Source organism: Candidatus Arthromitus sp. SFB-mouse-NL, from assembly GCF_000709435.1.
Taxonomy (GTDB): Bacteria; Bacillota; Clostridia; order Clostridiales; family Clostridiaceae; genus Dwaynesavagella.
In genome coordinates, this window is the sequence record NZ_CP008713.1 from 749,731 (window position 1) to 807,401 (window position 57,671).

The window sequence follows — 57,671 nt, forward strand, 5'->3', positions numbered from 1 at the left end:
TTAAATTTGACTGTTGCGATGTTTGTTGTGCGAGGAATCATTCAAGTTTTTTCGTATGTTCTTTCTGCTGGAATAAATGCAGCAATTTCTGGAATTGCTGGAATTGGTCATATTTTATTAGGTGTTAGTATAGTTCTCCTGTTATTGCAAATTAGAGATAGTGTTTTGAGAGTACAGGCTTGATTTGACATATGGGGATTTGAATGTTGAAAAAAGTTGATAAATATTAATTATAATTAATGAAGGATGGATGAAAATGAAACTTGTTGTAAAGTATTTTGATGATTTGACAACTAAGGAGCTATATGAACTTTTGAAAGCAAGAATATCAATTTTTGTGTTAGAACAAAATCGTGTGTATCAAGATTTAGACGATAAAGATTATCATAGTCTTCATGTATTTTTTGAAGATAATGGAGAAGTAGTTGCATGTCTTAGAGCTTTTTTGAAGGAAGATAACGTTGTACAGATAGGAAGAGTATTAACACTTTATCATGGTAATGGACTTGGAGGTAAACTTTTGAAAGAGGGTATTGCACAAATTCAGAATAAGATGAATCCTAAGAAAATTTATATTGAAGCACAATGCTATGCAACAGGATTTTATGAACGCGAAGGATTTAAGATTTGTTCTGAGGAGTTTCTAAAAGATGGGATTCCCCACGTCGCAATGGATTTGAAATTATAAATTCTATAAAAATTATTTTATTGATTGACTTGCATTTTTAATTATTATAAAATGTTTGTTGATAAGTGAATTAAATTTGGCTGTTACTGGTAATGCAGGCAAGACCACACAATAAATCATCTATATATAGATGTTTTCTTGTTGTGGTCTTTTTTTATTGTCAACAATTTAATTGGGAAAGATGATGTTTAGTGGATTATAAAAAACTTGCTTACGATCTTTTGTCACTTTTAGGCGGAAAGGATAATATAAGTAAACTTACGCATTGCGCAACAAGATTACGATTTGAATTTTATGATCGCGATAAGGTTGATGTAAATGCTATTGAAAAAACAAATGGAGTTATTAGTGTAGTAGAAAAAGGTGGGCAATTTCAAGTAGTAGTAGGAAATGATGTTTCAATTACTTATCGTGCTTTGATTAATGAAATAGGGGGAGTTGTTGGCAGTGATGATAAAAGTGAGCCAAAACATAAAAATTCTATAATTAATAATATTGTTAGTACTATTTCAACTACTTTTACACCTGTAATTCCTGCACTTATTGGTTGCGGTATGATTAAGGCTGTATTGTCAATTTTAGTTTTATTAGGACTGAATGATCAGACTCCGACATATCAGTTGATGAATTTTATTTCAGATGCAGCTTTTTATTTTATGCCTGTTTTGCTTGCTTATGGTGCATCAATAAAATTTGCTTGCAATCCTGTTTTGTCAATGACTCTTGCTTGTGCTTTATTGCATCTAACTTGGAATAGTATGGTCTCATCAGGTGAGGCTATTAATTTTTTCAATATCCCAGTTAAACTTGTAGATTATTCATATTCTGTAATTCCGATTATACTCAGTATATGGATCCTTTCATATGTAGAACGTTTTGCAGAGAAGTATACGCCATCTATTATTAAATTTTTCTTTAAACCACTTATTATTTTGTTTGTATCTGTGCCGATTGCAGTTATTATAGTTGGTCCATTTGGAGCATTTTTAAATACTGTTATTGAAAGCGTAGCAAATACTATAAATTCTTACGCGAATTGGTTATTGCCTATGTTAATGGGAGCCCTTCAACCATTTTTAATATTGACAGGTACAGCTTGGGCAATGACTCCAATTGCAACTGTTCAAATTTCATCTCTCGGATATGAAATTGTAAATGGATCAGGTATGTTGGCATCTAATATTGCACAAGGTGCTGCAACTCTTGCGGTTGCTGTAAAGTCTAAAAATAGTCAACTTTGTCAGATAGCATTTTCTTCTGGATTTACCGCAGTAATGGGAATTACGGAACCTGCTCTTTATGGTGTTAATTTGAAACTTAAAAAGCCTCTTATTGTTTCCATGATAGGTGGTGCAATAGGTGGTGTATATGCTGGTTTATCTGGACTTGTAAGATATGCATTTGTATCTCCAGGAATTGCTGGATTACCTGCGTTTATTGAAGAGAATCCAATGAATATAGTTCATGCAATAATTACTTGCTTAATTTCTTTTATTTCTGCATTTGTGGCAACATGTATTATGGGATTTGGAGATGTGGAAAAGAATCAATATTCTAAGTCTCATGATACTATAGAAATGTATAATAAAGAAATTAGATATGATTATCAAGCTGAAGTTTTTTCTTCAATTACAGGAGAAGTTATTTGTTTATCAAATGTTCCTGATGCAGTATTTTCACAAAAAGTTATGGGGAACGGAATTGCAATAAAGCCAAGTAAAGGTAAAATTTATGCACCATTTGATGGTGAGATTGCATCCTTGTTTGAAACAAAACATGCTATTGGATTAATATCTGATACGGGAATAGAACTTCTAATATATGTTGGCATTGATACTGTGAATTTGGGTGGTAAATTTTATGAAGCACATATGAAAGTTGGAGATAAAATTAAATATGGAGATTTAATATTAATATTTGATAAGCAACAAATTGAAGATGCTGGATTTGATGTTATAACGCCTATTATAATTACAAATACAGATAAGTTTTCTAGTATTGACCTGATGGAAAATCAAATTGTAAGTCACGGAGATAAAATTATAGGCGTGAAGAATAGGGAGTGATTTTAAAATGATATATAATAAATTATTGGATTTTCCTGAAAATTTTCTTTGGGGAGCTTCTACTTCAGCTTATCAAGTTGAAGGTGCATGGAATGAAGAGGGTAAGACCTCTTCAATAATTGATATGTACGAGCATCCAGAAGGTTATGCGGATTTTACTATTGCAAGCGATCATTATCATAGGTTCCGTGAAGACATAGCGTTATTTGCAAAGATGGGTTTAAAGGCGTATAGATTTTCTATTGCTTGGAGTAGGATTATACCTAATGATGATCAGAAAGTAAATAGATTAGGAGTAGAACATTATCGTGATGTAATCGAAGAATGTAAAAAATATAATATAGAGCATATTGTTACTATGTATCATTTTGATTTGCCATAGTATTTAGAAATTAAGGGTGGGTGGGTAAATCGTGAAACAATAGATAGATTTGAGTCGTACTGTAATGTATTGTTTAATGAATACGGGAAAGATATAAAATACTGGCTAACTATTAATGAACAAAATACAATGATTTTGCATCCAGGAGCAATCGGATTACCGCCTAATAAATCTCTTCCAACAAAAAAAGAGCTCTATCAAATGAATCATCACATGATGCTTGCACAGGCAAGAGTTATGAAACTTTGTCATAGAATATGTCCCAATTCTAAAATAGGTCCAGCACTTAATTTAACAGCTATGTATTCTGCAACTTGCAAACCACAGGATGTCATTGTAGCATATAACTGGGAGGTTTTACGTTGTTGGAATTTTTCAGATGTGCCTGTATTTGGTTGGTATCATCCTTTGGCACTTAGTTATTTGCGAGATAGGGATTTGATGCCAGAAATTTATCCAGAAGATAAAGAAACACTTTCAAATGCCAAACCAGACTTTATAGCCATGAATTATTATTCCACAGCAACTATTGCAGCAAGTCATGGAGATTCTTCTGATGTATCTGCTCGTGCAGGTGATCAACAAATTATGCTTGGTGAGCAAGGGGTATATAGAGCTTCTGAGAATCCTTTTATTGATAAAAGTCAATATGTATGGGTAATTGATCCGACGGAATTTAGAGATACACTCAGAAAAGTGTATGATCACTATAGACTTCCTATTATTATTACAGAAAATGGAATTGGTGCTTCTGATAAGCTTGAAGAAGATGGATCAATTCATGATTCATATAGAATTGATTTTTATAAAAATCATTTACATGCTATAAAGCAGGCTATTACGGATGGGGTTGATGTATTTGGTTATTGTCCGTGGTCAGCTTTGGATGTTGTGAGTACACATCAAGGTTATGCTAAAAGATATAGATTTATATATGTAGATCGTGAAGAGCAAGATTGTAAACAAATGAAACGCATAGAGAAGGACAGTTTTTATTGGTATCAAAAAACTATTGAAGAAAATGGTAAAAACATATAGAATAAAAGTGTTGACGTATCTTTAGGGGAGTGGAAAAATTGATTGTAGAGAAGATTCTAAATAACAATTTGATTTTAACGATAGATGAAAATGGAATTGAACAAATTGTTATGGGCAAGGGACTCAGATTTATAAATCAAGTTGGTAAAGAGTTAAGACAAGAACAAATTCAAAAGGTTTACATATTGAAGGATGAAAATATAACAAAGCAATATATACGTTTGTTAAGAGATATTCCAAGTTCCTCAGCTGAAATAATTGAAGAAGCTTTACAAATTGCCTATGAATCCTTTCCTGATACTTTAAGTGATCAATTATTCGTGACTTTATTTGATCATTTAGTGTATGCTCTAGAGAGATATGAAAAAAATATATTCTTGCCTAATAGGTTACTTTGGGAAGTGAAAAGATTTTATCCTAATGAATATGTCGTAGGAGAGAAAATTCGAAAATTTTTGAATAAGCAATTAAATATTAATTTACCTGAAGAAGAGAGTGGTAACATTGCTTTTCATATTGTTAATGCTCGCATGCAAGATTTTAATATTAAAAAAACTTTGTGTACGGTAAATTTATTAAAAGATATATGTGGGATTATTCAGTTTTCCTTTGGGAAGCAAATAAATGAAGATTCCATACATTACTCTAGATTTTTAACACATATACAATTTTTCATACAACGTGTTTTGGATAATAAAATGTTAGATGGTCAACATGTAAATATTTTGAAAGCAGTTATAGATGAAAATTTAGCAGCTTATAGTTGTGCAAAGAGGGTAGCAAGTTATATACAGAAAAATTTAAATGTTGAAACATCACAGGAAGAACTCATGTATCTCACACTGCACATTGAACGGATAATGCGATAAAATATAGTAGATGAAAAATTGTTATTTATATAAATAAAGGACTTTTGATATGCTTTTAGGGATCAGAAGTCCTATTGTTTTATGTAATTTAATAGAGATAAGTATTTTTAAAATGATTGTTAAGGAATTAATCTTAATTTATAATGTTTTAAAATAGTAAATTTTTTATTTTCTATGTTTGGGGGTGCAAGGATGGCAGTGTGTAACCTTAGTGAACGGTGTAAGAAAATTATACAAGTTCTTTTGAGGGAGAATGATTATGTTTCACTTAAGAAAATTGCAGATATAACGGGAGTGTCTAGAAGGAGTATTTATTATGATTTGTGCAATATTAATGAATGGCTAGACGAACAAGGAATAAAAGAACTTAGAGTTGAGCGAGGAAAGGGAATTTTACTTTCTCAAGAGGACAAGTTAAAAATTAAAGAATCTCTGGGGAAGAAAAGTTCAGAAGATTATCATGTGTTCTTGCATTCAGAAAGAGTTAAAATTAATATTTGTTATATTATATATAGCAAGGATCCTGTATATATAAATCATATTATGGATGCATGTAAAGTTAGTCGGAATACTGTATTTGGTGATATGAGGATTGTTATCCAAAAGCTTCGTGAATACGATTTAGATTTAAAATATGAAGCTAAGAAAGGATATGAAGTATGTGGAGATGCTGTTAGAAAATGTGCTTTATTTTTTTTATACTTCAATACCTTGAGGCCTTTATTTGATAATGGAACTCTTAAATTTTTCGATAGAGATGAGATACATAAACATTATGAGCGTTTGAATTCATTGAAGAGTGAATTGAAAGTTGAATATATGGAAGGAGACTTATTATCTTTGGCAGCTTTGATGCCTGTTATGCGTAATTGCAGAGAGAAATTATATTTTGCTGGATTAAAGAAGGATGAAATTTTTCGATCTAGAGAATTCCAACTGGTTGAAAAATATTTTTATGAGTTAGAGGAGGAGGAAAAAGTATATTTGAGTCTTCATTTACTCGGATCACGTGTATCGGTAGTAACAGATAAGTTTTTTGAAGATAGAGCCGATCAATCAGTATATGGAATTACAAAATCTCTTGTAACAGAATTTGAAAGGACTGCGTGTGTTAATTTTGAAAATAAGGAGGAGCTAGAGCGGGCATTATTTGTTCATATTAAAACATCTATGTATCGTTATAAATATGGAATACAAATTGGAAATCCATTGAGAGATGATATTGTTAGAGAGTATCCGAATTTGTTTGATATTACAAAAAAGGTATCCCAATATTTAGAACAAATGATTGGTTTACCAATACCAGATAGTGAAGTAGCTTATCTTTCATTACATTTTGGTGCATATTTAAAGGTTTCTAAATGTCAAGGGAACAAGCTCCGTATATTAATTGTGTGTGTTAATGGAACTTCAACGGGGAATATGATAAAGCGTGAAGTAGTTAAATTGATTTCAGATGTAGAAATTGTTGGTGTTGTATCGGCTGTAGATATAATTAACGCACAAAATATTTGTGATCTCATAATTTCGACGGTGAACATTAAAAGTATAGTTCCAGTTATCGTAGTTAATCCTATACTTATGGATGAAGATAAAGATTATATATTGAATCATTATATGGTGAATGGAATACAGAAGAATAAAATCTACAATATATTATTTGATACAATAAAAAAGTATGTAGATCATTCACAGCATGATAATTTAAAGAAAGATATTATTCATTGTTTACAAGGTCAGTCAAAAAGTCTTGATATTGCTTTATTAGAAAAGGAAAATGGAATACTGGAATGTCTAACTTTATCAAAGATAGCAGTAATTCAAGATAGTTTTATGTGGCAAGATAGCATTTATATTGCAGGCAAATACCTTGTTGAAAGTGGAAGTATAGAAAAAAGATATTTAGACGTTATGATTTCCCAAACAATGTACTATGGACCTTATATGTTTATAACTGATAGAGTTATGCTTGCACATGCAAAGCCTGAAGATGGGGTAAATAGGATGGATATTTCTATGACTATATTTAAAAACCCAATTTTCTTTAAAGAAGGGAAACGAGCTGAGATTATATTTGTTTTGGCTACAGTAGATCATGAAAGACATTTAAAAATTCTGAATGATGTTTTTAAAATTGCTGAGAATTCAGAAAATATTAGAAGGATTGTTAATGCTAGTACGGAAATAGGAGTCTTTGAAATTTTGAATGAAATATTATAGGGCATCACATTTTAGGTGGTGTCCTTTTATTTTTGATGAGTATTGTTATTTGCACATTTATATGATTACATTTGTACTTCTAGTTTTTATATTGTAGTGTTATGATTTTTATATAAAGAAACAGAAAGGAGATAGTGAAGTATGGATTTGCTAGATAAAAAAAATGTAAGAATTCTAGATGGAGCTAGCAATTGGAAAGAAGCTATCAGGATGTCGGTGATTCCGCTTGAAGAAGATGGATGCGTAGAACCGAGATATAAAGAAGCTATTATTTCAGAAATTGAGAAGCTTGGAACTTATATCATTATAGCACCGTACATTGCTTTGCCACACGCAAGACCAGAGTATGGGGTATTGAAAAGCCAAATTGCAATTACTCTATTTAGGAATGAAGTAAAATTTGATAAAGAAGATATCGTAGCACGATTATTTTTGACATTGGCAGCAACTGATTCTAGCAGTCATCTGAATGCACTAATGAAAATTTCTGAGATTCTACAGAATAAGGAAAAAGTTGAGAAAATCTTAAAATCAAGTGATACAGAAGAGTTATATAGTTATTTTAATTAGTTAGGAAGGAAAGAGAAGCAATGCGAGATATTTTAAATATTATCCAACAAATTTTATCTACACCTGCAATCTTTGTAGGATTGATAGCGATGCTTGGATTATTACTACAAAAGAAGGATTTTCAATCTATTATCAAAGGAACTATTAAAACAATTTTAGGATTTCTTGTATTGAATGCTGGAGCTTCTGTTGTTCAATCAGCAATCATTCCGTTTGGTGATTTATTTCAATTGGCATTTGGTATACAGGGAGTAGTGCCTAATAATGAGGCTATAACCTCACTTGGATTGAATGAATTTGCAGTTGAAACTTCTGCTATATTTGCATTGGGAATGTGTGCTAATATTGTAATGGCACGATTCTCTAGATGGAAATATATCTTTCTTACAGGACACCATTCATTATATATGGCTTGTTTGATCGCTATCATTTTGTCAATAGCAGGATTAACTGGATGGCAACTCATTGTGGGAGGAGCATTACTTTTAGGATTTGTTATGGCTATGTTCCCTGCATTGATGCAACCAATTATGAGAAAAATTACTGGAGATGATTCTCTTGCTTTTGGTCACTTCGGAAGTAGTTGTTACTGGTTAAGCGGACAAATTGGGAAGTTGTGCAATAAAAATAATAAAGGGCGTACAACTGAAGATGTAAAATTCCCAAAAGGATTATCTTTTCTCAGAGATAATATGGTATCGATTGCTATTGTAATGTTTTTTTGTTATATAGTTGTTGCAGGGGTTGCAAATTTTGGACATAATGTTGAAGCTTCAGCTATTTTTGGCGAAAGTAACTGGATTTTATATTCAATAATAAATTCGATTACGTTTTCTGGGGGTATTTACATTGTATTATCTGGTGTTCGTATGTTGATTGGAGAAATTTTACCTGCTTTTAAAGGTATTTCAGAAAAACTTGTTCCAAATGCAAAGCCTGCATTAGATTGTCCAACAATTTTTCCATATGCACCTAATGCGGTGTTGATTGGATTTTTAAGCTCTTTTGTTGGAGGAATTATTGGGTTAATAGCTTTAGCTTTTATGGGTAAAGCTGGATTAGCAGTAGCAATTATTTTACCTGGGGCAGTAGTTCACTTTTTCTGTGGTGCAACCGCTGGTGTATGTGGAAATGCGACAGGAGGCTTAAAAGGATGTGTTATTGGGTCGTTAATACATGGCATTGCGGTTACATTTTTATCTGCAGCTTTGCTTCCAGTATTAGGATCTCTTGGTTTTGCAAATACAACATTTTCTGATGCAGATTTTACTGTTGTTGGTATCTTGTTTGGTAATCTATCTAGATTTATTACGGGCAATGGATTATTTGCAATAATTGTAGTTTTATTTGTTATACCAATTGTTTATAATTTTGTGGCTAGAAGAAAAAATGTAGAATCAAATTAAGGTAATAGGTCAAAAGAATTCTTAAAATAAAATATAAATTAATAAAAAGGAGAATAGATATTATGGCAGAAATTAAAAAAATATTATGTGTTTGTGGTTCAGGTCTTGGATCATCTTTTCTAATGGAAATGAATGCAAAGAAAGCTTTAAATAATCTTGGAATTACAGATGTAGAAGTTGATCATACTACAATTGGTGACATTACTTCAGGATCAGCTGATTTGTTTATTTGTGGATCTGATTTACTTTCCAATGCAGAAAAATTTGGAAGAGCAATCGGAATGAATAATATAGTTTCCATGGATGAAATGACAGAAAGATTAAAAGAAGCTTTTGGATTATAAAAAATTGAGTAATAATGTAAAGTAAGAATCTAGTTTTATTCTAGATTCTTACTTTTTTTAATATTATTTCCATTGATCCATTGTAATTGATACTGATACGATAATCTAATATTTCAAAACCTAATTTCTTTATAATATTTTCCAAGCCAGTTTTAGAAAAATAAGTTAAATGATAAGGTTCATTCCACATAGCAGTATTTATTTTATGAAGTTTGTTAAATGCACTATTATAGTTTGGTGTTGAAATCCATAATACACCATCGTCATTTAATAATGAATAAGCTTTTTTAAGCCCATTGATTGGATTTGATAAATGTTCAATTACATCTCCCATAGTTATTATGTCATATGTTTTATCCGTCCTAAAATTTAAGAAGTCACAACAAATAATATCATGGTTTAATATGTTTGAAATTTCATACGCAATATTTTCATCTATTTCTATACAATCTATAGAGTATCCAAATTCTAACGCTGTAGCTATTAGAGCTCCTTTGCCTATTCCAATTTCAAGAATATCAGTTCCATTTGAATATTCAGAAATATTATTTAATATATCACACCAATTCCTTAATGTATGTGTGCTAACATTCGATTGTAAATGGGATGGGGTGGGGGTAACTCCATTTCTAATTACTTTAATTGAATGATTAGTATTAAAAAATTTATGAGGATAATATTTTGAATATAGATTTTCGCATGAATTACATTTCATCCACAACTTACTTGGCAAAAAATTATCAGTATAGTTAATCATGTTATAGCATGGGGCATTATGAAAAGGTGCACCTTTTTCACCACAGATTGGACAATTATCTACTAGCAATTGCTCAGATAATACCTCTTCCTTAAAAATATAATTTTTAAGATGATCGAGCCCTAAAAATTTAGCTAAATCATTTTTTATTTTGAAAGCTTCCATAATTAAATCAAAAGATATAGATGGCAATGAAGTTCTACATAACTTAGATGTAAAAATTAATAATAGAGAATGTGTTAAATCATCTAGATTAAAGTTATCTTTAATAACCTAATATTAAATCTAATTGTCCCTTATTTATTTGGGGATAAATATTTTTAAAATCTATATAAAATGATTTTAAATGTTCTAAAATTGTTTTTATTGAGGTAGAGAATAAGAATTGCTTGTATTTATCTACTAGTTGCATATTATTTGGATTTATAATTATATTATTTTTAAGATTTTCTAGTTCTTCAGGTATTTGATCTGTTAAATCTCTAAATTGATTAAAGGTTTTTGTAAGTATGTTTTCATTGTTTGATTGAATATCATCAAAACTGAAGCTGCTATTTATAAATTCATATATGGTAGATAAAAAATCAGTTATTTGTTCAATATGTATCATAATTTAAACTCCTTAAATTTTTAGATAGTTTTAAAATACTAGATTTGTTTACAATTGTAGCATTAACATAAAAAAAGTGGAACTTAATAATTAAGTTCCACTTTTAAAACAATAAAACAAATAATCTACATATGGATTCTTCTAGTTTTACTAATAGAGGTTTGTTTTTTTCAAAATTTTCATCTAATTTTATTGAATGGTTTATATCTTCATAAAATATTTCTTTTACCTGCCTAGTTATTTCAAGATCCGTAATAAATGCATTAATTTCAAAATTTAATGAAAAACTTCTCATATTAAAATTGGCAGTTCCGACTGATGTAACACTATCGTCCATGACAATAACTTTTGAATGTATAAATCCATTATATAAATAGACTTCTATTCCAGATTCTATTAATTGATTGATATAAGATGTTGAAGCCCTATAAACAATTCTTTTATCATATATTTTTGGAATCATTATTTTGACTTTAATCCCTGATTTAGCAGTGCTTATGATTGCTGATAGTAGATTATCATCAAATGCGAGATACGGAGTTTGAATTAAAAGTTCTTTTTTAGCACAATAGATCATTCTTGTGTATGATGATTTAATATTTTCATAATTCTTTGAGTCTGGACCACTTGCAACGATTTGCGCACATGTTTTATTTTTAATTTCAGATTTGGGAAAATATTTTTCCATAAAGTTATTTTCCGTTTCAATTCTATGATTACTTACATAAGATAAGTCTTGTATGAATTGGAGTTGGAGGAAATTAACGGCTTCACCAATAATTTTAACATGGCAATCTTTCCAAGGTCTGAGCCTCTTGTGTAAAGACATATACTCATCTCCGACATTTACACCACCGACATATCCTATTTTTCCATCTATAACAACTATTTTACGATGATTTCTGTAATTAAGATTAAGATTTATAAATTTCAAATATGAAGGAAAGAATGGATAAACTTCTCCTCCAGCGTTTGTAAGTTTTTTAAATAGGGACTTAGAAACGCAAATACAACCCACATCATCGTAGATTACTCTTACTTTTACACCTTCCTTTACTTTATTTATTAAAGTATCAATTAGAAGATTTCCTATATTATCATTTTTAATTATGTAATAGAGGATATGGATTGTGTGTTTAGCACTCTTAATAGTTTTAATGAGATCCTCAAATTTATCGTAAGCTGTGTTAAAAATTTTTATATCATTGAACTGTGTTATGGCCGATTTATTATGAAGAAAATTAAATTTTGCAATAGAAGTATCCAAGTTTGGATCATCTGGTAATGAATCGTATTCGCTATAATCGATCATTTTTTCCAGCTCATTAAAAATTCTGTAGTTCCTTTTTTCTATCTTCTTCTTATTTAATTTGGGACCACATCCAAATATGAAATATATGTAGAGAGAAAATATAGGAGGTAGCAATAAAAATGCAAGAATCCAAGATTGTATACTCCTAATGTCTTTTCTTTCTAGAAATATCATAATTAATACACTTAATATGTTTAAAGATATACATACCCACGAGAATGCTAAAACTAATATTGTCATAAAATACTCCTTCAATAATTATAACAGCGATTATAAAATACTAAATGTAATTTATATTTTACAAAAATTAATTCAAAAATACTATATGTTGGTGAATAAAATTATTTTCTATTGTAATACTCCGACTGAGGGGTGATAAAATTTGGTAATTTCATTGAAGAGTGCTACCTTCAATTATATAAAAGGACGGATTATAGATATAGAGGTATCTATTACAAAGGGGATACCATCTTTTAATATAGTGGGACTACCTAATGTTGAGATTAAAGAATCTAGGGAGAGAGTAAGAAGTGCAATTCTAAATAGTGGTTTTAAATTTCCTCTTGGGAAAATTACTGTTAATTTAGCACCAGCGAACATTAGAAAAGAAGGATCGCTTTTAGATCTTTGCATAGCAACGGGAATACTTATATGTTCTAAACAAATAAATCCAATTAAAAATCTGTTTAATACAATAATACTTGGAGAATTGTCATTAGATGGGCATATCAAAGGTATCAAGGGGAGTATACCAATTATTTTGGACGGAAAAGATGATGGGTATAATAGCTATGTTTTATCTGAGGATAATTATTTTGAAACAAAAATCATACAAAACACAGATATAAATTATTTTAATAATTTTAAAAGCTTTGTAGATTATGCTGAGAAGGGAGTAGTTAATAATAATACTAACTTAAGACGCGATAATAGTTGTAATATTGTGAAGGATAATATAAATTTGGAAGATGTTTTGGGACATGTTAGTAGCAAAAGAGCTATCCAAATAGCAGCAGCTGGATTTCATAATATAATACTCTATGGTCCAGTTGGAAGTGGTAAGACTATGCTTGCAAAATCATTTAAATCAATTTTACCTAATCTTACATATGAGGAAAGTCTGGATAAAGGAAGAATTTATAATTTTACTTCAATACAAGAAAATTATAGACAACCTGTATTTAGAGAAGTAAGTCATACGATTTCTAAAAGTTCATTGATTGGCAGTGGTCGTGAAAATAAAGTGGGCGAAATGATTTTGAGCAATAACGGTGTTTTATTTTTAGATGAAATGCTTGAGTTTAAACGTGAGACTCTAGAAGTTTTAAGAAAAGTTTTAGAAGATAGAAAGATACAATTAAATAAAAATAATGAAATGATAGAATTTCCAAGTAATTTTATATTGTTAGGAGCGACGAACCTTTGTCCATGCGGTAATTATTTAAACAATAGTGCTATAAAACAATGTGTTTGTGATACTGTGAAAAGAGAAAGATACATAAATAAAATTTCTAAGAGTTTACTCGATCGCATTGATATATTTTCATATACTCCTGTGATTGATTATGTTGATGTAGGAAACAAAAAAGACATGAGAGTAACTAGCAAAAAGATTTTGGAGACTGTAGTAAAAGCACGGGAAATTCAATATTTTCGATTAAAAAAATTTGGGATTAAATATAATTCTCAAATGAATAATGATTTAGTTGATAAATTTTGTGAGTTAAGTTCATCTAGCAAACAAATTCTTGAAACAATCTATCGTAAAGAAAATATATCGACTCGTTCATATTTTAAAATATTAAAAATAGCAAGAACAATAGCAGACTTAAATCAAAGTGAAAATATTAATGATGAACATATAATGGAAGTTATAAATTATAGAAAGTTTATAAGTAATCAGATTATTTGATGGAGGGTAATCATGAATTTTTATGATTATTGGATTTTAAAAACAAATGTAAGTTCAAATATTAAGATTAAATTAATAGAAGATTTTAAAACATCTGAAGAAGTGTACAAGGAGTTAATAGAAAATGGAAATTTAAATTATATAAATTTAAATGAGTATGACAGGTTTGTTAAAACTTATAAGCAATTAAAAGATGATTTTGATTTGCATAAATACAGCAATATCTTGGATAAATATAATATAAAATTTGTGAAATATGGTGATGATAATTATCCAAATAAATTAAAGGATATTGATAACAAACCATTTTCTATATTTTATAAGGGAAATATAGATTTATTAGATGCATATTGTATATCTATTATAGGGACTCGAAATGCTACACCATATGGAGAAGAAGTTTGCAAAAAAATATCGAGAGAATTAAGTGTAAATAATGTTGGTGTAGTTAGTGGTGGAGCAAGAGGAATTGATATATTATCTCATAAAATTTGTTTAGAAAGTAATGGCATGCCTATATGTGTACTTGGATCTGGATTATTAAACTATTACCCAAAGGAGAATTTTAAGTACTTTGATGAAATAGGGGATAAGGGGTGTATATTGTCTGAATACGATGTGTATACAAAACCTGATAAATTTAATTTCCCTCAACGCAATCGTATAATTAGTGCTATTGGGGATGGACTTATTGTTGTTGAAGCTAGAGAAAAAAGTGGAACTATGATTACTGTAAAATATGCGTTAGATTATGGAAAAGATATAGCAGCGGTACCAGGTCCAATTTTTTGGGATAAAAGTATGGGGTGCAATAAGTTGATAAGAGATGGAGCTCATATAATTTCAGAAATTAAAGATTTGTATGATATTTTTAAATTAAATAGCAATACTACTAGTATTAATTATGGGAATCATGAAAAATTACTATCTGATCCTTTCAAGTATAAAGTATTTTCATTGATAAAGAAGAAACCTAGTAATATTGATGAAATTGCTAATGAAACAGGAATTAGTGTAGTAGATATTTATAAGATATTATTTGAGCTTGAAAATTTAAATATTATAGAAGCATCTGTAGGTAACTTTTATCAATTAAAAGTAATTTAAAAATAATTTTATTATCATATAAATTATTTTTTGTGATTGACTATATGTGAAAAAAAATATATTATATTTTAAAAATTATTACTTTTGATAATGTTGTTTAATTGAAATGGGGGGATTATCAATCCTTTGGGATTAAACTATGGCAAAATATTTAGTTATCGTTGAATCGCCAGCAAAAGCTAAGACTATAAAAAAATATTTGGGATTGAATTATGAAGTTGTAGCATCAATGGGACATATTAGAGATTTGCCTAAGAGTCGATTAGGAGTATCTGTTGAAGATAATTATGAACCAAATTACATAAATGTTAGGGGAAAAGCTGATTTAATTAAATCACTTAAAAAGGCTTCTAAAAAGAGTGAAAAAGTTTTTTTAGCAACTGACCCAGATAGGGAAGGTGAGGCTATATCTTGGCATTTAGCTTATATATTAGGGATTGATGTTGATGATAAATGTAGAGTTGAATTTAATGAAATAACAAAAACAACCATAAAAAACTCTATTAAAAATGCTAGAAGTATTAATTTGAATTTAGTTAATGCTCAGCAGGCTAGAAGAGTAGTAGATAGATTAGTTGGATATGGTATAAGTCCTATTTTATGGAAAACAGTGAAGCCTAAGTTGAGTGCTGGTAGGGTGCAGTCCGCAGCTCTGAAGTTAATATGTGATAGAGAAAATGAAATAAATAGTTTTGAAGTTAAACAATATTTTACGATAGAAGGCAGTGGAAAAAAGAATTCTAAGAAATATGTGTTCAAACTTCATTCTAAGCACAAGGAAAAATTGGATGAATTAACAGAAAATAAAGTTTTAGAAATATTAGATGAGTTGTCCGAAGGAAAGTATATTGTAGATGAAATAAAGGAAGGCTCAAAAAATAAGTATCCATCACCACCTTTTACTACAAGTACCCTTCAGCAAGAGGCTTATAAGAAATTAAATTTTCAGACAAAGAGGACTATGTCTGTTGCTCAGTCACTATATGAGGGAGTTGAGGTTAAAGGATATGGAGTTGTAGGATTAATCACTTATATGAGAACGGATTCTGTTAGATTATCGGCTGATTCTTTAAATCAAGTAAATGAATTTGTGGCTAAAGTATATGGAGACAAATATAAACTTGATATACCGAGGCAATATGGGAAGAATAATAAAAATATTCAAGATGCACATGAAGCTATAAGACCTACCAATGTAGAAATTACACCAGATATTGCAAAGCAAACTTTAAAAGATGATCAGTATAAGTTATATTCTCTAATATGGAGAAGATTTTTGGCAAGTCAGATGCGTAATGCTGTATACAATACAATGGCTATTAGTATAAAAAATGGAGATTATTTATTTAAATTAAATGGATCTCAGTTGCAATTTGATGGATTTTTGAAAGTTTATGAAGTTGATAAGGATGATAAAGACTTAATACTTCCAGCATTTGAAGAAGGGGAAGAATTAAAGAATGTTAAAGTGGAAAGTATAGAACATTTCACACAACCACCTCCAAGATATACCGAAGCATCTTTTGTTAAATTATTGGAAGAAAAATCTATAGGAAGACCAAGTACTTACGTTCCAACTATAAGTACTCTTTTCGATCGTATGTATTTAAAACGTCAAAATAAACAATTTGTTCCAACAGAATTAGGAATTATAGTCAATGATTTAATAAAAAATAATTTTACAGAGATTGTTGATATAGAATTTACAGCTGACATGGAAAAAAAATTAGATGGGATAGAAGAAGGTAAAGCAAGTTGGAAAAGTATAGTTCATGAGTTCTATAAACCACTAAAAGAAAAAATTGATATAGCCGAGAATACAGTTAAGAAGGTTGTGATTGAAGACGAAGTTACTGATGTTTTATGTGATAAATGTGGGCGTAATATGGTTAAAAAACATAGTAGATATGGTGTTTTTCTAGCATGTCCAGGATATCCGGAATGTAAAAATACTAAGTCTATTATTCAAAAATTGAACATTCCATGTCCTAAATGTGGTGGGGAAATCAATGTTAGGAAGAGTAAAAAAGGAAAAGTATTCTATGGATGCAGTAAGTATCCTGAATGTGATTTTATATCATGGAATGAACCGAGCAATGTTAAGTGTCCTAAATGTGGTGGTATTACAGTTAAGAAAATTAAAAGAAAACAGGAGTTCTATGAATGTATTGATCAAGATTGTAAAGATAAATAAAAATTTTTATTGATGCTTGATTAGCTATATGGTATATTATTAACGTAATTAAGCACACTCTCTAATTTAAACTTTGGTGCCTTTGGATTAGGTTTGGTTTGGAGTATAGATAGTGGAAGATTTAACCAAATGGAGGATTTTAAATATGTCAATTATTTCAATGAAACAATTATTAGAAGCTGGTGTTCATTTTGGACATCAAACAAGAAGATGGAATCCTAAAATGAGTAGATTTATTTTTGCAGAAAGAAATGGAATATATATAATAGATTTACAAAAAACTGTTAAGAAATTAGAAGAAGCATATGAGTTTGTAAGGAGTTTGGCTACAGAAGGTAAAGATATTTTGTTTGTTGGAACGAAGAAACAGGCTCAAGAAACAATAGGAGAAGAAGCACAGAGAGTAGGAATGCATTATGTTAACCATAGATGGTTAGGAGGAATGCTGACTAATTTTAGGACTATCAAGAATAGGATTAAACGTCTTGAAACTTTGAAAGAAATGGAAGAGAATGGAACATTTTCTTTGATGTTAAAGAAAGAGGTTATAAAGCTTCGTTCTGAAAGGGAAAAATTAGAAAGAAATTTAGGTGGGATAAAGAATTTAGATGCTAATAATATTGGAGCAATGTTTATAATAGACCCTAAAAAAGAGAGAAATGCTATTTATGAAGCAAAAAAATTAGGGATTCCTATTGTATCAGTTGTGGATACAAACTGTGATCCAGATGAAATAGATTTTCCTATTCCAGGAAATGATGACGCAATAAGAGCTGTAAAATTAATAACTAGTAAAATAGCTGATGCTATTGTTGAAGGAAGACAGGGTGTAGACGTCATAGAGGAAGTTCAAGAGACTCAAGAAGCTTAAAAGGAGGAATATACAATGGTAACTACACAATTGGTTAAAGAGCTGAGAGAATTAACTGGAGCTGGAATGATGGATTGTAAGAAGGCTCTATCTGAAACAGATGGTGACCTTGAAAAAGCTATAGATGTTTTAAGAGAAAAAGGTCTAGCATCGGCAGCTAAAAAAGCTGGAAGAGTTGCTGCTGAAGGGGTTGTTTCTTCTTATGTTAGCACAGATTTTTCTAAAGGGACTTTAGTTGAATTGAATTGTGAAACAGATTTTGTAGCTATTAACCCATTATTTGTAAAATTATCCAAAGAAATTTGTGAGATAGCTTCCGAAAATCAGTGTGATGATGTTCAAACAATTGAGAGCTTAAACTATAAGTTTAATCAGGAGTTTAGTACTGTTAAAGATGCTATTATTGGGTTAGTATCCAAACTTGGAGAAAATATATCATTAAGAAGAGTGGTTAATTATTCAGCTAATAATGGAGTTATTAATACTTATATTCATGGTGATGGTAAGATTGGTGTTATAGTTGAGTTAGAGAGTGATAATAAAAGTGAGGATGTTTTTAAAGTTGCTAAAGATATTTGTATGCAAATAGCTGCTAGTAATCCTCTATTTTTAGATGTTAATAGTGTAGATCAATTAGTGGTTGAAAAAGAACGTCAAATTTTGAAAACTCAAGCTCTAAATGAAGGAAAACCAGAACAAGTAGTTGAAAAAATGGTTGAAGGAAGAATCAAAAAATATTATCAGGAAGTTTGTTTAACTGAACAAAGTTTTGTTAAAGATCCAGATTTAACAGTTGCAAAGTTTATTAAAAATAAATCTAAAGAATTAGGCTCAAAAATTCAAATTATACGTTTTTCTCGTTTTGAAAAAGGGGAAGGTATAGAAAAAATCGAAGAGAATTTTGCTGAAGAAGTTCAGAAACAGATGAATAAAGGTAATAAATAGGAGTTGTTTTATTAAAGAGAACATGTTTGGCATTGTTCTCTTTTTTTGAAATTAATTTAAGTTTATATAGGGGGAAAAATGGAGTATAAGTTTAAAAGAGTTTTGTTGAAATTATCTGGTGAGGCACTTGCGGGTAATATAGGATTTGGAATAGATTTTGAAGTATGCAGAAGGATTGCTAGAGAAATAAAAGAACTTAAAGATAATGGTTTAGAAGTAGGCGTTGTTGTTGGTGGTGGAAATATATGGAGAGGTAGAGCTGGGCGTGGTATGGATCGAACAACTGCGGATCATATGGGTATGCTTGCTACATGCATAAATTCATTAGCTCTACAGGATTCATTGGAAGAGTATGGTATAATTACTAGAGTATTAAGTGCGTTAGAAATAAAACAGATAGCGGAACCATATATAAGGAGAAAAGCTGTAAGACATCTAGAAAAAGGTAGGGTTGTAATATTTTCATCTGGTACAGGTAATCCATTTTTTTCAACAGATACAGCTGCGGCATTAAGAGCAGCAGAAATTGAAGCAGAGGTTATACTTCTTGCAAAAAAAGTAGATGGTATATATAATAAAGATCCAATGAAATATGATGATGCTATAAGATACAACGAATTAAGTTATTTGGAAATTTTAAAAAATAATTTACAGGTTATGGATTCGACTGCTACATCGTTGTGTATGGATAATAATATACCAATAATTGTTTTTAATTTAGATATTGAAGGAAATATATTAAAAGCAGTTAAAGGCGAAAAAATAGGAACCTTTGTAAGTAAATAAGTGAGGTGTTTAGTATGATTAGTCAAATAGTGGATGTATTGAAAGAAAAAATGTTAAAAACTATGGATGTATTGGTAGAAGAGTTAGGCTCTGTCAGGGTAGGAAGAGCTAATCCAAATATGCTTGATAGAGTGGAAGTTGAGTATTATGGAGTTATGACTAGACTTAATCAGCTTGCTAATATTTCTACACCAGAGTCTAGAATATTAATGATTCAACCGTGGGAAAAAAATATTCTAAAAGATATTGAAAAAGCTATATTAAAATCAGATTTAGGATTAATGCCAAACAACGATGGATCATCAATAAGATTAATTATTCCTGAAATGACAGAGGAGACGAGGAGAAATACTGTTAAAAAAGCTAAAAAGATTGCTGAAGATTCAAAAGTTGCGTTAAGAGCTTTAAGAAGAGATGCTAACGATAAAGTTAAATTATTGAAAAAAGATGGATCAATAACAGAAGATGATTTAAAAAAAGCGGAAGATGATATACAAAAACAGACGGATAAATTTGTTAAAAAAGTGGATGAAATAGTTGCAAATAAAGAAAAAGAAATAATGTCAATTTAGGAAGGTTCGATTGAAATTGAATTTGAAACATGGTAATCTTCCTAATCATATAGCTATAATTTTAGATGGTAATGGGAGATGGGCAAAAAATAGAAATCTTTCAAGAACTGAAGGCCATAAAGCCGGGGTCGAAAATTTAGAAATGCTTATAGATCAATGTAAGGATCTTAATATTAAGTACATAACATTATATGTATTTTCTACTGAAAATTGGAAACGTCCAGCCTTTGAAGTTAATAATTTAATGTTATTATTAAATAAATATTTAACTGAAAGACTAGATGATTTGATGCAAAAAAATATAAGATTAAATGTTATTGGCGACGTTAGTAAATTACCAAAGAAAACAATGAAATTGATAGCATTTGTAATTAATGAAACTAAAAATAATTCTAAAATGGTTTTAACACTTGCTATAAATTACGGGGCAAGGAATGAAATATTGAGGGCTGTTAAGAATTTAGCTGAAGATGCTAAAAATTCGAAATTAGATATTGATGATATTGATGAAAAATTATTTTCAAAGTATTTGTATACATATGATATACCAGATCCAGATTTATTGATTCGAACTAGTGGTGAGTATAGGTTAAGCAATTTTTTATTGTGGCAGTGTGCTTATACTGAGTTTTGGTATACAGATGTGTTTTGGCCAGATTTTAAAAAATCAGATTTATATGATGCTTTAGAGAGTTTTAAAAAAAGGAAAAGACGCTTTGGAAAGGTAGACGATGGGAATTGATTTTTCAAAAATAAATAAAAGATATATAGGATCATTAATAATTATCCCAATAATTATATCATTAATTTTAGGTGGTATGTTTTTAAAAATTGTGATGTTTACTATTACCATCTTATCTTTAATTGAGTTTTCAAATGTTTTCATGAAAAAAAATTTAAAAATTAATATATGTTTACTTATTTTTTTTGCAATAATATATTATATATTAGGGATTGAATACATAAATATTTTAGTACTTTTATTTTTACTTGTATTGCTATGTTTTTTATTAGATTATAAAAATCACATTATAGATATAAGTTTGAGTTTTATAGCTGTTTTTTATATAGTAATACCGTTTAGTTTTATTTTTATATTAAGTGAAATAAATAATTATCTACCATGGATTGTTTTTTTGTGTGCATGGACAACAGATACTATGGCATATGTAATTGGTAAAAATTTTGGTAGGCATAAATTGATTGAAAGAATAAGTCCAAACAAAACAATAGAGGGATTTGCTGGGGGAGTTATAAGTTGCATTATAGTTATTGTTCTTTATGGTACCATTTTTATGGATAAATTGGATATTCCGATAATTAATCTAATTTTATTGAGTTTTATAATAGGAGTTATTGGTCAAATAGGAGATTTGATCGCATCATCTATAAAAAGGTTTGTGGATATTAAAAATTTTAGTAATTTGATCCCCGGACATGGTGGTATATTAGATAGGTTTGATAGCATTTTGCTCATATCTATTGTGGTATTTATTTATTCGCAAATTTTTATATAAAGGAGCATTAAATGAGTAATTTAATTGTAATACTTTTGGTTGTATTAAGTTTTGGTATTCTTATAGTAGGTCATGAGTTTGGTCATTTTATAGTGGCTAAGATGAATGGAGTTTTAGTTGAAGAATTTGCTATAGGAATGGGACCATTAATATTTAAAATCAAAGGCAAGGAAACTATGTACTCTATAAGATTATTACCTATTGGAGGATATGTTAAAATGTTAGGGGAGTATGATGAGTCTGATGATGAAGTTAGCCATTACGACAAAGATAGAGCGTACATACATAAGAGTCCCTTGAGAAAGATATCCATAATTTTAGCTGGTCCAGTCATGAATTTTATTTTAGCGTTTTTAATTTTTGGGGGTATTAGTGCATTCACTGGGTATACTTCCACAGTAATAAATGAGGTTATTGAAGGTAGTCCAGCTGAGGTTGCTGGCTTAAAGGTTGGAGATGAATTGGTGTCAATAAACTCTAAAAAGTTTTTGAATTGGAATGAGTTTGTATTTAGATTGCAAACATCTGAAAGTAAAGAAAAGATTAATATAGGAGTTTTAAGAGATAACCAGAAGATGAATTTTGATGTTTTCCCAAAGATTGAAAATAATTCTTTGATTATAGGTATAAAACCAAAATTTATAGAAAATCCTGGTTTTTTTGAAGCTGTGTTTAATGGATTTAAGCAGACTTTTTCAGAAATTAAACAAGTATTATCTTCTTTGGCGCAACTTATAACAGGCAAAGCATCTGTTAAGGATTTAAGTGGACCAATAACTATTTTTAAGGTTTCTGGTCAAGCAGCTAAAGCTGGTATACAACAGTTATTAAATTTTACAGCTTTCTTAAGTGTAAATTTAGGTATTTTTAATTTGATACCTTTTCCAGCTTTGGATGGCGGAGCTGTTGTAGTTAATTTTATAGAATTGGTATCTAAAAAACGAATTAAGCAGGATATTTTAGCTAAGATAAATTATGTTGGATTTACTTTATTGATTTTGTTAATGATTTTTGTTACTTTGAAGGATATATTTTTTCCTGTGAGTTTATAATTTTTATTTTAAGTAAGGAATGGTTTTAAGTTGGATAGAATTTTAAAAAAGGAAGTTAGGATAGGAAATGTAATGATTGGTGGATGCAATCCAATAGCAATTCAATCTATGACTAATACTAATACTAAGGATGTAAATGCAACTATAAATCAAATTAATGTTTTAGAAAAAGAAGGTTGTAATATAGTTAGAATTGCCATTACTGATAATCAAGAAGTGGATTGTATTTCTAAGATTAAAAAAAATACAAATATTCCTTTAGTTGCGGATATTCAATTTGATTATAGGATAGCGTTGGCTTGTATAAAAAATGGAATTGATAAAGTTAGGATAAATCCTGGAAATATTGGTAATGAAGATAAGATACGAGAAGTTGTTAATGCTTGTGAGGAATATGGAGTTCCTATAAGAATTGGAGTTAACGGTGGTTCTCTACAAAAGGATATTCTCAGCAGGTATGGGAAAAAGACTACTGATGCATTAGTTGAAAGTGCTTTAAAAAATGTTGATTTGTTGGAAAAGTTTGGTTTTAGGAATATAGTTATTTCTGTCAAATCATCTGATGTTGAGATGATGATTGAGTCCTATAAAAAAATTTCAAGTGCTGTTGATTATCCATTGCATTTAGGCGTTACTGAAGCAGGTTTGTTTTTATCAGGTGCTGTTAAATCAAGCATAGGTATTGGAACTTTATTACATAATGGTATAGGTGATACTATTAGGGTTTCTTTAACTGATGATCCTGTAAATGAGGTTAAAGTTAGCAAGGAAATATTAAAATCTTTGAATATTTATAATAAGGGTGTGAATTTGATCTCTTGTCCAACTTGTTCTAGAACAAAGTTTAATCTTATAGATCTCGCTAACAAAGTTGAGCAGTTGACAAAAGATATAGATAAAAATATAACTATTGCTGTAATGGGATGTGCTGTTAATGGACCAGGTGAGGCTAGAGAGGCTGATATTGGAGTAGCTGGTGGAAATGGTGAAGGATTAATTTTTAAAAAAGGTGAAATACTTAGAAAAGTTAAAGAGGAATATCTATTAGATGAATTGAAAAAGGAAATAGATACATTATAAAGAGAGGAAGTAATTCCTCTCTTTTAAATTGTGATATTATGGGTGAGTGGGAATAATGAAAGTTTTAAAAATAGAAATTTGGGAAGATAAGAGAAATGTTTTAATTTATATTGAATACGAAGATGATTTTAATAAGGATGATTTGAAAGCAAAACTTAGAAATCAAGTAGATAAAAATTTTAATTATGAAATTATTTTAATAAAAAACTGCTATTCTAAATCTGTGGATGATTTTTTACATAATAATTATGATTCATTTCTTGAGTATGTTAAGTTCACTAATCCAATATTTTATCCAGTTTTTTTTGTGAAACCTAATGTAGTTGATAGTAAACTGATTTATATATCGTCAAATAATTTTATAATAAATAAGTTTAATAACAATAATGTAAATATCGAGCTTGAAGGTTTTGTTAAATATTTCTTCAATATAGATGTGAATATAGAAATTGTTTATGGTAATCAGAAAGAAGATTTTATTAAAGATGATATAATTGTTGAAAATAAAACTATTGATTCTATCCCTAATGATCCAGTTTTTTTTAATAGTAAGGTTAAGGTAGATAATAATAAGTACTCAGATGATAGTGTCATTGTTGGGAAACAAATTCTTGAAAATGCGATTGAGATATCTTCGATTACTATTCCTGAAAAAAATATAGTTATTCAAGGATGTATCTTTAACCAAAAAGTTTTGACAACTAAAACAGGTAAAAAAATTCTTAATTTTTATATCAATGATGATACATCATCTATAAATGTAAAGTATTTTTTGAGATTAAAAGATAATGAAAATATTTTAGACAAAGTGAAAAATGATTCCAATGTTAAAATTAAAGGTGAGGTTGTGATGGATAACTTCACAAATGAATTAGCAATTATTGCGTATAATATTAGTTCTATTAGTAAGATAGAACGAAGAGATGATTATGGAGAAAAACGAATTGAATTACATTCTCATACAAATCTTAGCACAATGGATTCTGTGATTAATGTTAATGCATTATTTAAAACTTTGAAAGATTGGGGACATAAATCAGTAGCAATTACTGATCATAATGTAGTTCAAGCATATCCAAATGTTATGGATGCTTCTAAAAAGTTTGGGATTAAACCTATTTATGGTATAGAGATTAATATGGTTGATGATTTGAAACCATTAATTAATGATGATTTTGGTAAAACAATTAATGATACTTTTGTAGTTTTTGATATTGAAACCACGGGATTTTCAAATGTGAATGAAAAAATAATTGAGATTGGTGCTGTTAAAATTATAAATGGAGAAATTGTAGATGAATTTTCTACATTTGTTAATCCAGAGATGAATATACCGTATAAAATTACAGAATTAACATCAATAAGTAATGAAATGGTAGCAGGTGCTCCTATTATTGAAAATATTATTGGAGAATTTTATGATTTTTGTTCTGGAGCAATACTTGTTGCTCACAACATAGATTTTGATATGTCGTTTATTAGGAGAAATGGTAATAAATTTGGATATAGTTTTAAAAATTCTTTACTTGATACTATAGACATATGTAAATTCTTATTTCCTGAACTTAAGAGATATAGGTTAAATGTAGTTGCTAAACATTTAGCAATACCTCTTGATAATCATCATAGAGCGGTAGATGATGCTAAAGCAACAGCGATGATTTTAATTAAATGTTTTGAGCGATTAAAATCACAAGAGATTTTGAGTTTAGAGGATCTGAATAAGAAGTATAGAGAAAATATACATATATCAAAAATTTTTACATATCAAACTGTATTGCTTGCAAAAGATTATAATGGTTTAAAAAATATATATAAGCTTGTATCTAAGGGTCATTTGGAATATTTTTTTAAGACATCGAGAATTCCAAAGAGTGAGATATTGAAGCACCGAGAAGGTATATTAATAGGTGCATCATTTAGAGAAGGAGAAATATTTAAGGCTATTACTGATTATTTAGATGATGATAGGATTAATGATATAATAGACTTTTATGATTATTTTGAAATTTCTCCTCCTGTTAATTGTACAGAGCAGATTAGATCTGAGAGATTTAAAGATTATAAAGAGATTGAAGATGTTATAAAGGAAATTTATAAGTTAGGGAAGAAAAATGAAAAATTAGTAGTTGCTGTTTCAAATGCTCATTATATAGAAAAGAAGGATAATATTTATAGAAATATTTTAAGGGTTTGTCAGAATTTTAAAGTAAATTTAGATGATACGAGTTTATATTTAAGAACTACTGATGAAATGTTTAAAGAGTTTGAATTTTTGTCAAAGGATGTTAGAGATGAAGTTATACTTTTAAATCCAAGCAAGATTAATGATATGGTTGATGAAATTTTGCCAATACCAAATGGAACTTTTCCTCCTAAGATAGAAGGATCAGATGATGAGATAAGGATGATGGCTTATGAAAAGGCTCACTCTATTTATGGAGAAAATCTTCATCAAATAATAAAAGATAGGCTTGATAAGGAATTGAATTCTATTATATCGAATGGATATGCTGTACTTTATTTAATTGCACATAAACTTGTTAAAAAGTCCTTAGACGATGGATACTTAGTTGGTTCAAGAGGATCTGTTGGATCATCGATTGTTGCGACATTTTGTGGAATAACTGAGGTTAATGGACTTCCACCCCATTATGTTTGTCCAAAATGTAAGGACACAGAATTTATATCAGATGGTAGTGTTAATGCTGGAGTAGATTTACCATCAAAAGATTGTGTTAAATGTGGTACAGAATATTTAAGAGATGGATTTGATATTCCATTTGAAACCTTTTTAGGATTTGATGGAGATAAAGAGCCTGATATTGATTTAAATTTTTCTGGAGAATATCAACCATTGGTTCATAAATATACTGAGGAGTTATTTGGTAAAGGTTATGTGTTTAGAGCAGGCACTATTGGTACTATTGCTGATAAAACAGCCTATGGTTATGTTAAAAAATACATAGAAGAAATGGGTATTAGAGTACCTCAACCAGAAATTGAGAGGTTATCCAAAGGATTAACGGGAGTTAAAAGAACAACTGGCCAACATCCAGGGGGTATAATGGTTGTACCTAAAGATAATGATATATTTAATTTTACACCGATACAACATCCAGCAGACGATATGGATGCAGATGTAATAACTACTCATTTTGATTATCACTCAATAAGTGGACGTTTATTAAAACTTGATATTCTTGGACATGATGATCCAACTATGCTTAAGATGCTTAAAGATTTAACAGGATTGAATCCTCAAGAAATACCGTTAAATGATGAAAAAGTGCTTAGTTTATTTACTGGTATATCTGCTCTTAATATGGAGCCAGGATATATAGACTGTTCTGTAGGTACGCTTGGAATTCCTGAATTTGGGACTAAGTTTGTACGGCAAATGTTACTTGATACCAAGCCGACAACGTTTTCAGACCTTGTAAGAATATCGGGTTTATCACATGGAACAGATGTTTGGATTAATAATGCTCAGGAATTTATTATGAAAGGATATACAACACTTAAAGATTGTATATCCACAAGAGATGATATTATGGTTTATTTGGTTTATAAAGGACTACCAGCTAAGAAAGCATTTGATATTATGGAAAGTGTGCGTAAAGGTAAAGGTCTAACAAAAGAATATGAGGATATAATGGCAGAAAATAAAATAGAGTCTTGGTATATTGAGTCTTGTAGAAGAATTAAGTATATGTTTCCTAAGGGTCATGCTGTAGCTTATGTTATGATGGCTGTTAGAATTGCTTATTATAAGGTTTATTATCCGATTGAGTATTATACTGCTTATTTTACTGTTAGAGCTGATGAGTTTGATGCAAATTTAATTTGTAATGGAGCAGAGTTTATTAAAGAGAAAATTGGTCAATTAAATGCTTTAGGAAATAATTTAACTCAAAAAGATAAAGGACTTTTGACAGTACTTGAGATAGCTTTGGAAGCATATGCACGAGATGTTAAATTCTATAAGGTAGACTTATATAAATCACATTACAATGATTTTAAGATAGAAGATGGAGGAATACTTCCACCTATTAATGCATTGCAAGGAGTTGGTGCTACAGCCGCAAAAAATTTATATGAGGCTGGTAGATTTTGTGAATTTATATCTATTCAGGATTTGAAAAATAGAGCAAAGGTATCTAAAACAGTAATTGAAACACTTCAGTCCCATGGATGTATAAGAGATTTGCCTGAAAATAATCAATTGTCAATGAATTTACAATTTTAGAGTGATTTTTTACAGATAAGAACGTGATGGAAATAGAATCATAAAATCGAAATTCTCTGAAACCATTATAGATTGGTATCAGAGAATTTTTATTATTCCATTATAGATTCGCTTTGCTAAACACATAATACTAAAAATGCAGATATTTTTACACTAGAAAAAGATTTAAATAATATATTAAACTAAATATAGTTCTAATATTAAATAGTTGCAATGAAAATATAACTGTGCTATAATTCGATAATACAATGTTTATTTGCATTATTTATTTGAGAGAGAGTAGGTTTTAAGACCTGCTCTCTCTGTATTTTACGATGGAAAATTTTTATAATAAAAGAGGAAGGTAGTTTTGGATAGTTTGGTTAACTTAATTAGAGAAAATATTAGTAGCTCTATAGATGATTTAGGATATGAAATTTATCATATTGAGTATGTAAATGAACTTGGTCACAATTATCTAAGGGTAATGATTACCCATGAAGATATAAACGAGAAGATTACTGTTAAAGATTGTGAGATTGTTGCAAAAACTATAAATTTCATTATAGATAGTCTTGAGATAAATGATAAATTCTTTTTGGAGGTATCTTCTCCTGGGATAAACAGGAAATTATACACTTTAAAGCAAATGATGGATGCAATAAACAAGGTTGTTTGTGTTAGACTATCAAAAAGTTTCGAAGGTGTTAAGAAATATATTGGAATTTTAGTTAATGTTAATGATCATGGCATTAAAGTTAAAGTTGAAAATAGAGAGTTAGAATTTGACCTCAATATGATAAAAAATATAAATTTAGAGGAAATATCTTAGGGGGATATCCATGAATAAAGAATTTATAGATGCACTTAAAACAATAGTTAAAGATAAAGGAATAAGTGAAGATCTAATCTTCACAACAATAGAAGATGCTCTCATAGCAGCATATAAAAAAAACTACGCAAATCAAGGAGCCTCTCAAAATGTAAAAGTAACAATGAATAGGGTTACTGGTGAAATAAAAGTTTTTGCACAGAAGTTAATTGTAGAATCAATTAGATATTCTTCTTTAGAGATTGTTTTAGATGATTCTAGGAAAATAAGTCCTTACTATAATATTGGTGATATATGTGATGTTGAGGTTACCCCAAAAAGCTTTGGACGTGTGGCAGCTACTCTTGCTAAGCAGGTAGTAACTCAGAGAATTAAAGAAGCAGAACGTGATTTGTTATACAAGGAGTATGTGAAAAAGGAGTTCCAGATTATAACAGGTACGGTTCTTAGGAATGATAAAGACCATGTTTTTATTAACATAGGAAGAATTGAAACAATTTTGAGGACAAATGATAAAATTCCTAGAGAAAGATTTATGAGAAATGAGAAAATAAAACTTTATGTTTCAGAAGTTATAAATTCACCTAAGGGTACTCAAGTTCATGTATCAAGGACTGATCCTAATTTTGTGAAGAAGTTATTTGAATTAGAAGTTAGTGAGATACAAGAAGGCATCGTAGAGATTAAAAATATTGTCCGTGAAGCTGGTGCTAGAACAAAGATGGCAGTTTTCTCTAATATGGAGGAAGTCGATCCTGTGGGAGCATGTGTTGGAGAACAAGGACTTAGGGTAAGAAGCATTGTTAACGAACTTAAAAATGAGAAAATTGATATTATAAAATGGAATGAAGATCCTGAGATATATATATCAAATGCTTTAAGTCCTGCTAATATATCTAAAATATCAATTGATCCAGAAAAAAAATTAGCTGATGTTGTAGTTGATGATTCTCAGCTTTCTTTAGCTATAGGTAAAGAAGGACAAAATGTGAGATTAGCTGCTAGATTAACAGGATGGAAGATAGATATAAAACCGTTATCGAAAGTTGAGAGTTTTTATGATGAAAATAATGAGAATGAAGAAGTTTTTAAAATTGAAGAGAACATTAAAAATGATGCAACTAAATTTGATGATGGCATATTCCAAGAGGAAATAGCTAATGAAGAATAGGGGAGTTTTGTTTAGAAGATGTATTGGATGTAATGAACGACGAAATAAGTATGAACTTATAAGAATATGTAGGACTCCAGATAAAATTGTTAAAATTGATGAAACTTATAAGTCTGATGGTAGAGGGGTATATGTTTGTAAAGATAATCTGAAATGTTTAGAGAAAAGTATTAAGTTTAATAAGCTTTGCAGATCTTTGAAAATAGAAATTCCGTTAGAGGTTGTGAATGAATTACAAAATAAATTAGGGAAAATTTAGAATTTATATTAGGGAGGTAGATTTTATGTCCAAAGTTCGAATTTATGAGTTAGCGAAAGCTGTAAATAAACCAAGTAAAGAGTTGATATCGATTCTTAAAAATGAGTTTGATGTAGATGTAAAAAATCATATGAGTGTTTTAAGTGATAAGGATAGTGAGTTAATAAAAGAATATTTTGAGATAAAGGATAAAGATTCTGTGTCGGAAAATGAAATGTCAATGGATTATGATAAATATCAAGAAAATGTTAATAGAAACGATATTGTTCAGGAATATGAAGAAATCATGATTGAACAAATAGATAAACAATCCTCAAAAAATAAGAATAAAAACAAAAATAATAGAAGACAGTCCTCATTGAAACACAAAAAAAATAATGTAGCAGCCAATGACAGTGGAGAAAATAATGGAATTATAGAAATTAGCAGAACTATAAGTGTCAAAGATCTTGCACAAAAACTTAATAAATCAACAGCGGATGTTATTAAGAATTTAATGTTCTTGGGTTTGATGGTTTCAATAAATCAAGAAATAGACTTTGAGGTTGCAAAAAAACTTTGTGATAAATACGAAGTTGAATGTGTTAAAAAAGAAGAAACTTCAAATGATGATAAATATGAATTAATTGGAAATTTAACTGAAACGAAATCAGAAAATTTATCAAAAAGGCCTCCAATAATTACTGTTATGGGTCACGTAGACCATGGAAAAACATCATTACTTGATTGTATAAGAAAAACAAATGTATCTCAAAAGGAAGCTGGTGGTATAACTCAACACATTGGAGCTTATAAAGTTCAAGTTGGTGATGAAATTATAACATTTATAGATACACCAGGGCATGAAGCTTTTACCCAAATGAGAGCAAGAGGTGCAAAGGTTACAGATATAGTTATTCTTGTTGTTGCTGCAGATGATGGAATAATGCCTCAAACAGTTGAAGCTATAAATCATTGTAAATCTGCCAATGTTCCAATAATAGTTGCTGTTAATAAAATTGATAAGCCTGAAGCGAATATTGATAAAGTTAAGCAAGAGCTTACTGAATATGAAATTATTGCTGAAGACTGGGGAGGTAGTACAGTATTTGTAAATGTTTCTGCTAAAACTGGAGAAGGTATAGATGAATTGTTAGAAATGATTATATTGACTGCAGATATACAGGAACTTACTGCAGATAAAAGTTCGCCAGCAAAGGGTACGGTTATAGAATCTAGACTTGACAAAGGACGTGGGCCTTTAGCAACTTTGCTTGTTCAAGATGGAACTCTTAAAATTGGAGATTGTGTTGTTGTTGGTAATACATATGGTAAAATTAGAGCAATGTATGATGAAAATGATGTGCCAATGAAAGAAGCTGGACCATCAATACCAGTACTTGTTCTTGGATTAAATGAAGTTCCAGATGCTGGAGATAGGTTTGAGTCTATAAAAGATGAAAAAGTTGCTAGGCAAATTTCAAATGATAGGAAACAGCAAATTAAAGATAGTCAGATGAATAATTCAAAAATATCACTTGAAACTGTTTATAGTCAAATTAAGGATGGAACTATAAAGGAGTTAAGTATAATAGTTAAATCTGATGTTCAAGGATCTTCAGAGGCGTTAAAACAATCTTTAGAAAAATTATCATCTGAGAATATTAAAGTTAAGGTTATTCATAGTGCTGTTGGAGCAATAAACGAAAGTGATATTATATTTGCTAGTACATCAAATGCTATAATAATTGGATTTAATGTAAGACCTGATAATAACGCTCTTTTACTAGCTGACAAAGAGAAAGTTGATATAAGAACATATAGACTTATATATGAAGCTCTTGATGATATTAAATCAGCTATGATAGGACTTTTAGATCCAGATATTAAAGAGGTTTATCTTGGACGTGTTGAAATAAGACAATTATATAAAATATCAAATGTTGGAACAGTTGCAGGATGTTATGTTTTAGATGGTAAATTAACAAGAAATTGTAATGTAAGAATTTTACGTCAAGGGGTTGTTATCTTTGAATCCAAGTTATCGTCGTTAAAGAGATTCAAAGATGATGTTAAAGAAGTTAATAAGGGATATGAATGTGGTTTATCTATAGAAAATTTTAATGATTTAAAAGAAGAAGATATAATTGAAGGATTTGAAATGAAGGAATTTAAAAGAAATAACCTTTAATTAATATAGAGGTGATAAATTTTGGGAAAATTTAGGATAGATAGAGTTAATGAGGAGATAAAGAAAGCGGTAAGTTCTTGTATACAAAATGATTTACGAGATTCAAGAATTACAGGATTAATAACTGTAACAAGAGTTGACACTGCTACAGATTTTAAAACTACAAAGGTTTATTTAAGCATTTTTGATAAGAATAGAGAAGAGATATTTGAAATTTTAAAGAGATCTGTAGGGAAAATGAAGAGATCGATATCTCAAAATGTTAAAATTAGATTTACTCCTGAGATTGATTTGAGAATTGATAACTCGATAGAATATAGTTTTCATATTGATGAAATATTAAAGAAAACAAATAAAGAGGATTCTTGTAATGATTAATTTTGATAATATTAAATTGTTAATTGAAGATTCTAAAAGTATAGGGCTCAGTTACCACGTATCACCTGATGGTGATGCAGTTGGTAGTTTGTTATCCTTGTATTTTGCGTTAAAAAAATTAAACAAAGATGTTATGATTTTCTCTAAGGATGATCTAACTAATACTATTAATTTAAAATTTTTGCCGTTAATTAATGAAATAAATGGTGAAAATTATATTGTAACTTCGGATATTGATCTTTTAATAATTTTAGATTGTGGTAATATTGAAAGAATTTCATGTGAAGTTGATTTTGATAAAACTATAACGCTAGGAATTGATCATCATATCAGTAATGATAGATATTGTAAATATAATTTTGTAGATGGTGGTGCTAGTTCTACGGGAGAAATTGTATTCGATGTTATAAAGAACTTGGGAGTTGAATTAGATCAAGATATTGCTAAATGTATATACACATCTATAATGACTGATACTGGTGGTTTAAGATTTGAATGCACATCACAAAAAACTTTTAATATAGTTGGAGAGTTAATTGCTACCAAATTTGAATTTTGGAACATATATGAGCAATTATTTTTATATAAAACATTCTCTAAGGTTAAACTTTTGGGATTGGTTTATAATGAAATTAAGTTAATTGACAATCAAATTTGTGTTATACATGTAACAAATGAAATGTTAAATAAATCTAATTCAACTGATGAACAAACAAATGATATTGTAAGTTATGGATTAACTATTGATGGTGTTAAGGCAAGTATTTTGATTAAGGATTTTAATGGTAAACATAAGGTTAGTTTAAGGAGCAAGAACTCTATAAATGTTTGTAAAATAGCCCAGAAGTTTGGTGGCGGTGGACATATTAAGGCAGCTGCATTCGTTACAAATTTAAAAAGAGATGATATAGAAAGAGTATTGGTTGAGGAGTTTAGGAAACTTTTGAAATGATTAATGGAGTTATAAATATTTATAAACCTCAAAATATTACTTCAAATTATGTTGTAATTAGAATTAAAAAATTATTAAATATAAAAAAGATAGGACATACTGGAACTTTAGATCCATTAGCTTGTGGTGTACTGCCAATTTGTATTGGTAGTGCAACTAAAATAAGTGAATATTTACTTAATAAAGATAAAGTTTATAGTGTTAAAATTAAATTTGGTATTTTAACTGATACATATGACTGTGAAGGAAATATAACAAAAATGGATTTAGAGTTTATTCTAGATAAAAATAAATTATTAAATGTGTTAAATGGTTTTATTGGAGAACAGGAGCAGGTTCCACCAAATTATTCTGCTTTAAAAGTTAATGGTAAAAGAGCATATGAATTAGCAAGAGGAGGAATTGAATTTGAACTTAAATCTAGAAAAATAGTAGTTTATTTTATAAATAGTGTTGTAGTTAATGAAGAAAATAATGAGTGTTCTTTTACAATTAAATGTTCTAAGGGAACTTATATAAGAAGTTTGTGTAGAGATATAGCAAAAGCAATGGGTACATATGGGACAATAACTTTTTTAGAGAGAGTCGAGAGTGGAGATTTTAAAAAGGATACTGCATTGGATTTTGAAACTATAGATTCCAAAAAAATTCGAGATAATTTAATTTTAATAGATGATATTATTGATTATCCTAAGATTGAGATAAATGATCCAGATATTATAAAACTTTTAATGAATGGAGTTTCTGTTAAAAATCCAAAATATATACACAAGATTGCTGAAGGAATATACTTATTATATACTAAAGGGAATTTAATAGGTATTTGTGAACGAAAGATGGTTTCTTTAAGAGTTATTAAATTTTTAAGTCAAGGTAATAGTTATGCAAATAATTAATTCAATTTACAAAAAAATAAATCATAATACAGTCTTATGTATTGGTAATTTTGATGGAGTACATAGTGTTCACCAGAAAATAATAAATAAAGTTATTAAAGATGCTAAAGAACATTCTTATAAAAGTATGGTTGTAACTTTTAAAGAACATCCTGTAGCGTTTCTAAATCCAAGTAAGGCTCCTAAGATATTGACGCCAATCGATGAAAAAATTCATATATTGGAGAATATGGGAGTCGATTATTTATGTTTATATGATTTTCTAGAAGTTAAAAATATTATAGCTAATCAGTTTATAACATATTTGACTAGCAATTATGGGATGAAAAAAATTATATGTGGATTTAACTTTAAATTTGGATATAAAAATCAGGGGAATATTCAATATTTAACTGAGCTAGGTAAGGAACTTGGTTATGAAACAGAAGTTGTTGAATTATTGAATTTATATAACAAAAAGATAAGCAGTACGAAGATAAGGGTTTATATCAAGTATGGTGAGATAGAAAAAGCTAATAAATTTTTAGGTAGATTCTTCAATATTACAGGTGTAGTTATTCGTGGGAAACAATTAGGTAGAAAATTGGGATTTCCAACTGCAAATTTAAAATATGATGCTAAATTTTGTATACCACAAAATGGAGTATATGCAACCATAACAGAATTTGACGCTCGTAGATATATATCTATGACTAATATCGGTTATAATCCTACCTTTAGGAACAAATATATCTCTATTGAAACATTCATATTAGATTTTAAAGGTGATTTATATGATAAAAAAATTAGAGTTAATTTTATAAAGAAATTACGTAATGAAATTTTGTTTTCGGACGTACATGCACTTATAGATCAACTTGAGAAGGATAAAATAGATTCCATAAATATAGTAAAAAAATATTTGAAATAAATTAAATATTTGCTATACTTAACTTATGTAAACCTTGAACTAGGTTTTAGCATTGGGGGCTATAACTTGGTTTTGGGCGATTTATTAGGAGGATAATTTTATGATAAATAAAGAGAAAAAGCAAGAAATAATTAGAGAGTATTCAAGACACGAAAAAGATACAGGATCGGTTGAAGTTCAAATAGCTTTACTTACTAAAAGAATTTCTGAATTAACGGAGCATTTAAAAATACATAAAAAAGATCATCACTCAAGAAGAGGATTGCTCATTATGGTTGGTAAAAGAAGAGGTTTGTTGAATTATTTAATGAAACAAGATATTAATAAGTATAGAGGTCTTATTAAAGATTTAGGAATTAGAAGATAAGTTGTTTTAAGTTATTTATGGTAAGAGCGGTTTTTTTATCCGCTCTTAAATTTATATAAAATCGAAAAGGAGGAAATGTTTAGTGCTAGACATTTTAGAGACTGTATTTGAAGGTAGAAAGTTGTCCCTTAAACTCGGTGATTTGGGTATGTTATCAAATACGTCGATTATTGTTAGTTACGGAGATACATGTGTTCTCGTAAATGTTAATGCTTCTGAAAAACCAAGGGAAGGAATAGATTTTTTTCCACTAAGTGTTGAATATGAGGAGAGATTATATTCTGTTGGTAAAATTCCAGGAGGATTTATAAAAAGAGAGGGAAAACCATCCACTCAAGCTATATTGAATGGGAGAGCTATTGATAGACCATTAAGGCCATTATTTCCTAAGGGGTACAGAAATGATGTTCAAGTAGTTTGTACAGTAATGTCTGTAGAAAATGATAATTTACCAGAAATTTTAGCTATTAATGCATCCTCATTAGCATTGTGTATATCTAATATTCCTTACACTGAACCTGTTGGAGCAGTCATGGTAGGATTAGTTCATGGAGAGTTTGTAATAAACCCTACATCTAAACAAAGAGAAGAAACTATATTAAATTTAACAGTATGTGCAACTAGAGAAAGAGTGATAATGATTGAAGCTGGCGGTTGTGAAATACCAGAAGATATTATGTATGATGCAATAAAGTTTGGATTTGATGCTTGTCAGAAATTAATTAAATTTCAACTAGATGCCGTTGAAAAATATGGTAAGGATAAAATTGAACCAGAGCTTTATTCAGTTTCTGATGATATAGCTGAGGAAGTACATAAATTTTGTTATGATAAAATTAAGAGTGTCATGTATACGACTGATAAGATTGAACGAGCAGAGGTAATGGGTGACCTTAAAAATGAAATTAGTGATCATTTTAAAGAAATATATCCAGATAATATGTTAGATGTAAACTACATTGTTAATAATATTCAAAAAGAAATTGTTAGAAAAATGATATTGGATGAAAATAGGAGACCTGATGGTAGAGATTTTGATGAAATAAGGCCTATATCATGTGATATATCCATACTTCCTAGAACTCACGGGACAGGATTATTTACGAGGGGACTCACCCAGGTATTAACTATAGCAACTCTTGGACCACTTGCTGATGTTCAAATTATTGATGGAATTGGTGAAGAAGAGTATAAGAGATATATGCATCATTATAATTTTCCATCATATAGCGTTGGAGAAGTTAAGCCACTCAGAGGACCTGGAAGACGTGAGATAGGACATGGAGCTTTAGCAGAAAAAGCCCTTGAGCCATTAATACCTCCAACAGAAGAATTTCCATACACAATACGATTAGTATCAGAAGTTTTAAGTTCGAATGGTTCAACATCTCAAGCATCTGTTTGTGGAAGTACACTTGCATTACTTGATGCAGGAGTTCCTATAAAAAGACCAGCAGCAGGTATTGCGATTGGATTATTTACTAATGATGATTTAACTAGAGAGGAAATTTTAACTGATATACAAGGTGTAGAGGATTTTTTTGGAGATATGGATTTTAAAGTTGCTGGGACAGAAAAAGGAATAACAGCAATTCAAGTTGATACAAAGATAAGAGGATTGTCTTGGGATTGTATTAAAAAGAGTTTAGAATCTGCTAGGAAGGCTAGGCTTGAAATTTTAGATAAAATAAATAAATGTATTCCAAAACATAAATCCAGTTTATCTGAGTATGCTCCTAAAACAAAGATTATAAAAATTGATCCAGATAAGATAAGGGATGTAATAGGTATTGGCGGTAAAGTTATAAATAAAATTATCTCTGACGCTAATCTTAAAAAGCAAGCTATACATATAGAAGATGATGGACGTATATTTATATCTGATTATGATGTTAACAAAATTGATTATGCATTAAACCAAATAGAGATTATTACAAAAGAGATTAAAGTTGGGGAAGTTTATCTTGGAAAGGTTGTTAAGATAACAAGTTTTGGTGCTTTTGTAGATATTTTTAATGGTAAAGAAGGATTAGTTCATATTTCTAAGCTTTCTAATAAAAAGTTTAATAAAGTTGAGGATACTGTTTCAGTTGGTGATGAAATACTGGTTAAGGTAATTGATATTGATTCACATGGAAGAATTAATTTATCTAGGAAAGATATTTTAGATAACAAACAAGAACAAAAAGATAATTGAAGTGATAGAATAGAATAATTTTTTACGAGAAGGCAAGAGATTGAATATCCTTGCTATTTTTATTTTTTTAAGTACTAAAAAATAAAAAAAACAATACCTTATATTAGGAGGTAGATACCCATGCATAAAAAAGATAAACTTTATAGTGATATACAACGCTATGAAATTATTAATATAAATGATGCCGAGAAATATGGATGTTTATTTAATCATGATTTGATTATTGATAAGTATGGAAATTTTAAATTTATAGCTTTGAGTTTGGGAAGAGTAGGAAATCCATTTTTTAAAACTTCAAAGCAATTTTGTAAAATACCGTGGAATTCAATTAAAAAGATAGGAAGCAAAACAATTATAATTGATTTTGATAATATAGATGAAAATTTACTTGATTCAGATGTTTATTAATTTAAAGATGGAGTTTGAATAACTATGGAGCTTATATTACAAAAATTTGGTGGAACATCAGTACAAACAAAAAAATCTAGATTAATGTGTATTAATAAAATAGAGCAATTTTTGGAAAATAATAATAAATTAGTTGTAGTTATATCAGCTATTGGTAGAAAGAATGATCCTTATTCAACAGATATGTTATTATCATTGATTTCAAATGATTTTAAAAAAAGATATCCTAAATATATGGACAAACTTATAAGTTGTGGTGAAATAATTAGTGCAATAGTATTTGCATCAGAACTTAGAGATAGGGATATAAATGCAATCCCTGTTGTTGGAAAGGATATTGGAATAGTTACTGATGATAATTTTGGAAATGCTAGTATTTTAAATATAAATACAGAGAAAATAGTTTCTTTATTAAATGATGGTATTATACCAATAATTGCTGGATTTCAAGGAGTAACATGTGATGGCGATATAACAACTCTTGGCAGAGGTGGAAGTGATATATCTGCTGTTAAGTTAGCTGAAGTTTTAGGATGTAATAAAGTTCAATTTTTTAAAGATGTCGATGGACTTATGACTGTAGATCCTAAGATAGTTGTTAATGCGAAATCTATTGATGAAATAAGTTATAAAGAATTATTTGAATTATCTATATTTGGAAATAATATTATTCATCCAAAGGCTGTTAAAATTGCCATGGATAATAATATACCTATTATTATCAAGAATACATTTAATGATTTTAAAGGTACTATCATAAATAATAATTCAAGAGATAATGATGATATATTTAAAGGAATGACTTATCTTAAAGACTGTATTCAAATAAAAATATCTAGAGATGAAAATGAAGATAATCAAAATTATTATAAGGTATTTCAAGAAATATCAACTAAGAATATAGTAATTGATTTTATAAATATTTTTACGGATCATAAGGTGTTTACTATATATAAAAACAATTTTGACGATATTATAAAAATTTTAAATAATTATAATTTAAAATATAAAATTATAGAAAATTGTTCTAAAATTGGTATAGTTAAAGCAAATCTTAAAAATATTTCTATAACTATGGCTAAACTTATTGAACTCCTTCATAGAGAAAATATTGAAGTTATGCAAACAAATCATTCTAATATGAGTATTTGGTTACTTGTTAAGAATGATGATCTTGACAGGAGTCTTAATGCAATTCATAATAATTTCTTTATTACTAAATAAAAATTAGCAAGTTTAATATGAACTTGCTAATTTTTATTTTTTGTATAAATTAAATATTTGTTCACAAAATAGTAATGAGTATTTTTGTTTAGTAATTGAAAGGAGCAAACTTTATGTTTTATGATATGCCTAGTATTTATAAGAATGCTTTCCAATTTTTATCTGCCACAGGACAATTAGGAGATGGTAAAGATCAAAAGTCAGATCCAACAGAAACTGCAAAAAATATTAAAGATTTTGGAATGATTGAAGTTGTAAATTCTCAGGATCCAGCCAATTATATACAGACAATAAATATAATTGGACAAATTGAAGGACATGGTGTTGCATCACCTCAAACTAAGAGCACTAAGTATGAACATGTTATACCTCAATTGATTGCAATGGAACAAAATCCAAACGTAAGAGGAGTTCTTATAACTTTAAATACTCTTGGAGGAGATGTTGAGGCTGGACTTGCTATAGCTGAAATGATAAATAGTTTAAGTATGCCTACAGTATCATTGGTTTTAGGTGGAAGTCATTCTATTGGAGTTCCGCTTGCAACTGCGTCAGATTATGCATTTATAACGCCATCTGCAACGATGATATTACATCCTATTAGAATGAATGGTCTTATCATTGGTGTTCCACAAACTTTTGATTACTTTAAGAAGATGCAAGAGAGAATTAATGATTTTATTGTTAGGACAAGTAGTATTAAAAATGATATTTTAGATAAGTTATTACAACAAACTGGAGATTTATTAAATGATATGGGTACTATTTTGATTGGACAAGAGGCCGTTGATGTTGGATTGATTGAGGAAGTTGGAGGAATAACTGATGCACTTAAAAAGTTAAATTCCATGATTAAAGATAGAGAGAATGAAAAGGAAAATAAAGCCTCTGAAGAGAATAAAAAAGATAAGTAATTTATTATTGAAATAACTGTATATTTATGACAAAATATTCTGTACTAAATAGTTCTTTTCAATAAGGTATGTATAAATTTGAAATAAATTTTAAAGAGGTTTTGGGAAATATGAGCAAAATATCTAATGTAGACAAAAAGAAAGAAATTATAGGAGTTATATTAATTTTAATTGCATTATTGCTGTTAATAGGATTTTATAGTAACACAGATGCGTTTTTATTGGTTTTTATAAGAAATTTAGTTAATAATGGAATTGGCGTTGGAGGATATGTATTGCCTATTATAGTAGGATTTATTGGCATAGGACTTATAACAAAAAAAAAGATTAGCAATCTTAACAAAAAGTTTTATGCACTTATTAGTTTTTTGATAATGATATATCTTATTATAAGTTTAGTTACTTTGGATAAATTTAATGGTAAAACATATCTTTCTACTCTTCAAGCTGTTATGTCAAGTACATCTAATTTTCATGGTGGAGTTCTTGGTATTACTGTAATGCGTTTATTTAAATCATTTATTGGATTTGCTGGTAGTTTAGCTTTACTTATTACAATTCTTGTTATTAGTATAATACTTATATTTGATAAATCTTTATATGATATTGCACAAATTATCAAAAAAAAAATAAATAGGATTTCCAATAAAAGGGATGATATAAATTCTAAATCTAAGTTAGATAACTTAACAAATACGAAAAATAATGATATAAATTTTAACAAGAAGAAAAAAAGTAATGCATCTATAGTTAAGTTCTTATCTAAGTCATTATCCCTTGAAGAACCTCAAGAAATTTCAAATATTATTAAAAAAGAACCTGATGTGGAATTTGCAGAAGAAGTTTGTGAAGAACCTATCGTTAAAAATGTTGTTGAAGAAGATATTGTTAAAGAAAATTATAATAAAAATGAATTAATTTCTAATGATTTAAAAAAGACATATGAAGTTAAGAATGAATATAAAAGAATTAGTTATGATGATATTAACAATGCACTTGAGGATACTGATATAAATGATTTTAATGAAGTTTCTGAGGAACTTAAGCGAAAAAAGGATTTACTTCAAAAAACATTAGATGATTTTAAAGTAAAAGCTGAAATTAAAAATGTTCAAAAAGGACCTGCAGTAACTAGATATGAGATAGAACCACACAAAGGTGTGAAAGTTAGTAAGATATTGAATTTATCAGATGATATAGCACTAGCACTTGCTACTAGTGGAATAAGAATTGAAGCCCCTATACCTGGGAAATCCCTTGTAGGAATTGAAGTTCCAAATGATGTTGTTTCTATGATAAAATTAAAAGAGATCATAAATTCTGAAGAATTCGACTCTTCTAAACTTAAAATTAGCATTGGACTTGGTAAGGATATAAGTGGTAAAAGTATTGTTGCAGATCTTGCGACTATGCCCCACTTACTAATTGCTGGTGCAACTGGTTCAGGTAAATCAGTTTGTATAAATACAATTTTGATAAGTATATTATGTAAGTATCTTCCTGATCAAGTCAAAATTATACTTATTGACCCTAAGGTTGTTGAACTTAATGTTTATAATGGAATTCCTCATCTATTGATTCCAGTTGTAACAGATCCTAAAAAAGCATCTCACGCTTTAAATTGGGCAATAAGTGAGATGACAAGTAGATATAATAAATTTGCTGAAAAAGGGGTTAGAAATATAGATAGCTACAATGAGTTATATAATAATGGAGAAATTGATGAGAAAATACCGTACATAGTTATTGTAATTGATGAGCTTGCTGACCTTATGATGGTTTGTCATAATGAGGTTGAAGATGCTATAGCTCGACTTGCACAAATGGCTCGTGCTGCAGGAATGCATCTGGTAATAGCGACTCAAAGACCATCTGTTGATGTTATTACTGGTGTTATAAAAGCTAATATACCTTCTAGGATATCATTTTCTGTTTCGAGTTCTATAGATTCACGTACAATTTTAGATCAATCTGGAGCTGAAAAATTATTAGGACGTGGAGATATGTTGTTTTATCCTATGGGTTATTTGAAACCTCAACGTATACAGGGTGCGTTTATCTCAGAGTCTGAAGTTGAAAAATTTGTAAATAGCATAAAGAACAACTATGAATCAAAAGTTGAGTATAATGAAGAAATTATTGAGCATATAAACAATGCAACTTCAAAAGTTGAGCTTGGAAGTTTTAAAGGAGATGAGTTGTTAGAAGAAGCTATAAAGATAGTTGTACAATCTAATAATACAAGCACCTCATTTATTCAGAGAAAACTTAAAATTGGATATAATAGAGCAGCAAATTTAATGGAAGAAATTGAAGCTAGGGGTATTATTGGAATAGGTTCATCTGGTAAAAAGGAAGTTTTAGTTAGAGAAGAAGATTTATTTTAAATTATTTTTTATGAGTGAGGAAGTAGAATTGAAAAATTTAAAATTAGGTGTTATAAGTCTTGGATGTGATAAAAATACTATTGATACAGAAATGTTTTTAGGAACTTTAGTTGATAAATTTGAAATTACATTAAATGAAGAAGCGGCAGATATTTTAATAATAAATACATGTTCATTTATTGAGTCTGCAAAACAGGAGTCTATAGATACTATACTTGAGGCTGTTAAGTATAAATCTAAAAATTTAAAAGTATTAGTGGTTACTGGATGTTTATCAAAGAGGTATGGTAAGGAGTTATTTGAAGAAATTCCAGAGATAGACATACTCCTAGGAGTTATGAATTATGATAACATTCTTAAATACATAGAAGATTTTATAAAAACTGGTAAAAGAATTATTGATAATGAAAATAAAGAAAATATAATATTTGAATCAAATAGAATTTTAACAACCCCTAAGCATTATGCCTATCTCAAAATATCCGAGGGATGTAATAATAATTGTACATTTTGTATAATTCCGAAGATTAGAGGACGTCATGTAAGTAGAAATATTGAAAGTTTAGTAAATGAGGGAAAGTTTCTTGCTGAACAGGGAATTAAAGAGCTTATATTAATAGCTCAAGATATAACTAAGTATGGTATTGATTTGTATGGGGAAAAGAAACTTATACAACTTATTCGTGAACTATCTAACATAGATGGTATTAAATGGATAAGACTTCATTATGCTTATCCAGAGGATATAGATATTGATTTAATAGAAGAATTAAAGACAAATCCTAAGCTTTGCAAGTATATTGATATTCCGTTACAACATGTTAGTGATAAAATTTTGATAAGGATGGCAAGACATACAAGAAAAGATAAGATTTATAAACTTATAAAAAAATTAAGAGATGTTCCTGATATTACTATAAGAACTTCTTTGATAGTAGGATTTCCTGGTGAAACTGATGAGGATTTTAAAATGCTTGAGGAGTTTATAGAACAAAAAAATATAGATAATATTGGTGTATTTACATATTCGCAAGAAGAGAATACGGCTGCTGCTACGTTCGATGATCAAGTTGATGAGAACATTAAGATTAAAAGGCGTAATAGAATTATGAGTATTCAACAAAATAATTCGAAGGAACTTCTTGAGAAAAAAATAGGAAGGATTTTTGAAGCTATTATTGATTCTAAGAACAATGATTATTATATTGGACGATTAAATTTTCAAAGTCCTGGAATTGATGGTATAATTTATATAAAATCTAGTCATAATCTCAATATGGGAGAATTTGTTAATGTTAAAATCGTTTCTTGTATGGAATATGACTTTATAGGAGAGGTTATTTAATGAATTTACCCAATAAATTAACTATATTTAGGGTGTTATTGATACCTGTTTTTTTAATATTACTAAATTTAAATTCTAAAATAGGTGTTCTTGGAGCATTAACTGTTTTTATAATAGCATCTATTACTGATCAATTAGATGGATATATTGCGAGAAAATATAAATTGATCACGGATTTCGGCAAGTTTATGGATCCTCTGGCAGATAAGTTATTAGTGTCAGCAGCATTTGTTTCTTTTGTAGATCTTGGTATAGTTGAATCTATACTAGTTATAGTTGTAATTTCCAGAGAATTTATTATTACAGGAATAAGACTTATATTAGCAACTAAGAGTGGAGAAGTTGTAGCTGCTAATATTTATGGTAAACTTAAAACTGTTTTTCAAATTTTGGCTATAATATTCCTTTTAATAGAATTATATCTTATCAATTTTGTTAGTAATTCATTTTTTATAAGTATAATACAAGTAATTGCAGATGCCGCATTTTACTTGTGCGTGATTCTAACTGTTTTATCCGGTTGGGATTACGTTAGGAAAAATATTAAAGTATTAAAGGAGAGTTTATAAAAATGTCTTTTGATTTAGATAAAATGAAAGCTATTGAAATGGCTATGAGTCAAATTGAAAAACAGTATGGTAAAGGTTCAATAATGAAACTTGGTGAACAAAGTGCATTAAATATTGAAAGTGTCTCTACAGGTTGCTTAGATTTAGATATTGCATTAGGGATAGGTGGTTTACCTAAAGGAAGAATTATTGAAGTTTATGGACCAGAGTCTTCAGGGAAAACCACAGTTGCTTTACATGTAATTGCAGAAGCTCAAAAAAAAGGAGGAGCTGCAGCATTCATCGATGCTGAACATGCGTTGGATCCGTCATATGCAAAAAACTTAGGAGTAGATACGGAGAATTTAATAATTTCTCAACCGGATAATGGTGAGCAAGCACTTGAAATTGCAGAGGCATTAGTAAGATCAGGGGCTATTGATGTTATTGTTATTGATTCTGTCGCTGCACTTGTTCCTAGAGCTGAGATAGAGGGGGAAATGGGAGATTCACATGTTGGACTTCAAGCTAGACTTATGTCTCAAGCACTAAGAAAACTTGCAGGTCATATAAATAAATCTAAATGTGTGGCAATATTTATAAATCAATTGAGAGAAAAGGTTGGTGTAATGTTTGGTAATCCAGAAACTACTCCAGGAGGAAGGGCATTAAAATTTTATGCTTCTGTCAGATTAGATGTTAGAAGGATTGATTCTATAAAACAAGGTGATGAAATTGTTGGTAATAGAACAAGAGTTAAAATAATGAAAAATAAAGTAGCACCACCTTTTAGGATTTCGGAGTTTGATATTATATACAATAGAGGTATATCTAAAGAAGGAAGTCTTTTAGATCTTGCAGTTAAGGAAAATATAATTCAAAAAAGTGGATCATGGTTTTCATATAAAAATGAAAAGTTAGGACAAGGAAGGGAAAATGCGAAACAGTTTTTACTAGAAAACAAATCTATACTGCAAGAAATAGAGAGGTTGATTTTAGAAAAATACAACATTGAAAAAAGTGAGACATCGAAAGAAACAAAAGATGATGTTAACTGTTTAGAAATGAATACAAATAATGATAATATAACGGTTTAAAAAGCTTATTATTTATTTGTGTTAATAGATTTAGTTATAATTGACATTAAATAAAAATTAATATAAAATTATTTATGATACTGGTTACTAAAAGTTTTAAGTGTTTTCAGTAAGAATAAAATATGGCACCAACACGCTTTTAATAAATTTATTTTGAGAGCAAGGGGGTGTTATAAAATGATAAATAATGATATTTTAAATATAATTTTACCTGCTGTGAATACTATTTTGGTTGTATTCATGGTGGTTATGATAATTTTAATGAAAAAACGTTTAAAGGAACGTTATGATGCTTCTATACTTAAGATTGAGAAAGAAGAAGAAGAAAGAAAGATTTTGTTTGAAAATACTAAAAAAGAAGCTGAAGCATTGAAGAAAGAGTTATTGCTTGAAGCTAAAGAAGATGCACATAGATTAAGAATGGAAGTCGAAAAAGAATCTAGGGAAAGAAGAACTGAAATACAAAGATTAGAAAGAAGATTGTTGCAAAGAGAAGAAACCCTAGATAAAAAGAGCGATATGTTAGATAAAAAAGAGAGAGAATTAAGTTTACGTGCATCAGAAGTTGATAAACTTGAGGAAAATATAAAAGAAATTGATAGCCAGAAAAGACAAGAGTTGGAAATAATTTCAAATATGAGTTCGGAAGAAGCTAAAACTTTTTTACTTAATGAAATCAAGAAAGAAATAACTTATGAATCAGCAGTTTTAATAAAAGAATTTGAAACAAAATTGAAGGAAGAAAGTGAAAATAAAGCTAAGGAAATAATAACAGGAGCTATTCAAAGATATGCTGCTGATCATGTTTCTGAGTCTACTGTTCATGTGGTCGCTTTACCTAATGATGAAATGAAAGGGAGGATCATAGGAAGAGAAGGTAGGAATATAAGAACTTTGGAAATGCTGACGGGTGTCGATTTGATTATAGATGATACTCCAGAAGCTGTAGTTTTATCGAGCTTTGACCCTGTTAGAAGAGAGATTGCAAAAATAGCTTTGGAAAGATTAGTGTTAGATGGAAGGATTCATCCTACTAAAATTGAAGAAATGGTTGAAAGGGCAAAAAGAGATATAGAAAATGAAATAAAAGAGACGGGTGAGCAAGCATTATTTGAGACGGGTATTAATGGAGTACATACGGAGATAGTTAAGTTGCTAGGAAAATTAAAATTTAGAACTAGTTATGGGCAGAATGTACTTAAACATTCTATAGAAGTTGCATATTTAGCTGGAACTATGGCTTTAGAGCTTGGTTTAGATGCTAATATTGCAAAAAGAGCGGGGTTGCTTCATGATATAGGTAAAGCTTTAGATCATGAGATAGAAGGACCTCATGCTGTAATTGGATATGAATTTGCTAAACGTTATAATGAGAGTGATGCTGTTGCTGAAGCTATTGGAGCTCACCATGAAGATATACCTATGACTAGATTAGAATCTATATTAGTGCAGGCATCTGATGCTATATCAGCAGCGCGTCCTGGAGCAAGGAGAGAAACCTTACATGCGTATATAAAGAGGTTGAATCAGTTGGAATCTATAGCTAATTCATATGAAGGTGTGGAGAAGTCTTATGTTATTCAAGCTGGAAGAGAAATAAGGATAATAGTTAAACCAGATATTATCGATGATTTGAGTGCTAATTGTATGGCTAGAGATATAGTTAAGAGGATAGAAAGAGAATTAGAGTTTCCTGGGCAAATTAAAATAAATGTTATAAGGGAGACGCGAGCAATTGAATTTGCGAAATAAAAAGTGTTTTGGTGTTATAAATTAGATTTGATAATGTTCTATTCTTTGGTTAGAATAGTTTATTATATATTTTAATGGATTTTTATATGTGATGTAGTTTTTTTAGATTAATAATAGGGGGACTAAATATGGAAGTGTTAAAAGTTTCTACAAAATCAAATCCAAATTCAGTGGCAGGTGCATTAGCGGCAATTTTGAAGGAAAAGTCTTTAGTGGAAATTCAAGCAATTGGAGCTGGTGCTATAAATCAGGCTATTAAGTCTGTAGCTATAGCTAGAGGTTTTATAGCACCTAGCGGTAAAGATATAGTTTGTATACCTGCTTTTACAGATATACAAATTGATGGGGAAGAGAGAACTGCTATTAAATTAATAGTTCAACCTAGATAAGTGAATTAATTTGAATTAGTAAAAGCTTTGCAAGAGTTATATTGACTCTTGCTTTTGCCTATCTTAAATTTTAAAAATTTATAAAAGGAGAATAAAAAGAATGGAATCAATTAAAGTTAAAATTTCAAATAATACTGGTTTGCATGCTAGACCAGCAACATTATTAGTTAAAAAGGCATCTTCATTTGCTTGTGATGTAAGTGTTGAAGCCAATGGAAAAAAAGTTAATGCTAAAAGCCTTATTGGAATTTTATCTTTAGGAGCAACTAAGGATACAGAAGTAACTATTATAACTTCAGGTAAAGATGAAGTTGAGGCTGCTAATGAATTAGCTAAATTAATTGAAACATTAGAAGATTAATCCAATTTTATATTCGGTATAAATATAAAGTAAAAAGGATTTTTGTAAAAATCCTTTTTACTTTCTTATTATTATAAAAAAGATAAGTGGTGAAAGTGTGGAAGAGTTTTTTATTAAAGAATGTAGTATAGATGATATAGATAAAGTGAAGTTTATAGCTGAAAAGACATTTTGTGAAACATTTTCTAATGATAATACAAAGGATAATATAGAAAATTATTTAAAAGAAAACTTTTCATATGATCAAATAAAAAGCGAAATAAATAATAGTTATTCGAGGTTTTATATAGTATAAAGTGGTGAAAAAATAGTTGCGTATATAAAATTAAATTTTGACAAAGCTCAAACAGAAAAAAATTATGATAATACTTTAGAAGCTCAAAGAATATATGTGTTGCAAGAATATAAGGGAAGGAAAATAGGTGGAAAATTAATATATAATGCTATAAAAATTGGGTTAAAAAACAAATTAAGATATATTTGCTTGGGCGTATGGGAACATATAATATAGATGCAATAAAATTTTATGAAAAACTATGGTTTAAAAAATTTAGTATGCATATTTTTGAATTAGGTAATGATAAGCAAATAGATTATTTGATGAGATTGATTTTATAAAATTAACTTCGCAAAATTTATATTTTGCGAAGTTTTTGATAATCTAATATAACAATGTATTATGATATATTTTGATTTAAAAAGGATGAGTAACTATGGAATATAAAAAGTGTTCAATAATAATATCTGATTTTTTAGATTATTTGTCAGGTATTAAAGGAGCCTCTGAGAAAACTATAAAAGAATATCGAATAGATTTATCTGGATTTTTTAACTTTATAATAACAAAAAGATTGAATTTGAAAATTTCGCATCATGAAATGGATTTAGAGAGCCTTAAAAAAATTTCAATAAGTGATATGTATGCTTATATAAGATATCTTGATAAAGAGCGTTTAAATGGACATAATGCACGTGCTCGAAAAATTTCTTCTTTGAGAACGTTTTATAATTATCTTACAGATAAAATTAAGGTTATTGATAAAAATATCGCCTCTGAATTAGAAACTCCCAAAATACCTAAACGTAATCCTATTTATTTGGATCTCGATGAGTCTAAAAATATTTTAAGTAATATAAAGAGTCGACGATTTTATTCTCGTGATTATTGTATAATTTCTATATTTTTGAATTGCGCATTAAGATTATCAGAACTTGTTTCTATTAATCTTGGAGATATAGATTGGAGAAATAATTCCTTATCTATTATAGGTAAAGGAAATAAAGAAAGAGTTATTTATTTAAATGAAATGGTTATAAATTCAATAAAAAATTATTTAAAAGATCGTAATGAATATAAAATTAAAAAAGGTTATGAGAATGCTTTATTTATAAGTTCTGTCGGAAGAAGAATAAGTAATAGAGCTATAGAAGAAATGGTTAAGAAACATATGAGGAATTCAAATATTAATAAGAAGATTACACCTCATAAGTTAAGGCACACTTCAGCCACTCTTATGTTTAAGCATGGGAAGATTGATATAAGAACTCTTCAGAAAGTTTTAGGTCATGAAAATATTTCTACAACTCAGATATATACACATGTTGATGATGAAGGAATTAAGAATGCTTTTAATTCTAACCCTTTGAATTTATAATATAAAAAACTAACCCTATTTATTTTTGGGTTAGTTTTTTTATGCTATTTAAGATAGCTAATTGCCCATGCTCAAAAGTTAACGATCCTTGTAAGTATGCTACATATGGTTCTCTTATTGGAGCATCACATGATAATTCAATTGATGATCCAGATATAAATGTGCCTGCTGCCATTATTACTTGATCATTGTATCCTGGCATATCCCAAGGTTCACATTCTAAGAAAGAATCCACTGGTGAATTTTTTTGAATTTCTTTGCAAAAATTTATTAGTTCGTCAGATGTATTGAGTTTGATTGCTTGAATTATATCACCACGTTTTACATCATATTTTGGATATACATCATAACCAAGTTTCTCAAAAATTCTTGCAGTAAATATGGCTGTTTTCATAGCTTCTACAACAATATGTGGAGCAATAAATAATCCTTGAAATACCTGTCTTAAGTCTGTAAGACTCGCTCCACACTCTCCTCCTATACCAGGAACTGTTAATCTATACGCAGCATTTTTGATCAAATCAGTATTCCCTACTATATATCCTCCAGTTGGAGTTAATCCTCCACCAATATTTTTAATTAAAGAACCAGCCATTAAATCCACACCAATATTTGTAGGCTCAATTATATCAGTAAATTCACCGTAGCAATTATCAACAAAAATACATAAATTTTTATCTACGCTTTTTATAATTTTTACTATATCTTTTATGTCGTTAGGTAGAAGTGATTTTCTAAGAGAATATCCTCTTGATCTTTGAATGTAAATTATTTTTATATTTCGATTTTTGTTAAGGATTTCTATGATATTTTCTATATCAAAATTACCATCATCTTTTAAATTACATTCAAGATAAGACACCCCAAGATCTTTTAAACTACCTTTTTGTTCATTTACATTATTTAATCCAATTATATTTTTTATTGTATCGTATGGTTGACCTGTTATTGAAAATAAAATATCCCCTTTAGATAAATTCCCAAGAAGAGCACAACCAATTGCGTGAGTTCCATTAACAAATTGAAGTCTGACTAGAGCACTTTGTGTTTCAAAAATATCTTTATATAAATTTTCAATACTATCTCTTCCTAAGTCTGTATATGCATATCCAGTTGTTGTTTTAAAGTGTGAGTCAGATATTTTATTATCTTTAAATGCTTTTAAGACTTTATATTCATTTTGTAATTTTACTTGGTTTAAGTTCTCAAATATACATTTTATATCGTTGCAACTTTCATTATATAAATTTTCAATATAATCTCCAAATAAAGTTTTAATAAAATTGCTCATAAATTTTAAGTATTAACTCCCATTAAAATCATTAATTATAAATTCTAAAATTTCATTTTCATTCATTTCATCTTTGGAAATAAATATATTACCCTCTTCTTTTCTAAACCAAGTCATTTGACGTTTCGCATAATTCCTTGAAGATTGTTTTATTTTTTCAATTGCATCCTCATAATTTGTAGTATTATCTAAATAATCTAAAATTTCTTTATATCCAATTCCTTGCATTGATTGAAGATCTTTAGTGTATCCAAGTTCTTTCAAATGCGTTACCTCATTTAAAAGGCCATTTTTAATCATATTATAAACTCTAATATTGATATTTTTATATAAATCATCTTTGTTTAATGTTAAAGTGTAATATTTGTAATCAAAGATTGGGATATTTTTTTGTTTGAATGAGCTGAATGGTTTATTTGTTATATGATATACTTCTAATGCTCTTACAACTCTTTTTACGTTATTGTAATGTATTTTATTGTAGCTTTCTAAATCAACATCCTTCAAAAAATTATGTAAATATTTGTTTCCATTTTTATTTGCTAAAGTGTATAAATATTGTCTATATTCTTTATCTTCACCTGCTTCACAAAAGTTTTGATCATAAATAATTGATCGAATATATAAACCTGTTCCACCAACAATAATAGGTAAATTACCTCTGTTTACTATATTTTTAATTGCACTTTTTGCAAGTATTGAGTATAACGATACATTAAAAATTTTATCAGGCTCGCAAATATCGATTAAATGATGTGGTACTCCATCCATTTCACTATTTGATATTTTTGCAGAACCAATATCCATATATTTATATATCTGCATTGAGTCAGCAGAAATTATCTCTCCATTTAATTTTTTTGCTAGCTTAATTGATAAGCTAGTCTTACCAACTCCAGTTGGACCTGATAATATCAAAATTTTTTCTTTCATATTTAAGTCCTTTTAAACATTCTTTCAATTTCATTTAATGAGAATTTTATTATTATTGGTCTTCCATGTGGACAAGTAAATGGATTCTCTAATTTCATAAGTTTTGATATTAAAATTTTTATTTCCTGATCGTTAAGTATACAGTTTGCTTTAATTGCATTTTTGCATGCCTTTGTTGCAATCAAATCATATTTAACTTCGGCAAGAGTTCCTGATCCAAAATTATCAATGTTTTGGATTATATCTAAAATTAAAGATTTAGCATCACAATCTCTAAATTCAAATGGAACTTCCCTAATTATTATTGAGTTATCTCCAAATGTTTCTATTGTAAAACCGCAATTATCAAAATAATGTTTGTTATTTTGATATGTAGAATACGACAATTCATTTAAATGTACTATAGAAGGAATTATTACTTGTTTTAGGATATTTCCATTTTTAATCTTATTTATAAATTCTTCAAATAAAATTTTTTCATGAGCGACATGTTGATCAATTATGTAAAAATTATCATACCACTCACCTATTATGTAAGTCTTATTGTATTGTCCTATTATTATAAAATCTGAAGTCTGAGTATTATTCAAGATTTCAAACTTTAAATTTTCATTAAGTTCTTCAAAATGATTTTTATCAAATTCTTCGTTATTTACTAGGTCGTAAGGTAATGTTTCTATCTTGTTATTAGTATTGTAACTATCTAATTTATCTCGTTTATCCATTAATCTTTGTAACTCTTCTTTTGAAAACGGTGATACATTCTTTTTAGATAAACTTAATAATTTATCATTTGAATTAATAATGCCGGTTATATCATTTTTCTTTACTAAAGTTGAATTTGATAAACAATCGTTTAATTCATTTGCATATGTTTTATATAAAAAGCTATATATCATTCTTTCATCTTCAAATTTGATTTCAGCTTTAGTTGGATGTATATTAACATCTATATCTTTTGGATCAATATTTAAAAATGTAATAAAGAATGGATATTTATTTACTGTCAAATAATCTCTGTAAGCATTCTCAATAGATAAAATCAAATTTCTATTTTTAACTATCCTATTATTTACAAATAGATATTGATTGTTTCTTGAACTCTTACAGAAGTTAATATCTCCAAGATATCCAAAAATATGCACTTTTTCACATTTATTTTCTACAAAAAATAAATTATTTAGTGTATTTAAACCAAATATATCAATTATTGCATCCCTTAAACTCATGCCATTTGTTTTAAAAATTAATTTTCCATTTGATATGTATTCAAAACCTATTTCATAATTTGATATAGCAAGTTTAGTCATAACATCACGGATTATTGCAGTTTCACGACTTTCACTCTTTAAAAATTTAAGTCTTGCAGGAGTGTTAAAAAAAATATCTTTGACTATTATTTCCGTACCAATATTGCATGAACATTCTTCTTTATTAATAATTGTTCCACCTTCTAAACTGATGCTCATCCCGTAATCAAACTCTTCACTTCTAGATTTCAATGATACTCTAGAAACTGATGCAATACTTGGAAGTGCTTCCCCTCTAAATCCAAATGAGTTTATATTAAATAAATCTTCTTCTGATGATATTTTACTTGTGGCATGCGGAAGAAATATTTTTTCAATATCATCTCTATGAATACCTTCTCCATCATCTATAATTTCTATAGAATTTTTTCCTCCACTAGTAATTTTAACTATGATATTTTTAGATTTGGCATCAATGCTATTTTCAACTAATTCTTTAACTATTGCAGCAGGTTTTTCAACAACTTCACCTGCTGCAATTTTATTTGTAATGGAACTATCTAAAATATTTACTCTACTCATATTACATCTCTTTTTTATTTATCATTTATGAAGTTTTTCAATTATCCTCATATTTTTTATAATCTTTTACTATTTTCAACTAGTTCATTTAATTTAGTAAGTGCATCCATTGGAGTTATATTTAAGATATCTATGGATTTAATTTTTTTAATGAATTCTTGTGTTTCATCAATTTCTTCAACAATTATTTCTTCTTGTAAGTTTTGGCATTCTATGATGTCTTTACATTCTATTTGTTTTTCTAGAGTTTTAAGTACGTTCTTAGCTACATCTATAATAGATTGATTTATTCCTGCAAGTTTTGCAACTTCAATTCCATATGAATCGTCAACAGCTCCTTTTGATACTTTTCTTGAAAATATTAGATTATCACCAATTTTTTTTGCAGATACACTATAATTTTTTACATTAGGTATAACTTCTTCAATTTGTGTAAGCTCATGATAATGAGTTGCAAATAATGTTTTCGGTCTAACCTTGCTAATAGATGTTAAATATTCTATTATCGCATAAGCAATACTTAAACCATCATATGTACTTGTACCTCTTCCAACTTCATCAAGTATTATCAAACTATTCTGTGTGAAGTTGTCCATTATGTGAGCAACTTCCTTCATTTCAACCATAAACGTACTCCTTCCAGTAGATAGATCGTCTGATGCTCCTATTCTTGTAAAAATTTTATCGCATATGGATATTTGGGCATTTTTTGCAGGGACAAAACTCCCTATTTGAGTCATAATTACAATTAAAGCAATTTGCCTCATGAATGTTGATTTACCTGCCATGTTTGGACCGGTGATAATATGTAATTGTTCTTCAAAATTATTGAGATACACATCATTAGGAACGTAGTTAAATTTATTTAAGAGTTTTTCAACAACTGGATGACGTGCATCAGTTATATCAATTACTCCATCTTCGGTTATCTTAGGTTTAGTATATTTATTTTCTATCGCAACTACTGCGAGTGAAAATAAACAATCGATCGTTGCAAGATATCTTGATACATCTTTCATTCTGATAACATTCTTCTCTATTTTATCTCTGACATCCACAAATACTTTATATTCCAACTCATTCAATTTTTCTTCAGCAGATATAATCTTTTCTTCAAGATTTTTAAGTTCCTCTGTTATATATCTTTCAGAGTTAGATAAGGTTTGTTTTCTTATATAACGATCTTTTGGAACCGAATCATAATTAGATTTGCTTACTTCTATGTAATATCCAAAAACTCTATTATATCCTATTTTCAATGATCTTATGCCAGTCTTTTCTTTTTCGCTGTTTTCAATATTTAAAAGACATTCCTTAGAATTAAACTTTATGTTTTTAAGTTCATCGATTTCTAGGTTATAGTTTTCTTTTATAATTGAACCATCTTTTATAGTTATACTTGCATTATCTGATATTGACTCTTCTATAAGATCATAGATATCATCAAGAACATCAAAATGGTTATAAATATCTCTAAATAATGATGAATTAAATTGTATTAAAACTCTTTTGATATCTGGAAGAAGTTTAAGACATTTTTTTAATGCGAGCAACTCTTTTGGATTAACCGTTAATGAGGAAATTTTAGATATTATTCTATCTATATCTGTTATTTCACACAATAATCTTTTTAAATTTGCATGGAGTTCGTATTTTTCAATTAATTCCTCTATGCAATTTTGTCTTCTTATTATTTTCCCAATTTTAAGCAAAGGTTTTTCGATCCATTGTTTCAAAAGTCTTGAACCCATAGATGTATTTGTTTTATTTAAAACCCAAAATAAACTTGATTTTTTAGAATTATCATAAGTGTTTGTTATAAGTTCTAAATTCTTCTTAGTATTTTTATCAATAAGAAGATAGTCATGAATATTGTAGAACTCAACTTGTTTTATATTTGATAAACTCATCCTTTGAGTTTCATACACGTAGTTATAAAATCCACCAATTGAATTAAATTGATGATTATCTGATTTCTTGATTTTGTCAATGCTTTTTGGAAGCTTTGACTTGATAAAGAATATATTTTCTCTTTTAGTTATTAGGAATTCATTTTGAAATGGTGAGAAAAACTCATCAAAATTAAAATCTTCATTAACAATAAGTTCTTTTGGAGAAAATTTCATTAGTTCATCAACTAGAAGAGAAATATCGTCCAATGATGTACTATATACTTCACCAGTAGTTATATCTCCAAAAGTTACACCAAAAACCTCATTGTCTGCGTCGTAAAAAATACTTCCGAGAAATACATTAATATAACTTTCACTTGAATTTTCATCAAAATATGTACCAGGAGTTATTATTTTAACAACATCACGATTTACGATGCCTTTAGATGAGCTAGAATCTTCTACCTGCTCACAAATAGCAACTTTAAATCCTTTGTTTATAAGTTTATTTATATAATTAGATGATGCAACATAAGGAATGCCACACATAGGTGCTTTTTCTTCAAGTCCACATTCACGTCCAGTCAAAACTAGTTCTAGTTCTTTTGATGCAATTTTAGCATCTTCAAAGAACATTTCGTAAAAATCACCCAGTCTAAAAAATACTATACAATCTTTGTATTTATCTTTAATTTGTAAATATTGGTTCATCATTGGTGTTATCATAATGAATTTCTCCTATCGATATTTAACTCTTTATTTTTGTTAGTTTTTTCATTGACTTCTTCCAAAAATAGTTTTACATCAATATTATTGTGATTGCAATAATTAAAGATATTATCAAGTCTTAGAAATTTTTGAGAGTTTTCTGATTCAGCTTGAATAGTTTTCCGTAAATTGCTTATATACTCTCTATTGTTAATCTCTATTTTTTTGTATTCAGGAATTTTATTGTCAAAGTCCATAAAATCATATGGAGAAACCT

52 protein-coding genes and 1 pseudogene (2 of these 53 only partly in view) are annotated in these 57,671 nt (G+C 28.8%); 45 read left to right on the plus strand and 8 right to left on the minus strand.

What is annotated here, in order from left to right; translation table 11 throughout:
* The 9 genes and pseudogenes from SFBMNL_RS03650 to SFBMNL_RS03695 form a co-directional block, all read left to right on the plus strand.
* Window positions 1-183: the end of a DUF2871 domain-containing protein gene (locus tag SFBMNL_RS03650; RefSeq protein WP_005806366.1), read on the plus strand. 237 nt of this gene lie to the left of the window's left edge; the window shows 183 of its 420 coding nt (coding positions 238-420); its start codon lies beyond the left edge, outside the window; its stop codon occupies window positions 181-183.
* Window positions 184-256: 73 nt separating this feature from the next.
* Window positions 257-688 carry a GNAT family N-acetyltransferase gene (locus SFBMNL_RS03655; RefSeq protein ID WP_014017916.1) on the plus strand — a complete coding sequence of 144 codons (432 nt, stop codon included), beginning with the start codon at window positions 257-259 and terminating at the stop codon, window positions 686-688.
* A gap of 191 nt (window positions 689-879) precedes the next feature.
* Entirely contained in the window at window positions 880-2,754 is a 1,875-nt protein-coding gene (locus SFBMNL_RS03660) for a beta-glucoside-specific PTS transporter subunit IIABC (RefSeq protein WP_042294575.1), read from the plus strand.
* Between the two features lie 7 nt (window positions 2,755-2,761).
* Window positions 2,762-4,174 (plus strand): annotated as a pseudogene (locus SFBMNL_RS03670) (glycoside hydrolase family 1 protein).
* Between the two features lie 38 nt (window positions 4,175-4,212).
* Window positions 4,213-5,043: a PRD domain-containing protein gene (locus SFBMNL_RS03675; RefSeq protein WP_007440239.1), complete on the plus strand. Its 831-nt coding sequence runs from the start codon at window positions 4,213-4,215 to the stop codon at window positions 5,041-5,043.
* 192 nt (window positions 5,044-5,235) lie between these two features.
* Entirely contained in the window at window positions 5,236-7,263 is a 2,028-nt protein-coding gene (locus SFBMNL_RS03680; RefSeq protein ID WP_007440602.1) for a BglG family transcription antiterminator, read from the plus strand.
* 141 nt (window positions 7,264-7,404) lie between these two features.
* Window positions 7,405-7,833, plus strand: a complete 429-nt coding sequence (locus tag SFBMNL_RS03685; RefSeq protein ID WP_005806350.1) for a PTS sugar transporter subunit IIA — start codon at window positions 7,405-7,407, stop codon at window positions 7,831-7,833.
* Between the two features lie 20 nt (window positions 7,834-7,853).
* Complete coding sequence (locus tag SFBMNL_RS03690; RefSeq protein WP_005806348.1) at window positions 7,854-9,239, plus strand: PTS ascorbate transporter subunit IIC; 1,386 nt, start codon at window positions 7,854-7,856, stop codon at window positions 9,237-9,239.
* A gap of 62 nt (window positions 9,240-9,301) precedes the next feature.
* Window positions 9,302-9,583 (plus strand): PTS sugar transporter subunit IIB, encoded by a 282-nt coding sequence (locus tag SFBMNL_RS03695; protein ID WP_005806346.1) that lies wholly within the window; start codon window positions 9,302-9,304, stop codon window positions 9,581-9,583.
* Between the two features lie 40 nt (window positions 9,584-9,623).
* Here the strand turns inward: SFBMNL_RS03695 and SFBMNL_RS03700 are convergent, their stop codons facing one another.
* The 3 genes from SFBMNL_RS03700 to cls form a co-directional block, all read right to left on the minus strand.
* Window positions 9,624-10,505 (minus strand): class I SAM-dependent methyltransferase, encoded by an 882-nt coding sequence (locus tag SFBMNL_RS03700; RefSeq protein WP_242838789.1) that lies wholly within the window; start codon window positions 10,503-10,505, stop codon window positions 9,624-9,626.
* Between the two features lie 100 nt (window positions 10,506-10,605).
* Window positions 10,606-10,950: a hypothetical protein gene (locus SFBMNL_RS08455; protein WP_242838790.1), complete on the minus strand. Its 345-nt coding sequence runs from the start codon at window positions 10,948-10,950 to the stop codon at window positions 10,606-10,608.
* 103 nt (window positions 10,951-11,053) lie between these two features.
* A complete protein-coding gene (gene cls, locus SFBMNL_RS03705; protein WP_042294579.1) occupies window positions 11,054-12,502 on the minus strand; it encodes a cardiolipin synthase in 1,449 nt (482 codons plus the stop codon).
* 142 nt (window positions 12,503-12,644) lie between these two features.
* Here cls and SFBMNL_RS03710 point away from each other — a divergent pair, with 142 nt between their 5' ends.
* The 36 genes from SFBMNL_RS03710 (at window position 12,645) to SFBMNL_RS03875 (ending at window position 50,738) form a co-directional block, all read left to right on the plus strand.
* Complete coding sequence (locus SFBMNL_RS03710) at window positions 12,645-14,174, plus strand: YifB family Mg chelatase-like AAA ATPase (protein WP_042294581.1); 1,530 nt, start codon at window positions 12,645-12,647, stop codon at window positions 14,172-14,174.
* A gap of 12 nt (window positions 14,175-14,186) precedes the next feature.
* On the plus strand, window positions 14,187-15,281 hold the full coding sequence (dprA, locus tag SFBMNL_RS03715; RefSeq protein WP_042294583.1) for a DNA-processing protein DprA: 1,095 nt from the start codon (window positions 14,187-14,189) through the stop codon (window positions 15,279-15,281).
* Between the two features lie 139 nt (window positions 15,282-15,420).
* Entirely contained in the window at window positions 15,421-17,475 is a 2,055-nt protein-coding gene (gene topA, locus SFBMNL_RS03720; protein ID WP_042294584.1) for a type I DNA topoisomerase, read from the plus strand.
* Between the two features lie 145 nt (window positions 17,476-17,620).
* Window positions 17,621-18,346 carry a 30S ribosomal protein S2 gene (gene rpsB, locus SFBMNL_RS03725; protein WP_007440586.1) on the plus strand — a complete coding sequence of 242 codons (726 nt, stop codon included), beginning with the start codon at window positions 17,621-17,623 and terminating at the stop codon, window positions 18,344-18,346.
* A gap of 15 nt (window positions 18,347-18,361) precedes the next feature.
* Window positions 18,362-19,291 (plus strand): translation elongation factor Ts, encoded by a 930-nt coding sequence (gene tsf / locus SFBMNL_RS03730; protein WP_042294585.1) that lies wholly within the window; start codon window positions 18,362-18,364, stop codon window positions 19,289-19,291.
* A gap of 78 nt (window positions 19,292-19,369) precedes the next feature.
* Entirely contained in the window at window positions 19,370-20,077 is a 708-nt protein-coding gene (gene pyrH, locus SFBMNL_RS03735; protein ID WP_005806332.1) for a UMP kinase, read from the plus strand.
* 14 nt (window positions 20,078-20,091) lie between these two features.
* The gene (frr, locus tag SFBMNL_RS03740; RefSeq protein WP_042294586.1) at window positions 20,092-20,649 is read left to right on the plus strand and encodes a ribosome recycling factor; all 558 of its coding nucleotides are present in this window, start codon (window positions 20,092-20,094) and stop codon (window positions 20,647-20,649) included.
* Window positions 20,650-20,659: 10 nt separating this feature from the next.
* A complete protein-coding gene (locus SFBMNL_RS03745; protein ID WP_005806328.1) occupies window positions 20,660-21,391 on the plus strand; it encodes an isoprenyl transferase in 732 nt (243 codons plus the stop codon).
* Window positions 21,381-22,166 (plus strand): phosphatidate cytidylyltransferase, encoded by a 786-nt coding sequence (locus SFBMNL_RS03750; protein ID WP_005806327.1) that lies wholly within the window; start codon window positions 21,381-21,383, stop codon window positions 22,164-22,166. The genes SFBMNL_RS03745 and SFBMNL_RS03750 overlap by 11 nt, the downstream gene beginning before the upstream one ends.
* Before the next feature lie 11 nt (window positions 22,167-22,177).
* Window positions 22,178-23,218, plus strand: a complete 1,041-nt coding sequence (rseP, locus tag SFBMNL_RS03755) for an RIP metalloprotease RseP (RefSeq protein WP_005806325.1) — start codon at window positions 22,178-22,180, stop codon at window positions 23,216-23,218.
* Window positions 23,219-23,248: 30 nt separating this feature from the next.
* A complete protein-coding gene (gene ispG / locus SFBMNL_RS03760) occupies window positions 23,249-24,298 on the plus strand; it encodes a flavodoxin-dependent (E)-4-hydroxy-3-methylbut-2-enyl-diphosphate synthase (RefSeq protein WP_005806324.1) in 1,050 nt (349 codons plus the stop codon).
* A gap of 55 nt (window positions 24,299-24,353) precedes the next feature.
* Window positions 24,354-28,547 (plus strand): PolC-type DNA polymerase III, encoded by a 4,194-nt coding sequence (locus tag SFBMNL_RS03765; protein WP_042294587.1) that lies wholly within the window; start codon window positions 24,354-24,356, stop codon window positions 28,545-28,547.
* A gap of 349 nt (window positions 28,548-28,896) precedes the next feature.
* On the plus strand, window positions 28,897-29,358 hold the full coding sequence (rimP, locus tag SFBMNL_RS03770; RefSeq protein ID WP_005806320.1) for a ribosome maturation factor RimP: 462 nt from the start codon (window positions 28,897-28,899) through the stop codon (window positions 29,356-29,358).
* Between the two features lie 10 nt (window positions 29,359-29,368).
* Complete coding sequence (gene nusA, locus SFBMNL_RS03775) at window positions 29,369-30,529, plus strand: transcription termination factor NusA (RefSeq protein WP_005806318.1); 1,161 nt, start codon at window positions 29,369-29,371, stop codon at window positions 30,527-30,529.
* Entirely contained in the window at window positions 30,519-30,788 is a 270-nt protein-coding gene (gene rnpM / locus SFBMNL_RS03780) for an RNase P modulator RnpM (protein WP_005806317.1), read from the plus strand. Before nusA ends, rnpM begins: the two co-directional genes overlap by 11 nt.
* Window positions 30,789-30,813: 25 nt before the next feature.
* Window positions 30,814-32,958, plus strand: coding sequence for a translation initiation factor IF-2 (infB, locus tag SFBMNL_RS03785; protein WP_042294588.1), 2,145 nt, complete (start codon window positions 30,814-30,816; stop codon window positions 32,956-32,958).
* Between the two features lie 21 nt (window positions 32,959-32,979).
* Window positions 32,980-33,336 (plus strand): 30S ribosome-binding factor RbfA, encoded by a 357-nt coding sequence (rbfA, locus tag SFBMNL_RS03790; RefSeq protein ID WP_005806313.1) that lies wholly within the window; start codon window positions 32,980-32,982, stop codon window positions 33,334-33,336.
* Window positions 33,329-34,288, plus strand: a complete 960-nt coding sequence (locus tag SFBMNL_RS03795; protein WP_007445250.1) for a DHH family phosphoesterase — start codon at window positions 33,329-33,331, stop codon at window positions 34,286-34,288. The genes rbfA and SFBMNL_RS03795 overlap by 8 nt, the downstream gene beginning before the upstream one ends.
* The gene (truB, locus tag SFBMNL_RS03800) at window positions 34,285-35,184 is read left to right on the plus strand and encodes a tRNA pseudouridine(55) synthase TruB (RefSeq protein ID WP_005806310.1); all 900 of its coding nucleotides are present in this window, start codon (window positions 34,285-34,287) and stop codon (window positions 35,182-35,184) included. Before SFBMNL_RS03795 ends, truB begins: the two co-directional genes overlap by 4 nt.
* Window positions 35,171-36,094 (plus strand): bifunctional riboflavin kinase/FAD synthetase, encoded by a 924-nt coding sequence (locus SFBMNL_RS03805; protein WP_005806307.1) that lies wholly within the window; start codon window positions 35,171-35,173, stop codon window positions 36,092-36,094. The genes truB and SFBMNL_RS03805 overlap by 14 nt, the downstream gene beginning before the upstream one ends.
* Window positions 36,095-36,197: 103 nt before the next feature.
* Window positions 36,198-36,461, plus strand: coding sequence for a 30S ribosomal protein S15 (rpsO, locus tag SFBMNL_RS03810; protein WP_040054077.1), 264 nt, complete (start codon window positions 36,198-36,200; stop codon window positions 36,459-36,461).
* A gap of 82 nt (window positions 36,462-36,543) precedes the next feature.
* A complete protein-coding gene (locus SFBMNL_RS03815) occupies window positions 36,544-38,658 on the plus strand; it encodes a polyribonucleotide nucleotidyltransferase (protein WP_005806304.1) in 2,115 nt (704 codons plus the stop codon).
* Between the two features lie 120 nt (window positions 38,659-38,778).
* Window positions 38,779-39,066, plus strand: a complete 288-nt coding sequence (locus SFBMNL_RS03820) for a YlmC/YmxH family sporulation protein (protein ID WP_042294589.1) — start codon at window positions 38,779-38,781, stop codon at window positions 39,064-39,066.
* Between the two features lie 24 nt (window positions 39,067-39,090).
* Complete coding sequence (locus SFBMNL_RS03825) at window positions 39,091-40,290, plus strand: aspartate kinase (RefSeq protein ID WP_042294590.1); 1,200 nt, start codon at window positions 39,091-39,093, stop codon at window positions 40,288-40,290.
* Between the two features lie 113 nt (window positions 40,291-40,403).
* Window positions 40,404-41,204, plus strand: coding sequence for a ClpP family protease (locus tag SFBMNL_RS03830; protein WP_005806299.1), 801 nt, complete (start codon window positions 40,404-40,406; stop codon window positions 41,202-41,204).
* 110 nt (window positions 41,205-41,314) lie between these two features.
* Complete coding sequence (locus SFBMNL_RS03835) at window positions 41,315-43,591, plus strand: FtsK/SpoIIIE family DNA translocase (protein ID WP_042294591.1); 2,277 nt, start codon at window positions 41,315-41,317, stop codon at window positions 43,589-43,591.
* 10 nt (window positions 43,592-43,601) lie between these two features.
* Window positions 43,602-44,936: a 30S ribosomal protein S12 methylthiotransferase RimO gene (gene rimO, locus SFBMNL_RS03840; protein WP_042294592.1), complete on the plus strand. Its 1,335-nt coding sequence runs from the start codon at window positions 43,602-43,604 to the stop codon at window positions 44,934-44,936.
* On the plus strand, window positions 44,936-45,505 hold the full coding sequence (gene pgsA / locus SFBMNL_RS03845; RefSeq protein WP_042294593.1) for a CDP-diacylglycerol--glycerol-3-phosphate 3-phosphatidyltransferase: 570 nt from the start codon (window positions 44,936-44,938) through the stop codon (window positions 45,503-45,505). Before rimO ends, pgsA begins: the two co-directional genes overlap by 1 nt.
* A gap of 2 nt (window positions 45,506-45,507) precedes the next feature.
* Entirely contained in the window at window positions 45,508-46,581 is a 1,074-nt protein-coding gene (gene recA / locus SFBMNL_RS03850) for a recombinase RecA (RefSeq protein WP_042294594.1), read from the plus strand.
* Between the two features lie 177 nt (window positions 46,582-46,758).
* The gene (rny, locus tag SFBMNL_RS03855; RefSeq protein WP_005806283.1) at window positions 46,759-48,333 is read left to right on the plus strand and encodes a ribonuclease Y; all 1,575 of its coding nucleotides are present in this window, start codon (window positions 46,759-46,761) and stop codon (window positions 48,331-48,333) included.
* Window positions 48,334-48,461: 128 nt separating this feature from the next.
* Complete coding sequence (locus SFBMNL_RS03860) at window positions 48,462-48,722, plus strand: stage V sporulation protein S (protein WP_007440222.1); 261 nt, start codon at window positions 48,462-48,464, stop codon at window positions 48,720-48,722.
* Between the two features lie 100 nt (window positions 48,723-48,822).
* Entirely contained in the window at window positions 48,823-49,083 is a 261-nt protein-coding gene (locus SFBMNL_RS03865) for an HPr family phosphocarrier protein (RefSeq protein ID WP_005806279.1), read from the plus strand.
* Window positions 49,084-49,180: 97 nt separating this feature from the next.
* Window positions 49,181-49,378 (plus strand): hypothetical protein, encoded by a 198-nt coding sequence (locus SFBMNL_RS08460; protein WP_042294595.1) that lies wholly within the window; start codon window positions 49,181-49,183, stop codon window positions 49,376-49,378.
* A gap of 24 nt (window positions 49,379-49,402) precedes the next feature.
* On the plus strand, window positions 49,403-49,594 hold the full coding sequence (locus tag SFBMNL_RS08465; RefSeq protein WP_242838798.1) for a GNAT family N-acetyltransferase: 192 nt from the start codon (window positions 49,403-49,405) through the stop codon (window positions 49,592-49,594).
* On the plus strand, window positions 49,576-49,701 hold the full coding sequence (locus SFBMNL_RS08530) for a hypothetical protein (RefSeq protein ID WP_255346739.1): 126 nt from the start codon (window positions 49,576-49,578) through the stop codon (window positions 49,699-49,701). Before SFBMNL_RS08465 ends, SFBMNL_RS08530 begins: the two co-directional genes overlap by 19 nt.
* Before the next feature lie 95 nt (window positions 49,702-49,796).
* Window positions 49,797-50,738 carry a tyrosine recombinase XerC gene (locus SFBMNL_RS03875; protein WP_042294596.1) on the plus strand — a complete coding sequence of 314 codons (942 nt, stop codon included), beginning with the start codon at window positions 49,797-49,799 and terminating at the stop codon, window positions 50,736-50,738.
* 19 nt (window positions 50,739-50,757) lie between these two features.
* Here SFBMNL_RS03875 and SFBMNL_RS03880 read toward each other — a convergent pair whose 3' ends face one another.
* The 5 genes in view from SFBMNL_RS03880 to SFBMNL_RS03900 are tightly spaced (at most 56 nt apart) and all read right to left on the minus strand, a layout consistent with a single transcriptional unit that may run on beyond the window.
* Window positions 50,758-52,029 carry a methionine gamma-lyase family protein gene (locus SFBMNL_RS03880; RefSeq protein ID WP_042294597.1) on the minus strand — a complete coding sequence of 424 codons (1,272 nt, stop codon included), beginning with the start codon at window positions 52,027-52,029 and terminating at the stop codon, window positions 50,758-50,760.
* A gap of 12 nt (window positions 52,030-52,041) precedes the next feature.
* Window positions 52,042-52,962 carry a tRNA (adenosine(37)-N6)-dimethylallyltransferase MiaA gene (gene miaA / locus SFBMNL_RS03885; RefSeq protein ID WP_042294598.1) on the minus strand — a complete coding sequence of 307 codons (921 nt, stop codon included), beginning with the start codon at window positions 52,960-52,962 and terminating at the stop codon, window positions 52,042-52,044.
* A gap of 2 nt (window positions 52,963-52,964) precedes the next feature.
* Window positions 52,965-54,794, minus strand: a complete 1,830-nt coding sequence (gene mutL / locus SFBMNL_RS03890; RefSeq protein WP_042294599.1) for a DNA mismatch repair endonuclease MutL — start codon at window positions 54,792-54,794, stop codon at window positions 52,965-52,967.
* Window positions 54,795-54,850: 56 nt separating this feature from the next.
* Window positions 54,851-57,412, minus strand: coding sequence for a DNA mismatch repair protein MutS (gene mutS / locus SFBMNL_RS03895; protein WP_005806266.1), 2,562 nt, complete (start codon window positions 57,410-57,412; stop codon window positions 54,851-54,853).
* Window positions 57,409-57,671, minus strand: the end of a protein-coding gene (locus SFBMNL_RS03900) for a transcriptional regulator (RefSeq protein WP_042294600.1). It continues 667 nt past the right edge of the window; 263 of the gene's 930 nt are visible here — the last part of the coding sequence; its start codon lies beyond the right edge, outside the window; it ends in the stop codon at window positions 57,409-57,411. The genes mutS and SFBMNL_RS03900 overlap by 4 nt, the downstream gene beginning before the upstream one ends.

Coding starts and splice junctions, on each gene's coding strand:
- SFBMNL_RS03655 (WP_014017916.1), top strand. CDS start 257: ATGAAACTTGTTGTAAAGTATTTTGATGATTTGACAACTAAGGAGCTA.
- SFBMNL_RS03680 (WP_007440602.1), top strand. CDS start 5,236: ATGGCAGTGTGTAACCTTAGTGAACGGTGTAAGAAAATTATACAAGTT.
- SFBMNL_RS03685 (WP_005806350.1), top strand. CDS start 7,405: ATGGATTTGCTAGATAAAAAAAATGTAAGAATTCTAGATGGAGCTAGC.
- SFBMNL_RS03690 (WP_005806348.1), top strand. CDS start 7,854: ATGCGAGATATTTTAAATATTATCCAACAAATTTTATCTACACCTGCA.
- SFBMNL_RS03695 (WP_005806346.1), top strand. CDS start 9,302: ATGGCAGAAATTAAAAAAATATTATGTGTTTGTGGTTCAGGTCTTGGA.
- SFBMNL_RS03700 (WP_242838789.1), bottom strand. CDS start 10,505: ATGGAAGCTTTCAAAATAAAAAATGATTTAGCTAAATTTTTAGGGCTC.
- SFBMNL_RS08455 (WP_242838790.1), bottom strand. CDS start 10,950: ATGATACATATTGAACAAATAACTGATTTTTTATCTACCATATATGAA.
- cls (WP_042294579.1), bottom strand. CDS start 12,502: ATGACAATATTAGTTTTAGCATTCTCGTGGGTATGTATATCTTTAAAC.
- dprA (WP_042294583.1), top strand. CDS start 14,187: ATGAATTTTTATGATTATTGGATTTTAAAAACAAATGTAAGTTCAAAT.
- topA (WP_042294584.1), top strand. CDS start 15,421: ATGGCAAAATATTTAGTTATCGTTGAATCGCCAGCAAAAGCTAAGACT.
- rpsB (WP_007440586.1), top strand. CDS start 17,621: ATGTCAATTATTTCAATGAAACAATTATTAGAAGCTGGTGTTCATTTT.
- tsf (WP_042294585.1), top strand. CDS start 18,362: ATGGTAACTACACAATTGGTTAAAGAGCTGAGAGAATTAACTGGAGCT.
- pyrH (WP_005806332.1), top strand. CDS start 19,370: ATGGAGTATAAGTTTAAAAGAGTTTTGTTGAAATTATCTGGTGAGGCA.
- frr (WP_042294586.1), top strand. CDS start 20,092: ATGATTAGTCAAATAGTGGATGTATTGAAAGAAAAAATGTTAAAAACT.
- SFBMNL_RS03750 (WP_005806327.1), top strand. CDS start 21,381: ATGGGAATTGATTTTTCAAAAATAAATAAAAGATATATAGGATCATTA.
- rseP (WP_005806325.1), top strand. CDS start 22,178: ATGAGTAATTTAATTGTAATACTTTTGGTTGTATTAAGTTTTGGTATT.
- SFBMNL_RS03765 (WP_042294587.1), top strand. CDS start 24,354: ATGAAAGTTTTAAAAATAGAAATTTGGGAAGATAAGAGAAATGTTTTA.
- nusA (WP_005806318.1), top strand. CDS start 29,369: ATGAATAAAGAATTTATAGATGCACTTAAAACAATAGTTAAAGATAAA.
- rnpM (WP_005806317.1), top strand. CDS start 30,519: ATGAAGAATAGGGGAGTTTTGTTTAGAAGATGTATTGGATGTAATGAA.
- infB (WP_042294588.1), top strand. CDS start 30,814: ATGTCCAAAGTTCGAATTTATGAGTTAGCGAAAGCTGTAAATAAACCA.
- SFBMNL_RS03795 (WP_007445250.1), top strand. CDS start 33,329: ATGATTAATTTTGATAATATTAAATTGTTAATTGAAGATTCTAAAAGT.
- truB (WP_005806310.1), top strand. CDS start 34,285: ATGATTAATGGAGTTATAAATATTTATAAACCTCAAAATATTACTTCA.
- SFBMNL_RS03805 (WP_005806307.1), top strand. CDS start 35,171: ATGCAAATAATTAATTCAATTTACAAAAAAATAAATCATAATACAGTC.
- SFBMNL_RS03820 (WP_042294589.1), top strand. CDS start 38,779: ATGCATAAAAAAGATAAACTTTATAGTGATATACAACGCTATGAAATT.
- SFBMNL_RS03825 (WP_042294590.1), top strand. CDS start 39,091: ATGGAGCTTATATTACAAAAATTTGGTGGAACATCAGTACAAACAAAA.
- SFBMNL_RS03830 (WP_005806299.1), top strand. CDS start 40,404: ATGTTTTATGATATGCCTAGTATTTATAAGAATGCTTTCCAATTTTTA.
- SFBMNL_RS03835 (WP_042294591.1), top strand. CDS start 41,315: ATGAGCAAAATATCTAATGTAGACAAAAAGAAAGAAATTATAGGAGTT.
- rimO (WP_042294592.1), top strand. CDS start 43,602: ATGAGTGAGGAAGTAGAATTGAAAAATTTAAAATTAGGTGTTATAAGT.
- pgsA (WP_042294593.1), top strand. CDS start 44,936: ATGAATTTACCCAATAAATTAACTATATTTAGGGTGTTATTGATACCT.
- recA (WP_042294594.1), top strand. CDS start 45,508: ATGTCTTTTGATTTAGATAAAATGAAAGCTATTGAAATGGCTATGAGT.
- rny (WP_005806283.1), top strand. CDS start 46,759: ATGATAAATAATGATATTTTAAATATAATTTTACCTGCTGTGAATACT.
- SFBMNL_RS03860 (WP_007440222.1), top strand. CDS start 48,462: ATGGAAGTGTTAAAAGTTTCTACAAAATCAAATCCAAATTCAGTGGCA.
- SFBMNL_RS03865 (WP_005806279.1), top strand. CDS start 48,823: ATGGAATCAATTAAAGTTAAAATTTCAAATAATACTGGTTTGCATGCT.
- SFBMNL_RS08530 (WP_255346739.1), top strand. CDS start 49,576: ATGGGAACATATAATATAGATGCAATAAAATTTTATGAAAAACTATGG.
- SFBMNL_RS03875 (WP_042294596.1), top strand. CDS start 49,797: ATGGAATATAAAAAGTGTTCAATAATAATATCTGATTTTTTAGATTAT.
- SFBMNL_RS03880 (WP_042294597.1), bottom strand. CDS start 52,029: ATGAGCAATTTTATTAAAACTTTATTTGGAGATTATATTGAAAATTTA.
- miaA (WP_042294598.1), bottom strand. CDS start 52,962: ATGAAAGAAAAAATTTTGATATTATCAGGTCCAACTGGAGTTGGTAAG.
- mutL (WP_042294599.1), bottom strand. CDS start 54,794: ATGAGTAGAGTAAATATTTTAGATAGTTCCATTACAAATAAAATTGCA.
- mutS (WP_005806266.1), bottom strand. CDS start 57,412: ATGATAACACCAATGATGAACCAATATTTACAAATTAAAGATAAATAC.